This is a genomic window from Hydrogenophaga sp. (assembly GCF_026125825.1).
GTDB lineage: Bacteria > Pseudomonadota > Gammaproteobacteria > Burkholderiales > Burkholderiaceae_C > Hydrogenophaga.
Window position 1 is genome coordinate 1 of sequence record NZ_JAHCKK010000005.1, and the last position, 55,081, is coordinate 55,081.

55 protein-coding genes and 1 pseudogene (1 of these 56 cut by a window edge) are annotated in these 55,081 nt (G+C 69.0%); 38 read left to right on the forward strand and 18 right to left on the reverse strand.

All coding sequences use genetic code 11. The annotated features are described in order from the left end of the window. The coding region (locus tag KIT86_RS03660) for an SDR family oxidoreductase (RefSeq protein ID WP_297395140.1) at positions 1-611 on the forward strand (611 nt) is incomplete at its 5' end. A gap of 80 nt (positions 612-691) precedes the next feature. Here KIT86_RS03660 and KIT86_RS03665 read toward each other — a convergent pair. Continuing rightward, positions 692-3,367, reverse strand: coding sequence for a cation-translocating P-type ATPase (locus KIT86_RS03665; protein ID WP_297395142.1), 2,676 nt, complete (start codon positions 3,365-3,367; stop codon positions 692-694). 238 nt (positions 3,368-3,605) lie between these two features. Here KIT86_RS03665 and KIT86_RS03670 point away from each other — a divergent pair, with 238 nt between their 5' ends. The 3 genes and pseudogenes from KIT86_RS03670 to KIT86_RS03680 all read left to right on the forward strand — a co-directional run bounded on the left by KIT86_RS03670 (position 3,606) and on the right by KIT86_RS03680 (position 6,667). After that, the gene (locus tag KIT86_RS03670; RefSeq protein WP_297395144.1) at positions 3,606-4,034 is read left to right on the forward strand and encodes an Hsp20/alpha crystallin family protein; all 429 of its coding nucleotides are present in this window, start codon (positions 3,606-3,608) and stop codon (positions 4,032-4,034) included. 163 nt (positions 4,035-4,197) lie between these two features. Further along, positions 4,198-5,994, forward strand: a pseudogene (locus KIT86_RS03675) (adenosylcobalamin-dependent ribonucleoside-diphosphate reductase); the annotation flags it as partial. Between the two features lie 25 nt (positions 5,995-6,019). Continuing rightward, the gene (locus tag KIT86_RS03680) at positions 6,020-6,667 is read left to right on the forward strand and encodes a phosphoribosyltransferase (protein WP_297395145.1); all 648 of its coding nucleotides are present in this window, start codon (positions 6,020-6,022) and stop codon (positions 6,665-6,667) included. A 119-nt stretch (positions 6,668-6,786) separates the two neighbouring features. On the opposite strand, the gene KIT86_RS03685 is transcribed toward KIT86_RS03680, so the two are convergent. Next, on the reverse strand, positions 6,787-7,734 hold the full coding sequence (locus tag KIT86_RS03685) for a Crp/Fnr family transcriptional regulator (RefSeq protein WP_297395147.1): 948 nt from the start codon (positions 7,732-7,734) through the stop codon (positions 6,787-6,789). A gap of 309 nt (positions 7,735-8,043) precedes the next feature. Between KIT86_RS03685 and KIT86_RS03690 the strand changes: the two genes are divergently transcribed. Then, complete coding sequence (locus KIT86_RS03690) at positions 8,044-8,205, forward strand: 2-oxo acid dehydrogenase subunit E2 (protein ID WP_297395149.1); 162 nt, start codon at positions 8,044-8,046, stop codon at positions 8,203-8,205. 81 nt (positions 8,206-8,286) lie between these two features. Here the strand turns inward: KIT86_RS03690 and KIT86_RS03695 are convergent, their stop codons facing one another. The 4 genes from KIT86_RS03695 to KIT86_RS03710 form a co-directional block, all read right to left on the reverse strand. Beyond that, positions 8,287-8,811 (reverse strand): flavodoxin, encoded by a 525-nt coding sequence (locus KIT86_RS03695; RefSeq protein WP_297395151.1) that lies wholly within the window; start codon positions 8,809-8,811, stop codon positions 8,287-8,289. Next, on the reverse strand, positions 8,808-8,957 hold the full coding sequence (locus tag KIT86_RS03700) for a hypothetical protein (RefSeq protein WP_297395152.1): 150 nt from the start codon (positions 8,955-8,957) through the stop codon (positions 8,808-8,810). Before KIT86_RS03700 ends, KIT86_RS03695 begins: the two co-directional genes overlap by 4 nt. 132 nt (positions 8,958-9,089) lie before the next feature. Further along, complete coding sequence (locus KIT86_RS03705; protein WP_297395153.1) at positions 9,090-9,284, reverse strand: DUF2892 domain-containing protein; 195 nt, start codon at positions 9,282-9,284, stop codon at positions 9,090-9,092. Positions 9,285-9,324: 40 nt separating this feature from the next. Further along, positions 9,325-10,200: an MBL fold metallo-hydrolase gene (locus KIT86_RS03710; protein WP_297395154.1), complete on the reverse strand. Its 876-nt coding sequence runs from the start codon at positions 10,198-10,200 to the stop codon at positions 9,325-9,327. Positions 10,201-10,296: 96 nt separating this feature from the next. Here KIT86_RS03710 and KIT86_RS03715 point away from each other — a divergent pair, with 96 nt between their 5' ends. The 4 genes from KIT86_RS03715 to KIT86_RS03730 are packed head-to-tail and all read left to right on the forward strand — an operon-like array spanning position 10,297 to position 13,259. Then, a complete protein-coding gene (locus KIT86_RS03715; protein WP_297395156.1) occupies positions 10,297-10,623 on the forward strand; it encodes a helix-turn-helix transcriptional regulator in 327 nt (108 codons plus the stop codon). Further along, positions 10,620-11,057 carry a YeeE/YedE family protein gene (locus KIT86_RS03720; RefSeq protein WP_297395158.1) on the forward strand — a complete coding sequence of 146 codons (438 nt, stop codon included), beginning with the start codon at positions 10,620-10,622 and terminating at the stop codon, positions 11,055-11,057. Before KIT86_RS03715 ends, KIT86_RS03720 begins: the two co-directional genes overlap by 4 nt. Before the next feature lie 11 nt (positions 11,058-11,068). Beyond that, positions 11,069-11,503 (forward strand): YeeE/YedE family protein, encoded by a 435-nt coding sequence (locus tag KIT86_RS03725; RefSeq protein WP_297395159.1) that lies wholly within the window; start codon positions 11,069-11,071, stop codon positions 11,501-11,503. A gap of 19 nt (positions 11,504-11,522) precedes the next feature. Then, on the forward strand, positions 11,523-13,259 hold the full coding sequence (locus KIT86_RS03730) for a SulP family inorganic anion transporter (RefSeq protein ID WP_297395160.1): 1,737 nt from the start codon (positions 11,523-11,525) through the stop codon (positions 13,257-13,259). On the opposite strand, the gene KIT86_RS03735 is transcribed toward KIT86_RS03730, so the two are convergent. Further along, a complete protein-coding gene (locus tag KIT86_RS03735; protein ID WP_297395162.1) occupies positions 13,242-15,269 on the reverse strand; it encodes a 4-oxalomesaconate tautomerase in 2,028 nt (675 codons plus the stop codon). The two genes, KIT86_RS03730 and KIT86_RS03735, sit on opposite strands and share 18 nt — an antisense overlap. A gap of 206 nt (positions 15,270-15,475) precedes the next feature. On the opposite strand from KIT86_RS03735, the gene KIT86_RS03740 reads away from it, so the two are divergent. Genes KIT86_RS03740 through pcaB form a run of 4 tightly spaced genes read left to right on the forward strand, consistent with a single transcriptional unit; the run spans position 15,476 to position 19,799 of the window. Beyond that, positions 15,476-16,336 carry a MaoC family dehydratase N-terminal domain-containing protein gene (locus KIT86_RS03740; protein WP_297395164.1) on the forward strand — a complete coding sequence of 287 codons (861 nt, stop codon included), beginning with the start codon at positions 15,476-15,478 and terminating at the stop codon, positions 16,334-16,336. A 30-nt stretch (positions 16,337-16,366) separates the two neighbouring features. Beyond that, complete coding sequence (locus KIT86_RS03745) at positions 16,367-17,566, forward strand: CaiB/BaiF CoA-transferase family protein (protein ID WP_297395166.1); 1,200 nt, start codon at positions 16,367-16,369, stop codon at positions 17,564-17,566. 10 nt (positions 17,567-17,576) lie between these two features. After that, positions 17,577-18,407: a CoA ester lyase gene (locus tag KIT86_RS03750; protein ID WP_297395167.1), complete on the forward strand. Its 831-nt coding sequence runs from the start codon at positions 17,577-17,579 to the stop codon at positions 18,405-18,407. A 45-nt stretch (positions 18,408-18,452) separates the two neighbouring features. Then, positions 18,453-19,799: a 3-carboxy-cis,cis-muconate cycloisomerase gene (pcaB, locus tag KIT86_RS03755; protein ID WP_297395168.1), complete on the forward strand. Its 1,347-nt coding sequence runs from the start codon at positions 18,453-18,455 to the stop codon at positions 19,797-19,799. On the opposite strand, the gene KIT86_RS03760 is transcribed toward pcaB, so the two are convergent. Next, positions 19,765-20,715, reverse strand: a complete 951-nt coding sequence (locus KIT86_RS03760; RefSeq protein ID WP_297395169.1) for a LysR family transcriptional regulator — start codon at positions 20,713-20,715, stop codon at positions 19,765-19,767. The two genes, pcaB and KIT86_RS03760, sit on opposite strands and share 35 nt — an antisense overlap. Before the next feature lie 178 nt (positions 20,716-20,893). Between KIT86_RS03760 and KIT86_RS03765 the strand changes: the two genes are divergently transcribed. Further along, positions 20,894-21,871, forward strand: a complete 978-nt coding sequence (locus KIT86_RS03765; protein WP_297395170.1) for a tripartite tricarboxylate transporter substrate binding protein — start codon at positions 20,894-20,896, stop codon at positions 21,869-21,871. A gap of 85 nt (positions 21,872-21,956) precedes the next feature. On the opposite strand, the gene KIT86_RS03770 is transcribed toward KIT86_RS03765, so the two are convergent. After that, the gene (locus tag KIT86_RS03770) at positions 21,957-22,916 is read right to left on the reverse strand and encodes a LysR family transcriptional regulator (RefSeq protein ID WP_297395172.1); all 960 of its coding nucleotides are present in this window, start codon (positions 22,914-22,916) and stop codon (positions 21,957-21,959) included. Positions 22,917-23,017: 101 nt separating this feature from the next. Here KIT86_RS03770 and wrbA point away from each other — a divergent pair, with 101 nt between their 5' ends. From wrbA to KIT86_RS03785, 3 genes are read left to right on the forward strand one after another with little or no spacing between them, the layout of a single operon-like run. After that, the gene (gene wrbA, locus KIT86_RS03775; protein ID WP_297395173.1) at positions 23,018-23,644 is read left to right on the forward strand and encodes an NAD(P)H:quinone oxidoreductase; all 627 of its coding nucleotides are present in this window, start codon (positions 23,018-23,020) and stop codon (positions 23,642-23,644) included. Then, entirely contained in the window at positions 23,641-24,813 is a 1,173-nt protein-coding gene (locus tag KIT86_RS03780) for a CynX/NimT family MFS transporter (protein ID WP_297395175.1), read from the forward strand. Before wrbA ends, KIT86_RS03780 begins: the two co-directional genes overlap by 4 nt. Before the next feature lie 37 nt (positions 24,814-24,850). Further along, complete coding sequence (locus KIT86_RS03785; RefSeq protein ID WP_297395177.1) at positions 24,851-25,312, forward strand: carboxymuconolactone decarboxylase family protein; 462 nt, start codon at positions 24,851-24,853, stop codon at positions 25,310-25,312. A 12-nt stretch (positions 25,313-25,324) separates the two neighbouring features. On the opposite strand, the gene KIT86_RS03790 is transcribed toward KIT86_RS03785, so the two are convergent. Both KIT86_RS03790 and KIT86_RS03795 read right to left on the reverse strand, forming a co-directional pair. Next, positions 25,325-26,104 carry a GntR family transcriptional regulator gene (locus tag KIT86_RS03790; RefSeq protein ID WP_297395179.1) on the reverse strand — a complete coding sequence of 260 codons (780 nt, stop codon included), beginning with the start codon at positions 26,102-26,104 and terminating at the stop codon, positions 25,325-25,327. Between the two features lie 80 nt (positions 26,105-26,184). Further along, positions 26,185-27,402, reverse strand: coding sequence for a porin (locus KIT86_RS03795; protein WP_297395180.1), 1,218 nt, complete (start codon positions 27,400-27,402; stop codon positions 26,185-26,187). A gap of 182 nt (positions 27,403-27,584) precedes the next feature. On the opposite strand from KIT86_RS03795, the gene KIT86_RS03800 reads away from it, so the two are divergent. From KIT86_RS03800 to KIT86_RS03865, 14 genes are all read left to right on the forward strand, one after another. Next, on the forward strand, positions 27,585-28,562 hold the full coding sequence (locus KIT86_RS03800; protein WP_297395181.1) for a tripartite tricarboxylate transporter substrate binding protein: 978 nt from the start codon (positions 27,585-27,587) through the stop codon (positions 28,560-28,562). Continuing rightward, positions 28,559-29,269, forward strand: coding sequence for a class II aldolase/adducin family protein (locus tag KIT86_RS03805; protein WP_297395182.1), 711 nt, complete (start codon positions 28,559-28,561; stop codon positions 29,267-29,269). Before KIT86_RS03800 ends, KIT86_RS03805 begins: the two co-directional genes overlap by 4 nt. Before the next feature lie 10 nt (positions 29,270-29,279). Then, positions 29,280-30,077, forward strand: a complete 798-nt coding sequence (locus tag KIT86_RS03810) for a fumarylacetoacetate hydrolase family protein (RefSeq protein WP_297395184.1) — start codon at positions 29,280-29,282, stop codon at positions 30,075-30,077. Next, positions 30,074-31,030: an acetaldehyde dehydrogenase (acetylating) gene (locus tag KIT86_RS03815; protein ID WP_297395185.1), complete on the forward strand. Its 957-nt coding sequence runs from the start codon at positions 30,074-30,076 to the stop codon at positions 31,028-31,030. The genes KIT86_RS03810 and KIT86_RS03815 overlap by 4 nt, the downstream gene beginning before the upstream one ends. Continuing rightward, complete coding sequence (dmpG, locus tag KIT86_RS03820; protein ID WP_297395187.1) at positions 31,027-32,055, forward strand: 4-hydroxy-2-oxovalerate aldolase; 1,029 nt, start codon at positions 31,027-31,029, stop codon at positions 32,053-32,055. Before KIT86_RS03815 ends, dmpG begins: the two co-directional genes overlap by 4 nt. 195 nt (positions 32,056-32,250) lie before the next feature. Further along, positions 32,251-34,344: a hydantoinase/oxoprolinase family protein gene (locus KIT86_RS03825; protein WP_297395189.1), complete on the forward strand. Its 2,094-nt coding sequence runs from the start codon at positions 32,251-32,253 to the stop codon at positions 34,342-34,344. 13 nt (positions 34,345-34,357) lie between these two features. Continuing rightward, the gene (locus KIT86_RS03830; RefSeq protein WP_297395190.1) at positions 34,358-36,547 is read left to right on the forward strand and encodes a hydantoinase B/oxoprolinase family protein; all 2,190 of its coding nucleotides are present in this window, start codon (positions 34,358-34,360) and stop codon (positions 36,545-36,547) included. Further along, entirely contained in the window at positions 36,544-37,308 is a 765-nt protein-coding gene (locus tag KIT86_RS03835) for a dienelactone hydrolase family protein (RefSeq protein WP_297395192.1), read from the forward strand. Before KIT86_RS03830 ends, KIT86_RS03835 begins: the two co-directional genes overlap by 4 nt. Then, complete coding sequence (locus KIT86_RS03840) at positions 37,305-38,132, forward strand: hypothetical protein (RefSeq protein WP_297395194.1); 828 nt, start codon at positions 37,305-37,307, stop codon at positions 38,130-38,132. Before KIT86_RS03835 ends, KIT86_RS03840 begins: the two co-directional genes overlap by 4 nt. After that, positions 38,129-38,383: a hypothetical protein gene (locus KIT86_RS03845; protein ID WP_297395195.1), complete on the forward strand. Its 255-nt coding sequence runs from the start codon at positions 38,129-38,131 to the stop codon at positions 38,381-38,383. Before KIT86_RS03840 ends, KIT86_RS03845 begins: the two co-directional genes overlap by 4 nt. 22 nt (positions 38,384-38,405) lie before the next feature. Continuing rightward, on the forward strand, positions 38,406-39,272 hold the full coding sequence (locus KIT86_RS03850) for an alpha/beta hydrolase (protein WP_297395196.1): 867 nt from the start codon (positions 38,406-38,408) through the stop codon (positions 39,270-39,272). A 7-nt stretch (positions 39,273-39,279) separates the two neighbouring features. Next, positions 39,280-39,660 (forward strand): RidA family protein, encoded by a 381-nt coding sequence (locus KIT86_RS03855; RefSeq protein ID WP_297395198.1) that lies wholly within the window; start codon positions 39,280-39,282, stop codon positions 39,658-39,660. Further along, on the forward strand, positions 39,660-40,403 hold the full coding sequence (locus KIT86_RS03860; protein ID WP_297395200.1) for a GntR family transcriptional regulator: 744 nt from the start codon (positions 39,660-39,662) through the stop codon (positions 40,401-40,403). The genes KIT86_RS03855 and KIT86_RS03860 overlap by 1 nt, the downstream gene beginning before the upstream one ends. A 7-nt stretch (positions 40,404-40,410) precedes the next feature. Continuing rightward, positions 40,411-40,875, forward strand: coding sequence for a MarR family transcriptional regulator (locus KIT86_RS03865; RefSeq protein ID WP_297395201.1), 465 nt, complete (start codon positions 40,411-40,413; stop codon positions 40,873-40,875). Between the two features lie 51 nt (positions 40,876-40,926). Here KIT86_RS03865 and KIT86_RS03870 read toward each other — a convergent pair whose 3' ends face one another. Both KIT86_RS03870 and KIT86_RS03875 read right to left on the reverse strand, forming a co-directional pair. Beyond that, positions 40,927-41,946: a fumarylacetoacetate hydrolase family protein gene (locus KIT86_RS03870; RefSeq protein ID WP_297395202.1), complete on the reverse strand. Its 1,020-nt coding sequence runs from the start codon at positions 41,944-41,946 to the stop codon at positions 40,927-40,929. Positions 41,947-41,966: 20 nt separating this feature from the next. Then, positions 41,967-42,617, reverse strand: coding sequence for an NUDIX domain-containing protein (locus KIT86_RS03875; protein WP_297395203.1), 651 nt, complete (start codon positions 42,615-42,617; stop codon positions 41,967-41,969). Positions 42,618-42,778: 161 nt separating this feature from the next. On the opposite strand from KIT86_RS03875, the gene KIT86_RS03880 reads away from it, so the two are divergent. The 4 genes from KIT86_RS03880 (at position 42,779) to KIT86_RS03895 (ending at position 46,979) form a co-directional block, all read left to right on the forward strand. Then, positions 42,779-43,594, forward strand: coding sequence for an isochorismatase family protein (locus KIT86_RS03880; RefSeq protein WP_297395204.1), 816 nt, complete (start codon positions 42,779-42,781; stop codon positions 43,592-43,594). Between the two features lie 26 nt (positions 43,595-43,620). Next, entirely contained in the window at positions 43,621-44,844 is a 1,224-nt protein-coding gene (gene pncB, locus KIT86_RS03885; RefSeq protein ID WP_297395206.1) for a nicotinate phosphoribosyltransferase, read from the forward strand. 157 nt (positions 44,845-45,001) lie between these two features. After that, positions 45,002-45,997: a tripartite tricarboxylate transporter substrate binding protein gene (locus tag KIT86_RS03890; RefSeq protein ID WP_297395208.1), complete on the forward strand. Its 996-nt coding sequence runs from the start codon at positions 45,002-45,004 to the stop codon at positions 45,995-45,997. A 4-nt stretch (positions 45,998-46,001) separates the two neighbouring features. Then, on the forward strand, positions 46,002-46,979 hold the full coding sequence (locus KIT86_RS03895; RefSeq protein WP_297395209.1) for a D-2-hydroxyacid dehydrogenase family protein: 978 nt from the start codon (positions 46,002-46,004) through the stop codon (positions 46,977-46,979). Here KIT86_RS03895 and KIT86_RS03900 read toward each other — a convergent pair. Genes KIT86_RS03900 through KIT86_RS03915 form a run of 4 tightly spaced genes read right to left on the reverse strand, consistent with a single transcriptional unit; the run spans position 46,945 to position 51,671 of the window. Next, a complete protein-coding gene (locus KIT86_RS03900) occupies positions 46,945-47,781 on the reverse strand; it encodes an alpha/beta fold hydrolase (RefSeq protein ID WP_297395210.1) in 837 nt (278 codons plus the stop codon). The two genes, KIT86_RS03895 and KIT86_RS03900, sit on opposite strands and share 35 nt — an antisense overlap. Then, on the reverse strand, positions 47,771-49,870 hold the full coding sequence (locus tag KIT86_RS03905) for an acetate--CoA ligase family protein (protein ID WP_297395211.1): 2,100 nt from the start codon (positions 49,868-49,870) through the stop codon (positions 47,771-47,773). The genes KIT86_RS03900 and KIT86_RS03905 overlap by 11 nt, the downstream gene beginning before the upstream one ends. A gap of 7 nt (positions 49,871-49,877) precedes the next feature. Further along, positions 49,878-50,672 (reverse strand): enoyl-CoA hydratase/isomerase family protein, encoded by a 795-nt coding sequence (locus KIT86_RS03910; RefSeq protein ID WP_297395213.1) that lies wholly within the window; start codon positions 50,670-50,672, stop codon positions 49,878-49,880. A gap of 21 nt (positions 50,673-50,693) precedes the next feature. After that, positions 50,694-51,671 (reverse strand): tripartite tricarboxylate transporter substrate binding protein, encoded by a 978-nt coding sequence (locus KIT86_RS03915; protein ID WP_297395214.1) that lies wholly within the window; start codon positions 51,669-51,671, stop codon positions 50,694-50,696. A 110-nt stretch (positions 51,672-51,781) separates the two neighbouring features. Here KIT86_RS03915 and KIT86_RS03920 point away from each other — a divergent pair, with 110 nt between their 5' ends. From KIT86_RS03920 to KIT86_RS03930, 3 genes are all read left to right on the forward strand, one after another. Then, on the forward strand, positions 51,782-52,582 hold the full coding sequence (locus tag KIT86_RS03920) for an IclR family transcriptional regulator (RefSeq protein WP_297395215.1): 801 nt from the start codon (positions 51,782-51,784) through the stop codon (positions 52,580-52,582). A 67-nt stretch (positions 52,583-52,649) separates the two neighbouring features. Then, on the forward strand, positions 52,650-53,189 hold the full coding sequence (locus KIT86_RS03925) for a lipocalin family protein (RefSeq protein ID WP_367185419.1): 540 nt from the start codon (positions 52,650-52,652) through the stop codon (positions 53,187-53,189). Positions 53,190-53,326: 137 nt separating this feature from the next. Continuing rightward, entirely contained in the window at positions 53,327-53,785 is a 459-nt protein-coding gene (locus KIT86_RS03930; RefSeq protein WP_297395216.1) for a hypothetical protein, read from the forward strand. An 83-nt stretch (positions 53,786-53,868) separates the two neighbouring features. On the opposite strand, the gene KIT86_RS03935 is transcribed toward KIT86_RS03930, so the two are convergent. Beyond that, a protein-coding gene (locus KIT86_RS03935) for an FAD-dependent monooxygenase (protein WP_297395217.1) crosses the window boundary here: on the reverse strand, positions 53,869-55,081 show its 3' portion. Its footprint extends 392 nt past the window's final position; 1,213 of the gene's 1,605 nt are visible here — the last part of the coding sequence; its start codon lies off the right edge, out of view; it ends in the stop codon at positions 53,869-53,871.

Genomic DNA, 55,081 nt, shown 5'->3' on the forward strand with positions numbered 1-55,081 from the left:
CCACGGTATCGACCATCCAGGCCGACCTGAACACGGTGGCTGGGCGTGAGCGCATCATCGCCGCCTGCCTTGATCCTGACATCCTGGTCAACAACAACGCCGGTCCACCGCCCGGAGACTGGGCGGGCTTCCAACACGAGGACTGGCTGGCGGCCCTGGAATCGAACCTGCTGGCGCCCATCGCACTGATCCAGGCCTATGTGCCCAGGATGCGCGCGCGCAGGTTCGGGCGGGTGGTGAACATCACGTCGGCCATGGTGAAAGCCCCTCTGGTGCACATGTCGCTGTCCACCACGGCGCGCGCGGGCCTCACGGCCTTCTGCAAGGCCGTGTCGCGCGATGTCGCGGTGGACAACGTCACGATCAACAACCTGCTGCCGGAGCGGATCGACACCGGACGGCAGCAATTCATGATCGAGCGCCGAGCGAAGCTGGACAAGGTTTCGTTGGAAGACGCCCGACGAACCATCACGAACACCATCGCCGCCAAGCGCTTCGGCACGCCGGAGGAATTTGCCTCCATCTGCGCATACCTGTGCAGCGACCTCGCCGGGTTCATCTCGGGCCAGAACGTGCAGGTGGACGGCGGCACCTATCCCGGTCTGATGTGAGGCTGTAAGCGCCTGCGGTCTCGGGGGTGGACGCGGGCCCTGAGCCATGACGCGGCGCCCCTGCACAAAGGGCCACCGGGTCACCGCGCGCCCTGCCGCAGCCGCTTGACGCCCTCGAACCAGAAGACACTCAGCATGCCCAGGCCACAGGCCAGAGCCAGTTCCATCAGGGGCAGGGGGGCGAACCGAAGCACGCCGGCGACCCAGGGCTGGTAGAGCGCGATGAGCAACAGCGCGGTGGCCAGCCCCATCACGGCCCAGAGCAAGGCGTTTGGCGTGTGCAGGGTGGCCCACAGAGAGCGGGTGGCCGAGCGGTTGGCCAGTATCAGCGCCAGGTTGCCCACCACCAGCGTCGCGAACGCAAAGGCCCTTGCCTGTGGCTCGTCCATGCGCGTGCTGGCCCAGGCAAACGCGGCCAACACGACCGACAGCACCCCCAGCCCCTGGACCAGCGACCAGCCCAGGGTGGCGCCGCCGAACAGGGGCGCGGCCGCATCGCGCGGTGGGCGGCGCATCACCTGGCCTTGCGCCGGTTCATTCTCGAAGGCGATCGAGCACGCGGGATCGATGATGAGTTCGAGCAAGGCGATGTGCATCGGAGACAGCAGGGCCGGCCATCCCCAGAGCACCGGCAGCATCGCCATGCCGGCGATGGGAACGTGCACAGCCAGGATGTACGACATCGCCTGGCGCAAGTTGTCGAAAATCCGGCGCCCCAGGCGGATCGCGGCGACGATGGCCGCGAAGTTGTCGTCGATCAGCACCAGCGAAGCCGACTCCCGGGCCACATCGGTCCCGCGCCTGCCCATGGCCACGCCCACGTGCGCCGCACGCAGTGCCGGCGCGTCGTTCACGCCGTCGCCTGTCATCGCGACGATCTCGCCCCGGGCCTTGAGCGCCTGCACGATGCGCAGCTTCTGCGCAGGGGCGATGCGGGCGCAGAGGGTCACGCCGGCCATGCGTTCGCGCAGCTGCGCATCGTCCAGCGCCTCGATCTCGGTGCCGGTCAGCACGTGCGCTGCGCGCCCGGCGATCCCGGCCTGTTGCGCCACGGCCTTCGCGGTGGCCGGGTAGTCCCCGGTGATCATGACCACGCGAATGCCGGCGGCATGGCATTCGGCGACCGCCGAAGGCACCTCTGCGCGCACCGGGTCGGCCAGGCCGATCAGGCCGATGAAGTCGAAATCGAAGCCGTGCGCATCCGCCGGCCAGGCGTGCCCCGCCATCGATGCGCGCGCCACCGCCAGCACGCGCAGTCCGCTGGCGGCCATGGCCTCGACGGCGCTGACGACGCGAGACTGCTGCGCCGCGTCGAGGTGGCACAGATCCATCACCGCCTCGGGCGCGCCTTTGGCCGCCACCGTGCAGCCCGCTTCGCCCGGTGCGGCCCACACATTCGACATCGCTCGCAGCGTGGGGCTCAGCGCATAGGCCTGCACCAGCTGCCAGTCGTGGTGCAGGTGCTCTGTGCCGGCCAGAAAGCGCCTGCCGAGCTCATGGAAGGCCTTTTCCATCGGATCGAACGGGTCGACCACGCTCGCCAGGATCGCCAGTTCCACCAAGAGGTGCAAGGCTTCGGGCAAGGGACCTTGCGTCCGCGCGTCCAGCGAGAGGCTGTCGGTCAGGCCGACGCCGCCGCCCACCAGCTGCGTGACCGTCATGCGGTTCTCGGTCAGGGTGCCGGTCTTGTCGCTGCACAGCACGGTGATTGCACCCAGGGTCTCGATCGCGTTGATGCGCCGCGTCAGCACGCCTTGTTGGGAGAGGCGGCGCGCGCCCAGCGCGGGAAAGAGGGTCAGCACCACCGGGTACTCCTCGGGCAACAAGGCCATCGCCAGGGCGATGCCCGACAGCAAGGACGGCAGCCATTCACCCTTCATCAGCCCCTGCGACAGCACCAGCGTCAGGCTCAGCGCCAGCGCGATCCAGGCCAGCTGCCGAACCAGGCGGTCCGTCTGTTTCTGCAGCGGCGAACGCTCGTCCAGCCAATGGCTCAGGCTGGCACCGATGCGGCCGATCTCGCTGCGCGCGCCCGTGGCCGTCACCCGCGCCAGCGCATTGCCCTGGACGATCAGCGTGCCCGCATAGACCGCTGGATTTTCGTCGCCGCCCGGCGCACCGCGCGCAGAGGCCGCCGCCGCGGCAGCCTGTTCATCGGGCTGCGCCGACCGCTTGCCGACGGGGACCGACTCACCCGTCAGCAGCGATTCATCGACCCGCACCCCGTCGGCTGTGATCAGCAGGGCGTCGGCGGGCACGCGGTCCCCCTCGCTCAGCTTGAGGAGGTCGCCCCGCACCACCTCGCGTCCGGCAATGCGCTGCGCTCGCCCGCCGCGAATGACCAGGGCGCGCGGGCTGGTCAGATCGCGCAGCGCTTCGATCGCGCGCTCCGTCTTGCCCTCCTGGTACAGGGTGAGGCCCAGGGTGACGGCCACGAACCCCAGGAGCGTCGCGCCTTCCTGCGGTTCGCCCAGCAGCAGGTACAGGGTGGCCGCCCCCAGCAGCAGCAGGAACATCGGCTCGCGCACGGTGGCCAGGGCGATCGAGAGCAAGGAGCGGCGCCGTCCGCCGGGCAGCGCATTGGGCCCGTCTTCGATCAGGCGCTGCGCGGCCTGGGCGTCGGACAGACCCCCTTCGAGGGGGCTCGCCGGGTCGGGCGCAGGGGTCTGCGCCGCCCTCGGCGGACCGCCTTTGGCGGCGCGGGGGCAAAGCGGTGCGGGCGAGCCGCTGGCAACCGGAATCCACGGCTCCTTCATGGCGGGGCTTGCAAGTTCAAGAACGGTCACTCTAAAGCGGGCAGTCCTGCCGGGCCTTGCGTTCCATCAACCCAGACGAGGCTCAGAGGCCGGCAGCGACGCACAGCCCGCGGGGGTGTTGCGCATGCTCAATGCAGCGGGAGCGGCCGCGCCGCAACATGCCGCTTCGCCCGCGCTCCGTGGTGTCACCACGGACCCCGGCGGCGAGCCCCATTCACGGCCTCCAAGGAGCATCACCATGAACGAACTTCGTGCCATTGACCCTTTCTCCCTCGACCCCTTTGACGATGCCTTGCGCTCGCTCATGCGGCCATGGCGCATGGAGCTGCCCGACGCCGCGCCGCGCATCAAGATCGACCTCTCGGAGAAGGACGGCAACTATGCCGTCAAGGCCGAGATTCCCGGCGTCCAGAAGGACGACATCGACGTGCGCGTGGACGGCAACACGGTCACCATCAGCGCCGAGGTGAAGTCGGACAAGGAAGAAAAGGGCAACGGGGGGCGCGTGTTGCGGCGCGAACGCCAGGCCGGCTATGCCAGCCGCAGTTTCACGCTGGCCTGCCCGGTGGACGAAGGCAAGGTGCAGGCCAGCTACAAGAACGGCATCCTGGAGCTGACCCTGCCGAAGAAGGCGGGTGTCTCCAACAAGCGCATTGCCATCCAGTAGATCGCGACGGCCGTGCGAGGCGGATGACTTGAATTGACCAGGATCAAGGCGTGCCGAAAAGCCGCGCGCACACTGCAGGCGCTCCTCGGTTGAACGCCATGAGCCGACGCGGTAAAAAAATGGCGTGGCCCGCTCGATGCCGAGGCTTGTCGAAGAGGATTCCATGGCACGCGCATCTCTCCAGGACAGCGAGCTTCTGGCACCCCAGGCCATCTGCCTCGATGTGCTGCGGCAGCGGTATCTCCAGCCCGGCGAGCGTGGCGCGCAGGATGTCTTTCAGCGCGTGGCCCGCGCGCTGTCGTCGGTGGAGGCCGCGTCGGAGCGCGTCCGGTACGAGGCCCTTTTCCTGGACAACCTGCGTGCGGGCGCCCTGGGCGCCGGCCGCATCATGCACGGCGCGGGCACCGCGCTCGGGCGCACGTTGATTAACTGCTTCGTGCAGCCGGTGGGGGACGCCCTTCAAGGGGTGGACGCGGCGGGGTATCCCTGCGTCGAGGTGGCGTTGCGCGAGGCGCTGCAGACGCTGCGCTGCGGGGGCGGCGTGGGCTGTGATTTCTCGCGCCTGCGTCCCCGCGCGGCGCAGCCGTATGCCAGCGGCGGCGCCCCACCCGGCCCCTGTGCCTGCATCGACCTGTTCGACCGTTCGTGCGCGACCCTGGAAACCCAGGGTGGGAGGCGTGCGGCGCAAATGGGTGTGCTGCGCGCCGACCACCCCGATGTGCTCGATTTCATCGAGGCCAAGCGCACACCCGGCCGATGGAGCACGTTCAACCTCTCGGTGGGCGTGCAGGACGCGTTCATGCGCGCGGTGGTCGAGGACCAGCCGTGGGCGCTGGTCCACCCTGTGCGGCCCGCTTCGGCGGGCGAGGCGCCCAGCGCGCTTGAGCGCGCCGACGGGCGCTTCGTCTACCGCGTTCTGCCGGCGCGCGAGCTGTGGGACCGCCTGGTCCGCTCGGCCTACGACCACGGCGAGCCTGGCATGCTCTTCCTCGACCGCATCAACCAGGACAACAACCTGCGTTGCGGCGAGCACATCGAGGCGACCAATCCCTGCGGCGAGCAACCGTTGCCGCCCTATGGCAGCTGCGACCTCGGCCCACTGATCCTGCCGCGTTTCGTCCTTCATCCGTTTGGCATCGGCGGATCGCCCGAGCTGGACTTCGGTGCGTTTCGAAAGGCGGTGCAGATTCAGGTGCGCGCACTCGACAACGTGATCGACCTCACCGCCTGGCCCCTGCCGCAGCAGCGGCTGGAGGCCCAGGCCAAGCGGCGCATCGGCGTCGGCCTCACGGGTCTGGGCGATGCCCTGGCCATGTTGGGTCTTCGGTATGACCGGCAGGAAGGCCGCGACATGGCTGCCCGCGTGGCGCGCTGCATGCGGGACGCGGCGTACGCCGCCTCGGTGGCATTGGCGCGCGGGAAAGGCGCCTTTCCCCGATTCGACGCCGGCAAATACCTCGCACCGGACAACTTCGCCAGCCGCCTGCCCAAGGCGCTGCAGGAGGCCATTCGCGAACACGGCATCCGCAACAGCCACCTGCTGTCGATCGCGCCCACCGGCAGTGTCAGCCTCGCGTTTGCCGACAACACCTCGAACGGAATCGAACCCCCGTTTGACTGGTGCTACCGGCGCACCTTGCGCGATGCCGCGGGCGGCAAGCTCGATTGCGGCGTGGAGGACGCGGCGTGGCGCCAGTACCGGGCCCTGGGCGGTGATGTGGAGCGCCTGCCCGCGTACTTCGTCAGTGCGCAGTCGATGTCGGCGCGGGACCATATCGCCATGGTGGAAGCGGTGCAGCCATTCGTCGATGCCGGGATCTCCAAGACGGTGAACGTGCCGGTCGATCTGCCGTATGAGGCATTCCGGGACCTGTACCTCCAGGCGTGGAGCGGCTGTCTCAAAGGCATCACCACTTACCGGCCCAACCCGATCCGGGGCGCGGTATTGCGCGTGCATGCCCAGGCCGTTGGCGAGGCGCAAAAGCATGCGATTTGAAGATCGACAGGATGCAGCCCGGCAGCTGGCCGACGCGCTGTGGCGCTATCGGGACCGTCACCCGCTGGTGCTGGCCATCCCGCGCGGCGCGGTGCCCATGGGTGCGGAACTGGCCCGGCGGCTCAACGGCGAGCTGGACCTCGTGATGGTCCGCAAACTGCGGTCGCCGCACAATCCCGAGCTCGCCATCGGTGCCATCGACGAGACGGGCCGGACCTACATGGTCCCCCATGCGACCTCCGCCGGCATGACCCCCGCCTACCTGGAGGGCGAGCGGCGGCTTCAGCTGGACGAGATGCAGCGCCGCCGTGCGCTTTACACGCCGCAGCGCGCGCCGTTGCCGATCGCGGGCCGCACCGTGATCGTCGTGGACGATGGCCTGGCCACCGGCGCGACCATGATCGCCTCCCTGCACGCCGTGCGCGGGTGCCATCCCGCGTGGCTTGTCTGCGCTGTGCCGGTGGCCGCCCCGCAGAGCCTGATCCCGGTGCGCCCGCTGGCCGACGAGGTGGTGTGCCTGCATGCACCCATCGACTTCGCGGCGGTCAGCCAGTGGTACCGCTCGTTTCCCCAGGTGGAGGACGCCGAGGTCGTGGCGCTGCTCCGGCCGGCCGGTCCGCCCGAGGCGCCAGCCTAGTCGTCCGCGCAGGTGAGCCGTGCTGCCGCAGCCGAGGCCATGCGTGCCTTGGCCCTCTTACCTCGTGCGCACTTGAGGATGCTCAACGAGGGCGAGGGCGAGGGCGAGGGCCGGCCTGGTCATGCCGCCAGCGACTGCCTTCCCGGCATGCGGTGCGGCGCCGCGGCCAGCCGGCCGGGCCGGGGCGCCATGGGGTCCTCGTGGGCCCTGCGCGTGCAGCGCGCGTAAGCGCGGAGCGCGTCCAGGTCCAGGATCTCCACGTCGCGGTCGTCCACATGCAGCACGCGGGCCGTCGCCAGCGAACCGAAGGAGCGGCTGACCGTTTCGTGCGCGACCCCCAGCAGGCTGGCGATGTCGCGGCGCCCCATGCGCAGGATGAAACGGCGTGGTGACTGACCGGCTTGGGCCATCTTGCGCGAGAGCTGCAGAAGAAACCGCGCCAGGCGCACCTCGGACGACACCGCGGCCATGACGTCCACCAGGTCGTTGGTGTGAACCAGCGCCGCGCTTGCCGCGCGATGCAAGGCCATCTCGAAGGCCGGCACCGCGCGGCAGAAATTCGCCAGGTCCGCCTTGGGCACCACATACGCCGTGGCGTCTTCGAGCGCCACCGCATTCGTGGGGTATGCGTCCTGGCAGATCGCCTCGTAGGCGATGACCTCGCCGCGACCGGCGAAGGCGAGCACCTGTTCGTAGCCGTCCTCGTCGACGCGCGAGATCTTGAAAGTGCCGGTGCGCACGAAGTACAGCGCCATGGCCGGCGCACCCATGCGGATCAGGTTCGCGCCCGCCTTGACGCGGCGCATGCCCACCGCCGTGCGGGCCGCCTCGTCGCCGGCCTCGGGGCGGTTGGGCGCATCGGGGTCGAAGAGACGGAGCAGGTCGGCCAGGGTGGTGCGCCCCGCGGGCGCCGCATCCCCCTCTTCAGGGGCTGACGGGGTGGCGATGAAGGTGGGCTTGCTCAAGGGGGACTCCTCGGGAATGGGCGTGGGCTTGTCGATGGTGCGAGCATCCTTCAGCCGCTCGCGCCGCGCCATCGGACTGCGCCACCGCGATCGTTCGGACATCGCCGCAGCGTTCTGTGCCGGAATCCGAGGGGGCCATCAGAAAAGTCCGATGCCAGGCCATGGCGCTTGATCTTGGTCAAGGATCCAGGCGAAGCCGCTGGGCCTGTCCGGCGGATCTCACTAGCATCTCAGGATGTGGAGGCAGGCCTGGATCGCGAGGAGCGGTCGCGCCGATTCGCCCCACGCTTGAGGGATCCCATGTGACCTTCCCACCCGCCTCGGACTTTGCCGACTCGCCTGCCTCGCAGGCTTCGTCGCCCTTTGTGCATGCGGCGCTGGAGGCGGTCGTCGTGGTGGACCAGCCCCAGGGTGGTCGAAGTGAACGGCGCTTTCGCGACCCGTCAGATGCTGCCGCTGACGCTGGTCTATGACCACCGTGTGATCGATGGGGCCGTGGGCGGCCGCTTTCTGGCGCTGGTGATCGATCAATTGCGCGATCCTCAACCGCTTCTGGCCGGTGGCGCCGCCTGAGCCGGTCCGGCCGAGCCGGGTGGGAAGGGGCCGGGCTCATGCGGTGCGAGCAGGAACGGCAGCGCGGTTTTCCTGGCCTGTTCAGGCAGTCGCCTGACGCTCTGGCTGCGGCAGCGGCGCTGGCGTCGGCTGCCAGCGCTTGAGTTCGAGCAGGAAGGTGTGCAGGGGCGGGTCCAGCTGATACTGGTCCACCGCGCCTTCGGTCAGCGCCAGGCGGGCCAGTGCCCGGTGTCCGCACAGCCCCTCCAGGTCGTCCAGCACCTTGGCGTGGCCGGAGCCGCCGAAGGTGCAGAACACCGCCACCTGGCTCAGCGCCGTGTGGTGGCGCTGCAGCCAGGTGCGCACCGGGCTGGCCACGTTCCAGAACCACACCGGCGTACCGATGATGACCAGATCGTAGTTGGCGGGGCGGCGCCGCCCTGGTGCGATGGCCGGTCTCCAGCCCAGGAGCGCTTCCAGCGCACTGCGCAGGTACTGGAACACGCCCTCGCGCTTTCGCGGATCCTCGATGCGCTCCAGATCGGCATGGCAGGCGGCGGCGATTCTTTTCGCGACGAACTCGGTGTAGCCGCTGCGGGAGTAGTAGACAACCAGAACGCGCTTCATGGACCGCTTCTCTGGTTCGAATTCATTTCACCAACGACACCGGCACGGCCGCGCGGTGCACGAGCGTGGTCGGCGTGCTCGGAGCCGTCCACCGCGATCAGCACGCGGAACAAGGCGGTGCCGCGTTTCTGGGGATCTGTGCTCACGTCGGATGGCCTCCGAAAAGCCGCTCTCGGCAGCGATGCCTGGAGTGTGAAGCGGGGCGCAGCCCCCTGCCTTGAGCATGCTCAATTCGAAGCGGTAGTCGGCCTGCTGCTGGAGCGAGACGGACACCGCCATCATGGCTTCTTCATCGAACAGGTGTTCCAGCCGAAGAGGGCGTAGGGCGGGCACCAGCCGATCAGGCCCGTCACCAGCGGCAGGGCGCCGATGTAGCCCCACAGGCCGATGGTGCCCGTGGCCGCGGCCGCAATGAGGGCCAGGCCGATGGCGATGCGAAGGATGCGGTCGATACCGCCGACGTTCTTGGTCATGGCAATGCTCCGGAAGTGAGGGAACGAAGGATGCACCCGGTCAGAGTGCGTTGAGGGGAATCTTCAGGTAGGCCACGCCGTTGTCCTCCTGGGGCGGCAGCTCACCGGCGCGGATGTTGACCTGCACCGAGGGCAGGATCAGCGTGGGCATCTCCAGCGTGGCGTCGCGCCGGGTGCGCATGGCCACGAAAGCGTCTTCGCTCACGCCGTCGTGCACGTGGATGTTTCTGGCGCGTTGCTCGGCCACGGTGGTCTCGAACGCCACCGGGCGGTCGTCGGGCGGGTAGTCGTGGCACATGAAAAGGCGCGTCTGCGGCGGCAGGCTCAGCAGCTTTCCGATGGAGGCGTAAAGCGCGCGGGCGTTGCCGCCGGGGAAGTCGCAGCGCGCCGTGCCCACGTCCGGCATGAACAGCGTGTCGCCCACGAACACCGCATCGCCGAACCGGTAGGCGGCGCAGGCCGGCGTGTGGCCGGGCACGAACATCACCTCGCCGGACAAGGCGCCCAGCGGGATGGCCTCCCCTTCCTGGAACAGGTGGTCGAACTGCGAGCCGTCCATCTTGAAGCCGGGCTCCAGGTTGAAGATGCCCTTGAACACCTTCTGTACCGTCGTGATGTGGGCGCCGATGCCGATCTTCCCGCCGAGCTGGGCCCGCAGGTAAGGCGCTGCCGAGAGATGGTCGGCGTGGGCGTGGGTCTCCAGGATCCAGCGCACTTTCAGATCGTGGGTGCGCACGTACTCGATCACCCGGTCGGCCGAGGCGTGCCGCGTGCGGCCGGACTTGGGGTCGTAATCCAGCACCGAGTCGATGATGGCGCACTCGCTGCCCGGGCCGTTGTGGACGACGTAGGTCACGGTCCAGGTGGCCGGATCGAACTGGCCGTGCACTTGCGGTGAGGTACTCAGAGGGTTCATGGTGGGGTCCTTCAGATAGGCTGAAGATAGTTTATTGACAAATATAATGTCAGTCAATATAATTTTGAACATGGATGAAACGGAGATGCTCCCGCAATGAAGAACGCCACCCTTGACCTCGACGACATGCAGGCCGCCGCGGCCGATGCCTGCCGGCTCCTGAAGGTGCTGTCCAACCCGGACCGGCTCTTGATCCTCTGCCAGCTCTCGCAAGGCGAACACCGCGTGGGTGAGCTGGAGGAACTGCTCGGCATCGTGCAGCCCACGCTGTCCCAACAGCTGACCGTGCTGCGCGAGGAAGCGCTGGTGAGCACGCGCCGCGAAGGCAAGAACATTTATTACCTGCTCGACAGCCCGCAGGCGCTGGCGGTGATGCAGGTGCTGTACGCACAGTTCTGCGACAAGAAGGGGAAGAAGCGATGAACATCGATTGGGTCCATTTCACGCCGTGGGCATCGCTGGGCGGCGGCATTCTGTTGGGCGTGGCCTCGGCCTTGTTCATCCTTGTCAATGGCCGGGTGCTGGGCATCAGCGGCATCCTGGGCGGGCTGTTGCCGCCGAAGGTGGGCGACGCCGGCTGGCGCATCGCCTTTTTGCTGGGCATGCTGGCCGCGCCGATGGTCTATGGCCTGCTGGCGCCTGCCGGCTTCGTGCAGGCTCCGCGCATCGACGCGGGCTCGGCCACCATCGTGGCCGCCGGCTTGCTGGTGGGCCTGGGCACCCGCTACGGCTCGGGCTGCACCAGCGGACACGGGGTGTGCGGGCTCTCGCGCCTTTCGCCCCGTTCGATGGTGGCGACCCTTGCCTTCATGGGCGCGGGTTTTGCCATGGTCTTCGTGGTTCGCCACGTCCTGTAAGGAGCGTTCACATGCACCGCATCACCGAATTCTTCGTGGGCCTGCTGTTCGGCCTGGGTCTGCTGCTCTCGGGCATGACCGACCCGGGCAAGGTGCTCGGCTTCCTGGACCTCTTCGGCACCTGGGACCCTTCGCTGGCGTTCGTCATGGGCGGCGCCATCGCCGTGGGCTTCTTCGCCTTTGCCCTGGCCCGCCGGCGCACGACCAACCTGCTCGGTGGCGCCTTTCACCTGCCCAAGGCCACCCAGATCGACAAGCGCCTGGTGATCGGCGGCCTCACGTTCGGGGCCGGCTGGGGCCTGGCAGGCTTCTGCCCAGGCCCTGGCATCGTCTCCATGGCATCCGGCGAATGGAAGGCCGCGGTGTTCGTGGCGGCCATGGTGGTGGGCATGCTGATCTTCGAAGTGGCCGAGCGCTCGGGCCTGCGCCGCCGCATGGGTGCCTGACCCGCCCAAGCCCGCACCCATGAGCCCATCGACCCGAGCGCGCCCGTGGTGGCCTTCGCTGCCGGTGCTGCAGTGGGGCCGGGCGTACAACCGGGAAACGCTGCTCGGCGACGGCGTGGCCGCGCTGATCGTCACCATCATGCTGATTCCCCAGAGCCTGGCCTACGCCATGCTCGCGGGACTGCCGCCAGAAGTGGGGCTGTACGCCAGCGTGGCGCCGCTGCTGCTCTACGCCGTCTTCGGCACCAGCCGCGTGCTGGCCGTGGGCCCGGTGGCGGTGGTCTCGCTCATGACGGCCGCGGCCATCGCTGAGCACGCGGCGGCGGGCACGCCCGCCTACTGGGCAGTGGCCATCACGCTGGCCTTTCTCTCGGGCCTGCTGCTCCTGGCCATGGGCCTGTTGCGCCTGGGCTTTCTGGCCAACTTCCTCAGCCACCCGGTCATCTCGGGCTTCATCTCGGCCTCGGGCATCCTGATCGCGGCCAGCCAGCTCAAGACGCTGATGGGCGTGAAGGCCGAAGGGCACAACTTCGTGGAGCTGAGCCTCTCGCTTGGGTCGCAGGCGGGCCAGGTGCATGGGCTGACGCTGCTCATCGGTGCGCTGACGGTGGCATTTCTGTTCTGGGTGCGCAGCGGCCTCAAGCCGCTGCTGCAGCGCCTGGGCATGGCGCCGCGCACCGCCGACGTGGTGGCCAAGACCGGCCCGGTGGTGGCCATTGCCGTGACCACGCTGCTGGCCTGGGGGCTGGACTGGCCGGCGCAGGGCGTGAAGATCGTGGGGGCGGTGCCGCAGGGCCTGCCGCCGTTCACGCTGCCCCTGTGGGACCTGGGCCTGTGGCAGCAGTTGCTGGTGCCGGCCCTGCTCATCAGCGTGGTGGGTTTCGTGGAGTCGGTGTCGGTGGGGCAGACGCTGGCGGCCAAACGGCGCCAGCGCATCGAGCCGGACCAGGAGCTCGTGGCGCTGGGTTCGGGCAACCTTTCGGCCGCCTTCACCGGGGGCTTTCCGGTGACCGGGGGGTTCGCGCGCTCGGTGGTGAATTTCGATGCCGGGGCGCAGACACCGGCGGCCGGCGTGTTCACGGCCGTCGGCATCACGCTGGCCTCGCTGTTCCTCACCCCGGCCCTGTATTACCTGCCTCAGGCCACGCTGGCGGCCACCATTGTGGTGGCGGTGCTCTCGCTGGTGGATTTCAGCGTCCTGCGCAAAACCTGGGGTTACGCGAAGCCGGACTTTCTGGCGGTGGCGGCCACCCTGGTGGCCACGCTGGCCGTGGGGGTGGAGACGGGGCTGGTGGTGGGGGTGGCGCTGTCACTGGCGTTCTACCTCTACCGCACCAGCCGCCCGCACATGGCCGAGGTGGGCCGGGTGGCGGGCACCGAGCACTTCCGCAACGTGCAGCGCCATGCCGTGGTGGTGAGCCCACGGGTGCTGGGCCTGCGGGTCGACGAAAGCCTGTATTTCGCCAACTCGCGCGCGCTGGAAGACCGCATCAACGACGCCGTGGCCAGCCGGCCCGAGCTGGCGCATGTGGTACTGCAGTGCTCGGCGATCAACGACATCGACGCCAGCGCCCTGGAGAGCCTGGAGGCCATCGATCTGCGCCTGCGCGGCGCCGGCCTGCGGCTGCACCTCTCCGAGGTCAAGGGGCCGGTGATGGACCGCCTCAAGCACACGGACTTTATGCGCCAGCTCAGCGGGCGGGTGTTTCTCACCCACTACCAGGCCATCCAGGCGCTTTCACCCGGCGTCGGTTAGTCCGCCGTCCACGAGCCGAGCATCCGCCACGTCCAGCGCGCCCTGCGCGACCAGCCGCTGCCACCGGCCAAGGTCGCTGTCGACCCTGGCCCGCAACGCCTGCGGCGTGCCGGGCTCCACCCTCGCCCCGTGGTTCTCGAACTGGGCGACCACGGCCGCGTCGGTCAATGCCGCGTTCAAAGCTTGGTTCAACCGGGCCAGCGTCGCCGCCGGTGTGTGCGCCGGCGCGAACAGGCCATACCACTGCGTGACGTCCACGCCCTCGATGCCGGCCTCTGCCAATGTGGGCACCCCGGGCAGGCTGGGCAGGCGGCTGGCGCCCGCAACCCCCATGGCGCGCAGCTGGCCGCTGCGCACGAACGGGTGGGCGGTGAACAGGCTGGGAAACATGACCTGCGTGCGTCCGCTGACCAGGTCGGCCATGGCCGGCGCCGCGCCGTCGAACTTCACACCGGCCATGTGGGTTCCGCTGCCCAGCAGAAACAGCGCCGCAGCGAAGTGGGGCGGCGTGCCGTCGCCTGCCGAGGCGTACATCAGGTCGCCGGGGGCCTCCCGGAGTCGGTCCACCAGAGCCTGGACGCTGGGCGCGCAGACACTGGGGTGGACCACCATCAGGGTGGGCGATGAGCCCACCAGGCCGATCGGCTCGAAGTCCTTCACAGGGTCGTAGCCCAGCTTCTGCAGCGCGGGGTTCATCGCGTGCGTGCCCACATAGCCCAACATCAGCGTGTGGCCATCGGGCTGCGCGCGGGCGACAAATTCGCTGGCGATCGCGCCGTTGGCACCGGCCCGGTTGTCCACCAGCACCTCCTGCCCGAGCAGCCGCCCCATCTTGCTGGCGATGATGCGGGCCATGGTGTCGTTCCCTCCGCCGGCGGCGGTCGGGACCATGATGGTGATGGGCTTGGGGGTGGGCGCTGGCGCCTCCTCGGGGCGCGAGAACACGTAGTCGGGCAGGTGCATCTCGCCCTGCATGATCTTGCGCGCCGTGCGAACCAGCGCGGCGCCCCTGACCTCGGCGCCATCCCCCTGCCCGGCGAGATCCACCTCGACATCGATCTGGCCCGCAGGATGCAGCACCACCAGCTTGTGGCGGCCGGCCTCGCGCGCAATGCCGCTGGCCACCGTGCCCGGCAAGGCGAAGGCGCTGGCCACCCCGATCGCGCCCGTGACGGCATGCGAGGCGTGGCAGCGGTGCGGCGTGAAGTACCTTGAGGTGACGCTGTGGGGTGAATCGCCCTCGCTGACCAGCACCGGCTTGGGAATCACACTTTGGGAGACGTCGCCCAGCCCCATCCTGCGGCCCGCCTGCAGGCGAAGCGATTCGATGCGCGCCAGCAGCGCGTTGTTGGCGTCCAGTGCCACCGGCTTTTCTCGGCCGGTGACGCCCAGATCGGTCGCGCGCACGATCATCAGGGGCATGGCCGCGTCGATGCAGGTGACGGCGGTGCCGTCGATGTGGTCGATGCGGTTGCCCGTTGGAAATACCTGCCCCGTCACCGCGCCCCAGGCATCCAGGAAGTCCAGCAGGATGGGCGCGGCCGTGCCGGCCACGCCATCGATGCGCGCGTCGCCCTCGTACGTCACGCGCCCATGGGGCGTGCGCACGGTCACGTCGATGCGCGAGCGGGTGTTGACATTGAAGACGCGCACCTTGGTCACGCCGTCCTGCGCCTTCACCAGGCCTTGCTCGATGCCGAACGGCGCCACGCCCGAGAGCATGTTGCCGCAGTTGGGCCGGGTGTCCACGGAGCGGTGGCCCACGCCAACCTGGGCAAACAGATAGTCGAGGTCGCAGTCGGGCTGGGTGGAGCGAGAGACGATGGCCACCTTGCTGTTCAAGGTGCTGCCGCCGCCCACGCCGTCGAGCTGCAAAGGGTCCGAGGCACCGATCGCACCGATCAGGGCCTGGTCGCGGGCTTCGTCGCCGTCGGGCAGCCAGTGACGCAGAAAAAACGGGCCGCGCGAGGTGCCGGCACGCATGAGGACGCAGGGAATGACTTTGTTCATGGGCGCATTCTCAAGAGCTGCCATGCTTCTGTGAATTGCATAGTTGAGATGCATTGATCCATCGTTTGCAACAAACGGGGTGGCCCTGCATTGATGCGTCGAGCGCATCACTTGTTCTCAATATTGCAATTCACTTTGCCGCGGGATGGACCGAAACTGTCTGTCCGGCGCTTCCCGTTCCAGCGCCGGGAACGAAAGACATCCGCATGACCCAGACCACCGACGAATTGCGTGCATGGATCGGTCGGAGCGAGACGGTGCATGACACCGTCCACCCGACGCCCGTGGCCGCCCTGACCGCCACGCTCGACCACCCCGCGGCCGACACCTCGCCCGGCACGCCGCTGCCGCCGCTGTGGCACTGGTTGTATTTCCTGCCCTTGCACCGCCAATCCGACATCGGTGCCGACGGTCACGCCCGGCGCGGCGGCTTTCTGCCCCCGGTGCCCTTGCCGCGCCGCATGTGGGCGGGGAGCCAGTTCGACTTCATCGCCCCGATCCGGGTGGGGGACCGGGTGGCCCGCACGTCCACCATCGAAGACGTGAGCAGCAAGGAAGGCCGCACGGGCAAGCTGGTGTTCGTGAAAGTGCGCCACGAGATCCGGTGCAACGGCGCGAGCGCACCGGCCCTGGTGGAGTTCCACGACATCGTCTACCGCGACGCCCAGCAGCCGGGCGATGTGGCCCCGCCCCCGCAGGCCGCCCCCGCGCAGGCGGCCTGGCGCCGCCAGATCGTGCCCGACGACGTGCTGCTCTTCCGCTACTCGGCGCTCACCTTCAACGGCCACCGCATCCACTACGACCGCCGGTACGTGACCCAGGTCGAGGGCTACCCGGGCCTCGTGGTGCACGGCCCGTTGATCGCCACCTTGCTGCTGGACCTGCTGCGCCGGGAAATGCCCGAGGCCGACGTGGCCAGCTTCCGCTTCAAGGCGGTGCGCCCCACCTTCGACCTGCATGCCTTTCACGTGCAGGGGGCGCCTGCGGCCGACGGCAAGACGGTGCACCTGTGGGCAAGCGACCACGAAGGCTGGCTCACGATGGATGCCACCGTGGCGCTGCGCTGATTCCTTCCACCACGATCACACGAGACCTTCATGCAGCCCCTTGCCGGCATCACCGTCGTCACCCTCGAGCACGCCATCGCCGCGCCCTTTGCCACGCGCCAGCTGGCCGACCTGGGCGCGCGCGTCATCAAGATCGAGCGCCCCGGCACGGGCGATTTCGCGCGCGGCTACGACCAGCGGGTGCGCGGCCTCGCATCGCACTTCGTCTGGACCAACCGCTCCAAGGAAAGCCTCACGCTGGACGTCAAGCACCCCGAGGCGGCCCGCATCCTGGAGCGCCTGGTGCTGGAGAAGGCCGATGTCGTGGTGCAGAATCTCGCGCCCGGTGCGGCCGCCCGGCTCGGCCTGAGCCACGAGGCGCTGGCCGCGGTCAAGCCCGGCCTGATCGTCTGCGACATCTCGGGGTACGGCGATGACCCGCAGAACCCGGGCCCCTACCGCGACAGGAAGGCCTACGACCTGCTGATCCAGAGCGAAGCGGGGTTCGTCTCGGTGACCGGCACGGCCGACGAGCCTTGCAAGGCCGGCCCCTCGATCGCGGACATCGCCGCGGGCATGTACGCCTACAGCAACATCCTCGCGGCCCTGATGCAGCGCAGCCAGACCGGCCGGGGCCAGCGTATCGACATCTCCATGCTGGAGTCGCTGGCCGAGTGGACCAGCTACCCGCTCTACTACGCCTTCGAGGGCGCCGCACCGCCGCCGCGCACCGGTGCCAGCCATGCCACGATCTATCCGTACGGCCCGTTTCCGGTCGGGCCGCAGGAGGAGGGCGCGCACGTGATGCTGGGGCTGCAGAACGAGCGCGAATGGGTCAGCTTCTGTGACAAGGTGCTGCACCAGCCCGCGTTGGCCACCGACCCCCGCTTCACAGCCAACTTCAAACGCGTCGCCGAGCGCGCCGCCCTGCGCCAGATCATTGTGGACGCCTTCCGGCCGCTGACGGTGGCCGAGGTGGAAGCGAGGCTGGAGGTGGCGCAGATCGCCAGCGCCCGCGTGAACACCATGGCGGATGTCTGGGCCCATCCGCAGCTGCGCGCGCGCCAGCGCTGGACCGAGGTGGGCTCGCCGCAAGGGCCCTTGCCCGCGATGCTGCCGCCGGGCACCTGGAACGAGGGCCCGCGCATGGACCCGGTGCCCGCGCTTGGCGAGCACACCGATGCGATCCTGGCCGAGCTGGGTTATGGCGCGCACGGCATCGCCGCGCTGCGCGCGGCCAAGGCCATCTGAGGGCACGGGCATGTCCTCATTGCCCGCCCCCGCGCGCACCTACCTGTTTGTGCCCGGCACGCGGCCCGAGCGCTTCGGCAAAGCCCTGGCCAGTGGCGCCGATGCGGTGGTGCTCGATCTGGAAGACGCCGTGGCGCCGGAGCACAAGGCCGCAGCGCGCGCCCACGTGGTCCGCTGGTTGAAGGCCGCCGCGCCCGCCGACCGTGATCGCTGCGTGGTGCGCATCAACGATTTGACCTCAGACGCGTTCGCGGACGACCTGGCCGCGCTTCTGGGCACCGGTGTGTCGCAGATCATGCTGCCCAAGACCGAGCGGGCACAGCAGATCCGCTTCGTCGTCGAATCCCTGCCAGGCGCCCAGGTGCTGGCGCTCATTGAAAGCGCCAGGGGCCTGGCCCGCGTGGACGAGGTGGCGGGGGCCGACGGCGTGGCCCGGCTGGTGTTCGGCACGCTGGACTTCGCGCTGGACCTGGACCTCGACATCCGGCAGGACGCCACGGGCCTGAACCACGCGGCGGCGTGCATCGCCCTGGCCTCGCGGCTGGCGGATCTCCCCGCACCCGTGGCCGGCGTCACACCTCAGCTCCATGACGAGGCGCGGCTGCTGGCCGACCTGGCCCTGGCGCGGTGCCACGGCTACGGTGCCAAGCTGTGCATCCACCCCGATCAGGTGCAGCCGATCCACCGCGCACTGCAACCCAGCGAGGCCGAACTGCTCTGGGCGCGGCGGGTGCTGGCGGCCGACGCGGCCTCGCCCGGCGTGGCCCGGCTCGATGGCCGCATGGTCGACGCACCCGTGGTGCGCCAGGCGCGGCGCACGTTGCTGGCCGCCCGGCATTGAAAGCGGCATCCCTTCCCATCGATCACCACGGAGAAAAGAAACACCATGGCTTCCACCATCATTGATTCGCGCATCTTTGGCGACATGTTCAGCGACGCGCGCATGCGCGAGGTCTGGTCCGACGAGAACCGCACGGCCAAGTACCTCGACATCGAGCGCGCGCTGGCCAAGGTCCAGGGGCAGCTCGGCATCATTCCGCAGGAAGCGGCCGATGAAATCGTCAGGAACTGCGAGCTGTCGCAGATCGACTGGGTCAAGCTCAAGGCCAAGACCGAACAGATCGGCTATCCGATCATCGCGGTGGTCAACCAGATCAATGCCAACTGCCGCGACAAGCTCGGCGAGTACTGCCACTGGGGCGCCACCACCCAGGACATCACCGACACCGCCGCCGTTCTCCAGATGCGCGAAGGGCTTGCGCTGGTGGAGCAGGATCTGGACGAGATCGGTGAAGCCCTCGCCTCGCTGGCCCGGAAGTACCGGGACACGCCGGTGATCGGTCGGTCCAACCTGCAGCAGGCCACGCCCATCACCTTTGGCTACAAGATGGCCAGCATCCTGGCCGGCATCGACCGCCATCGGGAGCGGCTGCAGCAACTCAAGCCCCGCGTGCTGATGGGCGAATTCGGTGGCGCCTCGGGCACCCTGTCGTCGCTGGAGAAGGGCGCCATGGAAACGCAGGCCGGCCTGATGAAGGAGCTGGGCCTGGCCCAGCCCCTGATTTCGTGGCACACCGTGCGCGACACCATCGCCGAAGTCGGCGCGTTCCTGGGCCTCGTCGGTGGCTCGCTCGGCAAGATCGCCATGGACGTCAAGCTCATGATGCAGACCGAAGTGGCCGAGGTGTTCGAGCCCTACGCACCGGGGCGCGGCTCGTCCTCCACCATGCCGCAGAAGCGCAACCCGATCTCCTGCCTTTACATCCACGCCAACATCTCGGTCGCCCGGCAGCATGCCGCGGCCCTGATGGACGCCATGGTCGCCGACCACGAGCGCTCCACCGGCCCCTGGGAAATCGAATGGGTGTCGCTGCCCGAGATCTTCTGCCTCATGTCCGGTGCGCTCAAGCAGACCAAGTTCGTGCTCAAGGGCCTGGAGGTGGATGCCACGCGCATGCGCGCCAACATCGACATCACCAACGGCCTGGTGATGTCGGAGGCGGTGATGATGGGCCTGGGCCCCTACATCGGCCGCGAGTACGCGCACGACCTGGTCTACGACCTCTGCCGCCAGGCGCTCAAGGAGGATCGGCCGCTGATCGAGATCCTGGCCGTGCACCCGGAGATCACCTCGCACGTGACCCGTGCCCAGCTCGAAGCCATGTGCGAGCCCGCCAACCACCTGGGGCAGGCGGGCGTCATGGTCGATCGGGTGCTCGCGGCGCGGCGCTAGGGCCCTCGGCGGCCTTGCCGCGTTTGGGCTTCATCTCCGCGAAGAATTCATAGAGCTGCAGTGCGGCCGGCGAGAGCGAGCGGCCCTTGCGCCGAATGAGGCCGACCTTGCGGGTGATGATCGGGTCGACCAGCGGCACGCTCACCAGCAGCGGGTGGCCCGGAGCCGGCATGGCCATCGCGGGCACGGCCGCCACGCCCAGGCCTGCTTCGACCAGCCCGAGCATGGTCGTCACGTGCTGCGCCTCGTAGATGTTCTGCGGCAACCCGGCTTGGCCCGAGAGGGCCTGGTCGATCAGCAGCCGGTTGCCCGAGGCCTTGCTCACCGAGATGTAGTCGTACTTGGCCAGCTCGGCCCAGGAGACGCGGCGCTTCCTGGCCATGGCGTGGTCGCGGCGGCAGGCCGCGACGAAGCGCTCCTCCAGCAACGGCTTGAACTCGATGTCGGGCTCCTGGGCGCCCATGAAGTTGAGCCCGAAATCCGCCTCGCCGCGCGACACGGCGGAGAGCACTTCGTTGGCGCTGGCGTCGAAAATCTTCACCCGGATCTTGGGGTACTGCTCGCGGTAGCGCGAGATCACGTGCGAGATGAAGTAGTACACCGTGGACGGCACGCAGGCGATGGTGACCTCGCCCATGCGGGTGCTGCCCACCCCGCGGATGCCCAGCAAGGTGTTGTCCAGCTCATCGAGCAATTGCTGCACCTTCCTGTCGAAGTCGCGGCCGATGGCCGTGAGCTCGACCTTGCGCGTGGTGCGCTCCAGCAACTTCACCCCCAGGGCTTCTTCCAGCTTTTCGATGCGCCGGCTGAATGCGGGCTGCGACACATGGAGGGCGTCGGCGGCCTTGCGAAAGCTGCTCAGTTCGGCCACCGCACGAAAGGCCTGCAGGTCGTTGAGGTTGAAGTTGATGGCCATGGCTGGGTGCGAATGGGTTCTGGTTGATCCAAATTGTGCATCAGTGATTCGCAAACATGCAATTTACTTGGCATGCGACAACGGCGACCATACGTTGCGCGATCAAAGAGTGCCGGCACACCTGGAAGCTCTTCGCAGCGGGCCATCGAGGTCACCCCCCACCCATTGGAGAAGACAAATGCAGATTCAGAAAAGACGTGTGCTCAGCGCAGTTGCCCTGGCGATCGCCACCACGTGGGCCTGCTCGGCCGCGCAGGCGGCCTACCCGGAGAAGACCATCAGCATCGTCGTCCCGACCTCGGCCGGCGGCGCCAACGATGCCATGGCGCGGACCATCGGCCAGGCCCTGTCGCTCATCTTCAAGCAGTCCGTCATCGTGGACAACAAGGCCGGTGGCAATGGCGCGATCGCCAGCGAGTTCGTCGCGCGAGCCGCGCCCGATGGCTACACGCTGATGCTGGGCTACATCGCCACCCATGCGATGAACCCCTCGCTGCAAAAGCTGCGCTACGACCCCGTCAAGGACTTCGAGCCGGTGGGCATGGTGGGCTACTCTGCCACGCTCATGGTGGCCAACACCCAGGTGCCCGCCAACAGCGCCAAGGAGCTGGTGACCTTCATGAAGGCCAACCCGGACAAGATCAACTACGCGTCCGCGGGCAATGGAACGGCGCCTCACTTTGCGGCGGAGATGTTCAAGCTCTCCACCGGCACCGCGATGACGCATGTGCCTTACAAAGGTTCGGCGCCCGCCGTGACCGATACGATGGCGGGCCAGACGCAGGTGATGTTTCCGAGCCTGTTCACGGCCATGCCGAACGTGAAGAACGGCAAACTCAAGGCGCTGGGCCTGGCCGGGTCCAAGCGGTCTCCGTTGATGCCCGACGTGCCCACGCTCAAGGAGCAGGGCATCAACAACGTGGACGTGTCGCAGTGGTACGCCATCTTCGCGCCCGCCAAGACGCCCAAGCCGGTGCTGGAGCAGTTGAATAAGGCGCTGAACCAGGTGCTGGCCGACCCGGCGGTGGTCAAGCGCCTCGAAGAGCACGGGGCGGAGGTCGACACGATGGGCCTGGACGAAATGCGCAGCTTCGTGGCCGCCGAGCAGGTGAAGTGGAAGCAGGTGGTGCAGGCCGCGAAACTCAAGGCCGACTGAGGCTGCGAACTTCGCTCTGGCCCTGTGGCGTTTCGACCACCGGGCCGGCGCCCGGCCGGTGCCGGTTCAACGCTGTGTCAGAACATCAGGGCGTCGCCGGGTCTGAACGTGGGGCATTGCGCGCGCGCCGCTGGCGCGCCTGCGGCAGCGACGCGTGCTGGTGCAAGGCGAGGCGCAGGGCCGTCGCGGCGACACCAAGGGCGCGGTCGGTGCGGCGGGCCAAGTAGGTTTGCGTGTGCGCCACGCCCTGCGGACCGAGGGCCGTGGCGGCCAAGGGCACCAGTTGCTTCTCGGCCAGTTCTCGCTCGATCACCCACCGCGGCAGGCGGCCCCAACCCACCCCGCCCAGGATCAGGGCCCGCTTGGCGTCCTGCGTGCCCACGCGCAGCGTCTGGGGCGACAGCACACCGAAGTCGCGTCCCTCGGACAGCGGCGTGGGATCCTCCAGCACGATCTGCACGTGGTCGGCCAGCTCGACGCTGGTGAGCGCCTTGCGGCGACGGGCCAGCGCATGGCTGGCGGCGGCCACCGCCACGATGGGCACCCGCTGCAGCGCCTCGGTCTCGATGCGCGGGTCGAGAAAGTCTTCGCCGGCCATGATGGCCAGGTCGCACCGCCGCTCGCGCAGCGCTTGCAGCGGACCACCCAGTGGCGCGACCGCCAGGCGCAGCCGAACCGACGGCCAGGTCTCGCGCACCTCCTTGAGCGCGGCGGCCACCACGGGCAGCGGGTAGAGCGTGTCCACCATCAGCGACAGCTCGATCTCCACGCCCTGGCCCAGGCCGCGCGCGCGTGCCCGCATGAAGTCCACCTTGAGCAGCACCGCGTGCGCGTCTTCCAGCAAGGCCACGCCGGCCGGCGTGAGTGTGGGACGGTGGCCGCCGCGATCGAAGAGGCTCGCGTCAAGCTGGTGCTCGAGGTTGGCGATCGCGTGGCTCACGGCCGACTGCGCGCGCCGCAGGCGCGCGGCCCCGGCACGAAAGCTGCCGGCCTCGGCCACGGTCACGAACATGCGAATCTGATCGAGGGTGAGGGCGTCCAGCATTGATCGATTTCATAGATCATGAAGCGCGTAATTTTAGGCCTTCCGCAGATCAAGTTGGTTGTCGATACTTCTGCCATTCCCACATGAAAGGAGTTCACGCCATGACCAAAGTGCTGGTGCTTTATTACTCTTCCTACGGCCACATCGCGACCATGGCCAGCGCCGTGGCCGAGGGTGCGCGCACGGCGGGCGCGCAGGCCGTGGTCAAGCGCGTGCCCGAACTGGTGCCGGACGCCGTGGCCCGCAAGGCCGGCTACCAGCTGGCGCAAGACGTGCCGGTGGCCACCGTGGAGGAGCTTGCCGTGTACGACGCCATCGTGCTGGGCACGCCCACGCGCTTTGGCAACATGGCCGCGCAAATGAAGAACTTTCTCGATCAGGCCGGTGGCCTGTGGGCCCGGGATGCGCTGGTGGGCAAGGTGGGCAGCGTCTTCACCTCCACGGGAAGCCAGCACGGCGGGCAGGAGTCGACCATCCTATCGACGCACATCGTGCTGATGCACCTGGGCCTGGTGGTGGTGGGCCTGCCTTACAGCTTCAAGGGTCAGATGCGCATGGACGAGATCACCGGTGGCTCGCCTTATGGCGCGGCCACGTTGGCCGATGACGGGTTGGGCGGCGACCGCCAGCCCAGCCTGAATGAAATCGAAGCGGCCCGCTACCAGGGCGCCCATGTGGCGCGGGTGGCCCGGGCGCTCGCGCTGTCGCAGCCGATGGCGGTGGCGTGAGCGAGGCCATTTCAAACCCGGTACGCACCGACTGGCGGGCCGTGTGGGTGGTGGTGGCGGCCGGGGTGGTCTCGGCCTTTCACCTGGGCAAGGCCGCCATCGCGGCCCCCCAGCTTCAGGCCGATCTGGGCCTCAGCCTGGGCATGCTGGGCGCCCTCGGCGCCACCTTCGCCGTGCTGGGCGCACTGGGCGGCGTGGTGGCGGGCTCCGTGGTGGCCCGTGCCGGCGACCACCGCATGTTGGTCCTCGGGCTGTTGGCCACGGCACTGGGAGCGGCGATGGCGGTGCCGACCGACCGCTTCGGTGTGCTGCTGGCGTCGCGCGTGGTGGAGGGGCTGGGGTTCCTGTTGATCACGGTGGCCGGGCCCACGGTGCTGGCGCGCCGGGTGCGTGCGAAGGATCAGGCCACCGCCTTGGTCTTGTGGAGTTGCTTCATGCCTGCAGGCATGGCGCTGGCGATGCTCACCGGGCCGTGGTTTGGCGGCTGGCGCGGCCTGTGGGGGGCCGCCGCGCTGGCGGCCGGTCTGCTCGTGGTCCTGGTGGTGGGGTGGGTGCCGCGTGGTCCACGGCCTGCCCGCGAGGGCGACCCGGCCCGCCTGGCCGAGGTCTGGCGCTCCGAACCCCTGGCGATGGCCGCCACGTTCCTGCTCTACAGCCTGATGTTCTTCGCGCTCTTCAGCTTTCTGCCCGTGCTGCTGCACCAGCGCCTGCAGGTGGGCGCCGTTGCCGTCGGGCTGCTCGCTGCGGTGGCCTGCGCGGCCAACATCGTGGGCAACCTGTGCGCGGCAGTCCTGCTGGGCAAGGTGCGCCGTGAGGCGCTGGGTGCCTGTGCGGCGATCGCGATGGGCCTCTGTGGCCTGGGCATCTTTCTGCCGGTGCTGGGTCCTGGGATGGCGTTCGCCCTGTGCCTGGTGTTCTCGGCCGTGGGCGGTCTGATCCCGGCCACCCTGCTGTCCGCGGTACCTCGGGTCACCTCCACGCCCGCGCAGGCGGCCCTCGCGGTGGGGCTGCTGATGCAGGGCAGCAACCTGGGCCAGGCGCTCGGGCCGGTGCTGGTCGGCAGTGCGGTGGACCGTCACGGCTGGCCGGCCGCTGCGGTCTGGGTGCTGGCTGCGGCACTGGCCATGGCCTGGACCGTCTGTCACAAAACGGCGCCCAAGCCCGTCTAGCAAGACAAGGATCCCCTTTTCAACCCAGGAGCTCACGATGTCCTCTCCCCGACTTGACTACTTCACACTGGCGCCCAAGGCCGCCAAGGCCCTCGCCCAGCTTTCACACGTTGCCGGCGCCACGCTGGACAAACGGCTGAAGGAGCTGGTGAACCTGCGCATCAGCCAGATCAATGGCTGTGCGTTCTGCATCGACATGCACTGGGCCGACCTGGTGAAGCAGGGCATGGACCCACGCCACGTCAACGCTGTGGCGGGTTGGCGCGAGGCGCCGCGCTTCTTCAGCGACGCCGAGCGCGCCGCGCTCCACTGGGCCGAGGCGGTGAATGCCTTGCCACAACGGACACCGAGCGATGCCGACTTCGAAGACCTGCGGCGGCACTTCAGCGACGGCGCGGTGGCGGAGCTGACGTTCGCCGTCGGCGCCATCCGGGCCTGGAACATGCTCAATGCCAGCTTTCACACCCCGGTGCCCGAAACCCCCTATGCGGCCGGTTGAGGTCAGGAAGACTCAGCCCGGCCCCTCCCGCAGCACGTTGCGCACGCGCACGAAGTCCGCCCTGAAGATGCCCGTGGACTCGTAGATCACCACCTTGTCCACGTCGAACACGGTGCGCGACACCACCATCACCGGCGCGTGAATGGCCAGCTGCAGCAGCGTGGAGATCTCCGGGTCGGCGGTCGTGGCGGTGATCGTCTGCTCGGCGCGGCCGAGCCGGTCACCGGCGTGCTTCTGGAGCACGCGCATCGGTGCCGGCGTGTTGAAGGGCTTCTTGCCGATCTTCTTGAAGAGGCCCTGTTCCAGGTAGGAGATGCCGAGGAAGTAGGGGATCTGGTTGTGGCGCTGCAGGCGGCGGAAGTACTGGTAGCCACTGGGCGACAGCGTGCCCCCCGGATGGGACACCGGAATGGCATCGTTGACCGTTGCGGTGGCGAGCCACTCGATGTCGATCTCGGGCGTCTGGTCCACCAGCGTGTGCCAGTCGGTCGGGATGTCGTAGAACACTTCGCTGACCGGGCGCCGCAGCACAAAGGTGCCGCGGCCCCGGTAGCGGCCGATCAGGCCTTCGCTCTCGAGGAAGCTCAGTGCATGCCGGACGGTGGCGCGGGCCACCCCGGTTTCCTCCACCAGCGCTTCCAGCGAAGGGATCTGCTGGTCAACCGGCCATTCTCCGGTCTCGATCCTTCGGCGAAATCGCATGAGCAGCTTCACGTAGGTGGCCGTGCCGATGTCCAGTGCGCTTGTCAAAGGTCTTGGACTCACCGGCGGCGAGTCGTTCAGTGGCTTCATCAGGGTCCTTTGCGGTTCTGCAGGTTCTCCTGCCTTGGGATCCCGGATGGTACGGCAGAATGGTCTGGTCGGATGAACGATCAGAAGTTGTGAATGATCCCCAGCGCGATGATGCGGGGGTCCGCACCGGGGCTGAGGTTGGGCACCGCATTGAGCGCCATGCCCGTGTAGTCCAGCGTGCCGTTCGCGCGGTTCTTGACCTGGTTGAGCGAGGCGTAGACGGCGGTCCGCTTCGAGAACAGGTACCGGGCGGCGACCATGTACGAGGTGGCGCCGGTGTCCTTGCAGCCCCGCCCCGCCGCGCCCGCCACCACCGAGGTGCAGCCCTTCGCGTCCCGCAGCACGCCCGCGGACGCCAGCAACTGGACCTTGGGCGTGATCATGTGCTCCCATGCAAAGCCCCAGCCCCACTGGCTCAGGTCGTCGCCCCGCGCGGCGAACCCCGCCATGGGCACCGCGAGATCCTTGAGCGCGACGCGCACGCCGATGACCGAAATCTGTGCACCCGGCATGTAGCGCCAGCCGGCCATCACCTTCAAGCCCGTGCCGCTGGGCCGCAAGCCGGGCACTGCATCGGACGAGGTGCGCTTGTGCGCGACATCCAGTTGCGCCGCGTAGGGCGCGCCTTGCCAGCGGACCGTCAGGCCATGCAGCCGCGCATCGTGTGCCGCACCAGGTGCAACGGTCTCGCTGTCGACGAAGCCGGGGCCGGGGCTGGTGGTGGGCGACACCGAGAGGCTCGCATTCGCACCACCCAGGGTGGGCGTGGTGTACATCAGCGAGTTGTTCACGCGCGAGATCAGCAAGGGCAGGCGCCCGGTGCTCACGCCGGTGAAGAAAGGCACGTCCGCGTTGATGTAGAAGTTGCTCGCGGGAATGATGGCGCCGTTCTGCCAGTAGACCGATTGGCGGCCCGCCGTGAAGCGGCCCGCGGGCGTGTCGAGGCCGACGAAGGTGTCGCGCAGAAAGGCGCCCACGTTCGTGTTGGCCGTGCCGTCCTGTGCGCGGTCGGTGCCGGTGTCGAAGTTCACGCCGGCTTCCATCTGGAACACGGCCTTGTAGCCGCCGCCCAGGTCTTCCGTGCCACGAAAGCCCAGGCGCGAGATCGCGTCGTACACGCGGGTGCGGTGGATGGCCGGGCCCGCCGTGGCGCCCGTGGCGTCGTACCGGTCCAGGCCCACGTTGCCGCGGCCGTAGATCTGCACCCCGTCCTGCGCCCACGCGCAGGAGGCGCTTGCAAGGAGGGTGGCGCCAGCGGCGAGCCGTGGCAGGCCGCGCCAAAGATGTTGTCTGTGCATTCAAGTCTCCAAAAGGGCCACGGATGTCGGGACCGCGTGTTGTGAAGCCGGCCGGATGGCGGGCACCGAGAGTGTCCGCGTTTGCGCCATCAAACGTACATAGGGATAAACTACTAGACGTTTACGTATTCACCCATTAAGATGCGGCACAGGATCGAAAACCCATAAAAGGAGACAGACAGATGGATCGCAGAACGGCGCTTGGCGCCATGGGCGCCGCATGCGCCACCGCCATGGTGCCCCTGGCACGCGCACAGGCCTTTCCCGAGCGCCCGGTGCGCATCATCGTTCCGTTTGCCAGCGGCAGCACCCCGGACGTGGTGGCGCGGATCCTGGCGGCCAAGCTCTCGCCCCGTTGGGGCCAGCAGGTCATCGTCGAACCCAGGCCGGGTGGCAATGGTGTCATCGCGATCGCGGCCCTGAAGTCCTCGCCGCCCACCGGCCACGACCTTCTGCTGGCCAGCAGCTCGCACCTCGCGGTCAATCCCCATTTGCTGCGCAACGTGAATTACTCGGTCGAGAAGGACTTCGCCCCCATCTCCCTCGTCTTCCACACGCCGTTCTTCATCGTCACCTCGGCCGCCGGGCCTTTGCAGTCCATGAAGAGCCTGATCGCGGCCGCGCAGGCGTCGCCGGGCAAGCTCAACGTGGGCGTGCCCTACCTGGGCAGTCCGCCGCATCTGGCCGTCTCCATGCTGGAGAAGGCCGTGGGCATCAAGATGACGGTGATTCCGTTCCGGGATGGCCAGCAGATCTACACGGCCATTGCCGCGGGTGACGTGGACCTCTCGCTGGCGACCATCGGCTCGACGCTGCCGCTGGTGCAGGCGGGCAAGCTCAAGCTGATCGCCATCGCGGCTCCCAAGCGCCTGGCGCGCCAGCCGGATGTGCCCACGGTGGGCGAAGCCGGTGGGCCCATGGGCTACGACGTGAACACCTGGGTCGGGCTGGTTGCCCGCAGCGGCGCCCCGCAACACGCCATCCAGAAGATGGCCGACGATGTGGCCGAGGTCTTGCGCGACCCCGAGGTGGTGGAGCAGTTCTCTCGGCTGGGCATCGAGCCCGAGTCGTCCACCCCGGCGGCCATGCGCGCGCGCACCGCCAGCGACAACGCCACGTACGCCGAGGTGGTCAAGCGGCTGGGCATCTCCATCGAATGAAGGCGCGTGCACAGGCCGAAGTCGCGCAGGCGAACCGCATCCTGGCGCACCTGGGCATCCTCGATGCGTATGGCCATGTCAGTGCGCGGCTGCCTGGCCGGGCGGATCGCTTCCTGATCTCCCGCTCGCTGGCGCCCGCGCTGGTGACGGTGGAGGACCTGATGGAACTCGACCTGGACGGCGAGCCGGCCGCTGGCGACGAGCGCAAGCCGTACCTCGAGCGCTTCATCCATGGCGCGATCTACCGGGCGCGCCCCGATGTGCAGGCGATCGTGCACAGCCACGCGCCCTCGGTGATTCCTTTCTCGGTCTCCAGCGCCCGGCTGCGGCCGGTGTGCCACATGAGCGGCTTTCTGGGCGGCGGTGCGCCGGTGTTCGACATCCGGCGGCACTTTGGCTGCACCGACATGCTGGTGCGCAACGCCGGGCAGGGCGCCGAGCTGGCGCGCTCGCTCGGCAGCCATGCCGCCGCGCTGATGCGGGGCCACGGCTTCGTGGTGGTGGGCGGCTCGGTGCAGTCCGCCGTGTACCGCGCGGTCTACACGGAATGGAACGCGCGCCTGCAGCGCGAAGCGATCTCGCTGGGGGGGCATGTCACCTACCTGAGCGAGGAAGAAGCCGCGCTCGCCGAGGCGGCGAACGCCGGCACCGTGGAGCGGCCCTGGCAACTCTGGCTGCGCGAATGCGGCCTCAACGAACAAGCTTGAAAGCAACACCATGACACGACAGAACATCCTTGCCGCAGCCGATGCGCTGCACAGGGCGCGCGCCGAGCGCGTGCCCATCGCCCCGGTCTCGACCACGTTCGGTGTGGCCGGCGCCGAAGACGCCTATGCGGTCGCCTCGCTGAACCTGCAGCGCAGCCTGGCAGCGGGCGCGCGCGCCGTCGGCCTCAAGGTCGGCCTGACCTCGAAGGCGGTGCAGCAGCAGCTGGGCGTGAGCCAGCCGGATTTCGGCGTGTTGCTGGACAACATGGCCTACCTCCATGGCGACACCTTGCCGGCGGGCCGCCTGATGCAGCCCAAGGTGGAAGCCGAAGTGGCGTTCGTGGTGGGCCGCGAGCTGCGCCGCGAGCGCCCTTCCTGGGGGGAGTTCCTGGCGTCCCTGGCCTATGCGCTGCCCGCGCTGGAGGTGGTCGACAGCGCGATCGCCGACTGGAAGATCTCCCTGGTGGACACGGTGGCGGACAACGCCTCGTGCGGGGTGTTCGTGCTCGGCGACCAGCCCGTGGCCCTGGGTGGCATTTCCCTGCGCGACATCGGCATGCAGCTGTCGAAGAACGGCGGTGTGGTCTCCGTTGGCACAGGTGCGGCCTGCCTGGGGCATCCGCTGCGGGCGGCCTACTGGCTGGCCTGCACCATGGCCGAACGGGGCGAGACCCTGGCCGAGGGCGCCATCATCCTGTCCGGCGCCCTGGGCCCCATGGTGCCGGTCGCGCCGGGCGACCTGGTGCACGCGGACCTCGGCGCCCTGGGTTCGGTGGCCTGCCAGTTCGAGGCGGAGGCGCGGCCATGAGCCGAAAGATGAAGGCGGCCATCATCGGCAGCGGCAACATCGGCACCGATCTCATGATCAAGCTCCTGCGCCATGGCGTGGGCGTCGAGGCGGCGGCCCTGGTCGGCATCGACCCCGGCTCCGATGGCCTGGCCCGCGCCGCGCGCCTGGGCGTGGCCACGACCGCCGAAGGCGTCGAGGGGCTGCTCGCGCTGCCGGTCTTCGACGAGATCGACTTCGTGTTCGACGCAACCAGCGCGGCGGCCCATGTGCACAACGACGCGCGCCTGCGCGAACGCAAGCCTGGCATCCGCATGATCGACCTCACGCCGGCGGCCATCGGTCCCTACTGCATCCCGGTGGTGAATGGCGACGAGCATCTCCAGGCGCTCAATGTGAACATGGTCACCTGCGGCGGCCAGGCCACGATCCCGATGGTCGCGGCGGTCAACCGCGTCGCGCCGGTGATGTACGCCGAAATCGTTGCCAGCATCGCCAGCAAAAGCGCCGGGCCGGGCACGCGCGCCAACATCGACGAGTTCACCGAGACCACATCTCGCGCCATCGAAATCCTCGGGGGTGCCGGCAAGGGCAAGGCCATCATCGTGCTCAACCCCGCAGAGCCGCCGCTCATCATGCGTGATACGGTTTACACCTTCAGCGCCGACGGTGACGAGGCCGCGATCGAAGCCTCGGTACAGGCCATGGCGCTGGCCGTGCAGCGCGATGTGCCGGGCTACCGCCTGAAGCAGAAAGTGCAGTTCGACCGCGTGTCTGGCCTGAAGATCCCGGGCGTGGGCAGCGGCATGAGGGGATTGAAGACCTCGATTTTCCTGGAGGTCGAAGGCGCGGCGCACTACCTGCCCGCCTACGCCGGCAACCTGGACATCATGACCAGCGCGGCGCTGGCGATCGCCGAGCGCATGGCGGCGAAGGCACAGGCCGCGCACGCCGCAAGGAGCACCCGCCCGTGAACCAACGAAAAATCCACATCGCCGACGTGACCCTGCGCGACGGCAGCCATGCCATCCGGCACCAGTACAGCGTCGAGCAGGCGGCGCAGATCGCCGCCGCCCTGGACGCCGCCGGGGTGGACTCCATCGAGGTCTCGCACGGCGACGGCCTGCAAGGCGGCAGCTTCAACTACGGCTTCGGCGCCCACACCGACCTCGAATGGATCGAGGCCGTGGCCTCGGCCGTGAAGCGGGCCAAGGTGGCCACGCTGCTGCTGCCGGGCATCGGCACGGTGCACGATCTGAAGGCCGCCTACGACGCGGGCGCGCGGATCGTTCGCGTTGCGACGCATTGCACCGAAGCCGATGTGTCGCGCCAGCACATCGAGTACGCGCGCCGGCTCGGCATGGACACGGTCGGCTTTCTGATGATGAGCCACATGACCGACCCGGCAAACCTCGCGCGGCAGGCAAAACTCATGGAGGGCTATGGCGCGCAATGCGTGTACGTCGTGGACTCCGGCGGCGCGCTGAGCATGGACGGCGTGCGCGATCGCTTCCGCGCCTTCAAGGACGTGCTGGCGCCGCAGACGCTCACGGGCATCCACGCCCACCACAACCTGTCGCTGGGCGTGGCCAACAGCATCGTGGCGGTGGAGGAAGGTTGCGACCGCGTCGATGCCAGCCTGGCGGGCATGGGGGCCGGCGCGGGCAATGCGCCGCTGGAGGTCTTCGTCGCCGCGGTGGACCGCATGGGCTGGCAGCACGGCTGCGACGTGTTCAAGCTCATGGACGCGGCCGACGACCTGGTGCGCCCCTTGCAGGACCGCCCGGTCCGGGTCGACCGCGAGACGCTCTCCCTGGGCTATGCAGGCGTCTACAGCAGCTTCCTGCGCCACTCCGAGGCCGCCGCGCAGAAGTACGGCCTGAAGACCGTGGACATCCTCGTCGAACTCGGCCGCCGCCGCATGGTGGGCGGGCAGGAAGACATGATCGTCGACGTGGCGCTGGACCTGCTCAAGCAAGGGCAGCCAGCCGCCGCCTGATCCAGGGGGATGCATCCAGGGGGGGCCATCAGGCCCCCTTTTTTTTTCGTCGGACCGATGCTCCGGGAAAACCCCAACAGATAAACATCTGAAAGTTCTATTGTCTATCCCTTTGATCTGTTCAAATACACCTCGCGAATTCCTTCACTGACCCTCTGCCGTGCCGACGCGCGGCTTATCTGGAGAAACCATTCCGTGAACTACATCGGGACCGACATCGGTGGCACCTTCACCGACCTTGTCTACCTTTCTGACGAAGGCGACGTGCGCATCTTCAAGGCGCTGACCACCCCGGACGACCGCACGCAGGGCGTCATCGACGCGATGCGGCTCGCCGCCGAGGCCGACGGCATCAGCCTGGATCAGCTGATCGAGCAGCTTGGGTACTTTGCCCATGGCACCACGGCCGCCACCAACGCCTTCATCGAGCGCAAGGGTGCGCGCACCGGTCTGCTGACCACCCGTGGCTTCGAAGACACCTTGCGCATCCAGCGCGCGATGGGGGGCTGGATCGGCCTGCCTTCGCACGAGATCTCGCACTTCTCCAAGCGCCACGTTCCCACGCCCATCATCCCTGGCGACCTCATCGAGGGCATCGTGGAGCGCGTCGACTACAAGGGCGACGTGATCGTCGCGCTCGACGAAGCGGCGGCGCGCCAATCGATCCGCGCGCTCGTCGCCAAGGGCGTCGAGGCCATCGCGATCAGTCTGCTGTGGTCCTTCCGCAACCCTGCTCACGAGCAGCGTCTGGTGGCGCTGGTGGAGGAGGAGGCGCCGGGCATGTTTGTCACTGCCTCGTCCAGCCTCGTGCCCATCATCGGCGAATACGAGCGCACCTCGACGACGGCGATCAACGCCTACCTGGGCCCGGTGATCCACCGCTACATCAACGGCCTGGAAGCCTCCATCCGCAAGTTCGGCTTCCATGGTCCGATTTCCATCATGGAGTCCGGTGGCGGCGTGCTGCCCGCCTCGGAGGCCGCGTTCCAGGCCGCCAACCTCATGACCTCGGGGCCGGCCGGTGGCGTGCTCGCGTCGCAAAAGCTCGGCGAGCTGCTGGGCTACCCCAACGTGCTGACGGCCGACATGGGCGGCACCAGCTTCGACGTGGGCCTGATCGTGAACGGGCAGCCGCTGCTGGAAACGGTTCGGGAAGTGGGGCGCTTCCACGTGGCGCTGCCCTCGATCAAGGTCACGGCCATCGGTGCCGGCGGCGGCTCGATCGCGCGCGTGGTGGACGGGCACCTGCACGTCGGGCCCGAGAGCGCGGGCTCGACGCCCGGCCCGGCCTGCTACGGCCGGGGCGGGGTGGAGCCCACCATCACCGATGCGGACGTGGTGCTGGGCATCATCGACGCGAAGTATTTCCTCGGTGGCCGCATGAAGCTCGACGTGGCGGCCGCGCACGAAGCGGTGCGCAAGCACGTCGCCGAGCCGCTGGGCCTGACGGTGGCGCAGGCCGCGGCCGGCATTCGCGAGGTGGCGAACAACCAGATGGCCGACCTGCTGCGCCGCGTGACCTTGCGCGCCGGCTACGATCCGCGCGATTTCGTGCTGATGGCCTACGGGGGCGCGGGCGCCACGCACGCCCACCAGTACGCCGAGGTCGCCGGCATCGGCACGGTGGTCATTCCCAGCACGGGCCCGGCGCATTCGGCTTTCGGCACCGTCACGGGCGACCGCCACCGCTCGTTCTCCCTGGCCATCGGGCAGCACGCGCCAGCGCGTTTCACCAAGGCCTCGGACCATGTCGACCCCTCCGTGCTCAACCGGGGCTTCGACCAGATCGAGAACCGCGCGAAGGAAGCCCTCGGCGAGGGGGTCTCCATCCACCGCTACATCGGCATGCGCTTTCGCCAGCAGGTGCATGAGATTGGCATCCCGGCCCCGGCCGGTGTGCTGCAGGCCGGCGACGTCGACGCACTGGTCGACGCCTTCGAAGCCGAGTACGAGCGCATCTACGGCAAGAACACGGCCCTGCGCGTCTCGGGCGTGGAGTTCACCGTGGTGCGCGTCGAAGCCACCTCACCGGTCATCCGCCCGACACCGCGCCATGTCGCCGCGGCGGGCCGCTCCAACAAGCCCTGCGGCCGGCGCCAGGTGTATTTCTTCGGCACCGACTTCGTGGATGCCGACATTTACCGCAGCGAGGACGTGGGCCCGGGCCACGCGATCGCCGGCCCCGCCATCGTCGAGCGGCCCGACACCACCATCGTCGTGGGCCCGGGACAGGTCGCCGAAATGGAGCCCTACGGCAACTTCCTGATCCGCATCCAACCCAGCCACTGAAGCGAGAGGCACCATGAGCAACGTATTCGAATACCAAAAGAAAGACGTCGACGCCGTCACCTTCGAGGTGATCCGCCACCGACTCCTGTCGATCACCGACGAGCAGGCGAGCACGCTGGCCTCGGTGTCGGGTTCCGCCCTTGTGAACGAAGCGACCGACTTCAACACCGGCCTGTACCGCGCGTTCGGCGAAGTCGTCACCATGGGCAAGACCGTGACGTTCCACGCCGCCTCGCTCTCGCTGATGGTCAAGCACGTCATCGAGGACTGCGAGCAGACCGTGGGCATCCACGAGGGCGACATGTTCATCGTGAACCACCCCCACAAGGGCGCGCTGCACTGCCCGGACATCGGGATACTGGCCCCCATCTTCGTGGACGGCCGCCGCATCGGCTGGACCGGTGCGTGCGCCCACCAGCTCGACGTGGGCGGGATGGTGCCCGGCAGCTTCGCCTCCATGGCCAAGGACATCCGGCAGGAGGGCATGCTCATCCCGCCGGTGAAGCTGGTGGACCGCGGCGAACTGCGCAGCGATGTGCTCAATTTCATCACCGGCATGTCGCGCCTGCCGACCAACATCAGCCTGGATCTCAAGGGCCTGATGGCGGCCAACCACATCGGCATCAAGAGCCTGCTCGAGACCGTGCGCAAATACGGCGTGGAAACCGTGCTGACCGTGATGGACGGCATGATGGACCTCTCCGAGTCGAAGATGCGCAAGCGCCTGCAGGAGCTGCCCGATGGCGTGTTCCGCGCGCAGGCCTTCCTGGACCACGACGGCTTCGAGAACAAGATCTACAAGATCCACGTCGAACTGCGCAAGCAGGGCGAGAAGATCGTCTTCGACTACACCGGCTCGGACGCCCAGGCGCCGGGCTTCGTGAACGCGACGCGCACCGGCCTGCTCGCTGGCATCTACGCCGGCATCCTGCCCATCATCGCGTACGACCTGCCCTGGAACGACGGCCTGCTGCGGCCTCTGGAGGTGCTCTCCACCGAAGGCTCGATCGTGTCCTGCAAGTTCCCGGCGCCTTGCAGCCAGGGCCCGCTGGGTGCGATGTGGCTGATCGAGGTGACCACGACCGAAGTCATGTCCAAGCTGATGGCCAGCCATCCCGACTACCTGCGGGAAGCCCAGGCCGCGCCGGCCAGCGGCCCGGACCTCTTTCACATCCATGGGCAGAACCAGTACGGCGAACCTGCGACGGCGCCCATCCTCGAGGTCATGCTCTCCGGCGGTGGCGCCTATGCGCACCGCGACGGCATCAGCGTCTCGGGCCAGCGAAACATCACGGCGGGCAAGGCGCCCAACGTGGAGGCCACCGAGCTCAAGCTGCCGGTGCTCTACCTGTACCGCCGCATCATCACCGACAGTTCCGGCGCAGGCGCCTCGGTCGGTGGCCAGGCGGCCGGCGCGGCCTTTGTGCTGCACGGGGTGGATGAAGTCGAGTCGCTGGTCGCTTGCCATGGTTACGAGTCGCCCACGTCTCGCGGCCTCTTCGGTGGCTATCCGAGCGGCTGCAACCATCGCCGCCTGCTCAAGCACTCGAACATCCGTGCGCTGATGAAGGACGGTGTCTTTCCAGACCGCCTGGACGGCATCCAGGGCGATGAGACCGTGTTCACCGCCAAGCCCCCGGAGTTTCCTTTCGAGAGCGACGACGTCTACGAGTGCAACCCGACCGCGGGCGGGGGCTGGGGCGATCCGCTGCGCCGCGACCCGGTGCAGGTGGCCGACGATGTGGCTCAGGGCGTGTTCTCCGATGCGGTGGCCAAAGCCATCTTTGGCGTGGTGGTGACGAACGGGCGCCTGGACGCCGCGGCGACCCAGGAGCGCCGCAGCCACATCCGCGCATCGCGGCTGCAGTGGAAAGCGGCGCGCGCGCTGCCGGGCAAGCTCAGCTTTGGCAAGCACGACGGTGTCAAGGCCATCGTCGGCGACGTGGCCCGCCTGCAGCGCGGGGCCGACGGTGCCTATTTCGTCTGCGAGGCCTGCGACACCGCGGTCGCGCCGGCCGACGAGAACTGGAAGGACTACGCGCGCCAGCACGTGGCGCTGCCCGCAGAGCTGGGCCCGCGCGTGAAGGTGCACCGCGATCTGGAAGTGGTGGAGCATGCCTGCCCCCATTGCGCGCAGTTGCTCGACGTGGAAGTGCGCCGCAAGGGTGAGGCCTGCCTGTTCGACATCCAGGTGGCGGTATGAGCGCGCGCGACACGACGGCGCGCTGGATCACCTTTCCCAGCGGCACTGACCAGGTCCGCGCCTACCTCGCGGAGCCCTCCGGCACCGACGTGGTCGGGGCCATCGTCTGCGCGCCCGAGAACCTGGGTGTGACCGAGCACCGGCAGGCAGAAACGCGGCGCCTGGCGGCCGAAGGCTTCATCGTGCTGACGGTGGACCCGTACAGCCGCATCGGCGGGCGCCCGCCGCAGGACTACACCACGGTCGAGGAGCGCCGCAGCAAGGCCTTCATCGCGGCCAGGGACGAGACGGTGGTGCCCGACTGCCAGGCCGCGCTCGAATGGTTGCGCGGCCATCCGCGGGTGGCCGCGCAGGCGATCGGTGCGGTCGGCTACTGCCTTGGCGGGGGCACGGTGCTCGCGTGGGCCGCCCAGACGCGGGACCTGGCCTGTTCGGTCGTGCTCTACGCGCTGCCGGTGATCCCGGCCGCGTACACGCCGGATGGCCAGGCGCGTTCGCGCATCGCGCTGGCGCCGAAGATCGCCGCGCCCATGCAGTTGCACTTCGGCGAGGCGGACGAGGCGATTGCGCTGGACCAGGCTCAGGCCTTGAAGGACGCGCTGGAAACCCGGGCCCCGGTGCCTGTCGACTTTCACCTGTACCCGGGCGCGCGCCATGCCTACATGGACGACACGCTGGACCGCTACTCCCCCGAGGCGGCGAAGCTGACCTACGGGCGCATGGTCGCGTTCTTCCGGGGCCATCTGAAGGTGCCGTCATGAGCGCGGCCATCGTGTGGGGTGGTGTCTGCTCGCACACCGGGGCGATGATGCGCGCGCCCAAGGCGGGCGATGGCGAGGGCGAACGCGTCGAACGCGTGTTCGCGGCCTTCGACGAACTCGCCGAGTCGCTGCACCGCTGCGGCGCCCAGGTGCTGGTGACCGTCGCGACCGACCACTTCCTCACCTTCGACTACGCCAACCTGCCGGTGTTCTCCATCGGCACCGGCACGAAGTTCCGCGGCCATGGGGAGTTCGGTGTGCCGCAGCGCGACTTCGACGGCGTCGACGGCCTGGGCGAGGCGGTGCATGCCTCGCTGGTGCAGGGCGGCTTCGATGTCTCCAGCGCCAGGGGAATGCCGCTGGACCATGCCTTCGCCTGCCCGCTGCAGCTCTTGTTCAAGCGCCTGTCCATGCCGGTGCTCCCTCTCTACGTGAACTGCACCGTGGCGCCGCTGCCCACGCACCGGCGATGCCTGGAGCTGGGCAAGGCATTGGGTCAGGCCCTGCGGGCGCAGGGCGTGGTGGAGCGTGTGGCGGTGTTGGGCACGGGCGGCATCAGCCATTGGGTCGGCACACCGCAGACCGGCACGATCAACGAGGCCTTTGACCGGCAGTTCCTCGGCGACTTCACGCAGGGGCGCTTCGAGGACATCGCGCGCTGGGACTCCGACGAGGTCATCCGCACGGCGGGCAACGGCGCAGCGGAGATCCGCAACTGGCTGGTCGCGGCCGGCGCCTTTGGCGCGCGCACGGCGCGGTCCCTGGCCTATGAGCCGGTCCGGGCCTGGAGCACCGGCATTGGCGTGCTGGAGATGCAGGCATGAACCGGCACGCGCTCGAACGCTTCCTCTTCGACTTCGACAAGCGCAGCGCGCTGCAAAGCGCGCTGCGCGACAACCCCGAAGCCAGCTTCCAGGGTTACGAACTCACCGCGGAAGAAAAGGCCGCGATCTTCGCCAAGGACGTGGCCACCCTCTACCAGTGGGGCGTGCACCCGCTGCTGGTGCGCAACTTCGCCGGCACCGTCGGCGTTCGATACGTCGCCGAGTACGCCAAGCGTGGGCTCAACGCCTGAATCAAGACCAAGGAATCCCTTCATGAAACACCACCCTTCCGTCCGCTCCCGCTGGGTCGTCGCCCAGGGCGTTCGAACCCACTATGCCGAAGCCGGCGATGGCGAGCACAAGGTGCTCGCCCTGCACGGCGGCGGTGCCGGCTCCTCCGGCGCCTCCGGCATGGGGCCGGTGCTGCCTTTGCTGGGCAGCGATTTCCACGTGTTGGCGCCCGACTCGATCGGCGGCTTCGGCCTGACCGACGTCCACGCGCCCACGCCCTACGGCCTCATCAGCCGGGCCCGGCACACCGCCGACTTCATCGACGCGCTGGCGATCGACCGTTGCAGCCTCATCGGCAATTCGCAAGGGGCCTGGGCCGGCGTCTATTACGCGATGCTGCACCCCGACCGCGTGAAAAAACTGGTCATCGTCTCCTCGCTCACCATCGCCGGGTCCATGGGCATCAAGCAGGCGCCCAATGCCGCGATGAAAGCCCTCATGGGCTACGACGGCACGCGCCAGGGCATGAAGGCGCTGCTGGAGGCGCTCATCATCGATCCGGCCCGCATCACCGACCAGCTCATCGACGACCGCCAGGCCGCCGCCACCCGCCCGGGGGCGCTGGATGCCTTCCGCCGCATGGCAGCGGGCATCGAGCACGTGCGCAACGACCCGGTGCTCTCGCTGCAGACCCAGTGGCAGCGCGCCCTGCCCATCCTCACCGAGCGCATCCCGACCCTGATCCTCTGGGGCAAGGAAGACACCTTTGCCCTGCCCGAGACCGGCCAGGCGCTGGCAGACCTGCTGCCCGCCGCGCGCATCGAATGGGTGGAGGGCGCGGGCCACCAGGTGCAGACCGACGCACCGGAAGCCTCCGCCCGGCTCATCAGGGACTTTCTGCATGAATAGGACCACCATGCCCCAATCCGACGCCGCTCCCGAGCGCATGCCGGGCATGGTGCCTGGCGTGCGCGCCGGTGGCTTTCTGTTCCTGTCGGTGGTCCGTGGCCGGGAACCGGGCACGGGCCGGTTCCCCGCGGACCCCCTGGAGCAGGCGAGGCTGGCGCTGAAGAACCTGTCGGAAGTGCTCAAGGCCTCGGGCGGCACGCTGGCCGATGTCGTGAAGGTCACGCTCTATCTGGGCGACCTTCGCCACCGCGACGCCTTCCACCAGGCCTGGATGGAGGCCTTCCCGGCCGATCCGCCGGCGCGCACCGCCGTGGGCGTGGCAGACCCGAACGCCTCGCCCGGCGGCGGTGCCCTGTTCGCGCTGGACGTGATCGCCCTGGCGCGCTGATGCTCGATCTGCGGTCCTTCGCGCCCCGCACCGGCGGCCCGCCGATGTACGCGCAGCTGTATGCGCTGTTCCGCCAGCGCATCGAAAGCGGCGAGTGGACCGTGCACGAACGCATTCCCGCGCTCGAGGAACTCATGGCGGAGTTCCATGTGGCGCGCGTCACCCTGCGGCACGCGCTGGGCTTGCTGGAAGCCGAAGGCCTCATCCAGCGGCAGCAAGGCCGGGGCACCTTCGTGGTGGAGAAGCCCGCCTCCAAGGTCTTCTACCGCGTGCCGCCCACCTGGGACGAGCTGCTGTCCACCGTGCCCGACATCGAATTCGACGTGCTGGAGGATGGCGTGGCCGACAGGCTTCCATCGCCCGCCCACGCCATCGGCACCGTGGCACCCGCCTACCGCTTCCTGCGCCGCCGCATGCTGCGGCACAAAGTGCCCTACGGAATCGGGACCACCTACATCGAGGCGCGGGCCTTCGAGGCCATCGGCCATCACCGGTTTGCCAGGCCCGTGCCGATGGTGGTGCTCAACGAGCACCTGGCCGGCGGGATCGCCACCGCCCAGCAGACGGTGCGGGCGGCGATCGCAGACCTGCGGACCGCGGAGTGCCTGGCGCTGGAGCCCGGCGCCCCGGTGCTGACGGTGGCGCGGTCCGCGACCGATGCCCAGGGCGTGCTGGTCTACGAGTCGCTGGGCGTCTTCCGGGGTGATTTTGTCGAGGTGCACATGTCCCTGGTGAACCGGTAGGCCGCCCATGCCCCGGCCTGCCACTTTCTACCGACCCGACGCGCTTCCCGCGGACCACAACGTGGGCTACCTGATGAAGCGCGTCGTCAACGGCCTCGGGCACGACATCGATGCCTTGCTGGAACCCCAGGGTCTGACGCACGCGCAGTGGATGCCGCTCTACAAGCTGCACCTGGGCCAGGGCCGCACCGTGGCCGAACTCGCGGCCCTGTGTCTGATGGATGCGGGCGCGATGACCCGCACGCTGGACCGGCTCGAACGCAAAGGGCTGGTGCGCCGCAGCCGCTCCGAGAGGGACCGTCGGGTGGTCGATCTGGCGCTCACGCCGCAAGGCCGCGCGGCGGCCGCGCGGATTCCGTTCGTCCTGTGCGAGGTGCTCAATGCCCGCCTGGAAGGTTTTTCCACGGACGAGTGGCACCAGCTGCAGTCCTTTCTCCATCGCATGCTCGACAACGCGGCCGGGCCGCGATGACAGGCCACGTGTCCTGGCCCTGCCTGCCGCGGCAAGGCCGCGGGCAGCCGCTCAGGGCGAACGGATCTCCACCACCTGGTCGATCGCGCCGAACAAGGCCTCGCCCTGCGGGCCGCCAGCCAGGATGCGCACGCGGTCCCCGTGCTGCAGGTAGGGCGGCAGGCGGTCCTCGGGCTCGCCCTGCAGCTGGGCTCGCACGCGGGCTTCGGTGATGCAGGCACTGCCCGAGGCGGGGTCGGCGTTGCTGACCGTGCCCGCTCCGACAATGCTGCCCGCCACCAGGGCCCGCGTGCGCGCCAGGTGGGCGATGATCTGCGCGAAGTTGAACACCACCTCGCTGTTGGCATGCGGTTCGCCGAAACGTTGGCCATTGACCTCGATGCGCACGCGCCCATCGAACATGTGGTCTTTCCAGGCCTCGCCCAGCGCGGCCGGGGTCACGGCAATCGGTGCGAAGCTGGTGGCGGGCTTGCTCTGGTAGAAGCCAAAGCCCTTGGCGAGCTCACCCGGGATCAGGCCGCGCAGCGACACGTCGTTGAGCAGCACCACCAGCGCGATGCGCCCGGCCGCCTGCTCGGCGGTCGTGCCCATGGGCACGTCCTGGGTGATCACCGCGACCTCGGCCTCCAGGTCCACCAGGTGCGCCGCGTCGGTGGCCACGATGGGGTCCAGGGGGCCGAGCATCACGTCCGAACCGCCCTGGTACACCAGGGGCTCGATGTCGTAGCGTGGCGGAATGGGCTCCTTGCGCCATTGGTAGATCAGGCGCGCGTGGTTGCGGTAGACCGAGGCGTCGGCCCACTGGTAGGCCCGGGGCAGCGGCGCCATGCACCGCGCGGGGTCCAGGGGCTCGGCGTGGCGCCAGCCCTCGGCCTGCAGCGCGAGGCGGCGCTGCTCCAGGCCCGGGGCCTGGGTGTCCCACGCGTCCAGCAGGGCTTGCATCGTGGGCAGGTCGCGGCCTGCGGGCACCCATTGCTGGCCATCGGGGCTGACCAGCATGAGTTCACCGTCCCGGGTGCCGTTGTGGCGTGTGGCGAGTCGCAGGTGCAGTGGGGGTAGGGGTGGGGTCATGGGGATGGTGGTTGACAGGGTCAGAGGCCGCGCTCGCGCACGCTCAGCGAGGAACGGAAGGGTTTCTTCAGCCGGTAGAGCTGGGCCGGGCGGTTGCGGCCGCCGAGCTTGGTCGCGCCGGGCACTTCTTCCAGGATGCCAAGGTCGTCGAGCTTGCGCCGGAAGTTGGGCAGGTTCAAGGGTTGCGCCAGCACGGCCTCGTAGACCGCATGAAGCTCGGGCACGGTGAACTCGTCGCCGCAGAGGAACGCCGGCAGCGACGAGTAGGCGGCCTTGCTGCGCACGCGCGCCACCACGCCGGCGATGATCTGCGCATGGTCGAAGGGCAGGGCGGGCAGCCTGCCCACCGGGAATCGCTGCACCGTCTCGCCCAGCAGGCGCGCGGGCACCAGGGCGTAGTAGACGACGCTGAGCGACCAGCCCCGTGGATCGCGGCCGGGGCCGGAGAAGGTGCCGTACTCTTCCAGGTAAGGGCTGGCGACACCGGCCTTGTGTTGCAGCACGCGCGCAGCCGCCGCGCCGGCGTGGTCGTCCCGGTCCTCCCGCACGCGGTCCCCGGGCAGCGCCCACAGGCCCTTGAAGGGCGCGCGCTCGCGCTTGAACAGCGCGACCGCCAGCTCGCCTTCGACCAGGGTCAGGAGCACGGCGTCGACGGTCAGGATGATGGACATGGCGGGGATTTTTCCGGGATTCTAATGCTTAGATTCAGAATGCACCGAATAGGCGATGGAGCTCTAATACTTAGATTATCGGTCTTGCTCAAGACTAAGATTCAAAAAGAATCAAAGTAGGTATACTGAGGCCATCGGCACCTGCCACGCGGAGGACGGACATGCGCACCCAGCTCCTGATCATCGACCCCCAGAACGACTTCTGTGACATCGAGGGCGCAGCGCTGCCGGTGGCCGGTGCGCGTGAAGACCTGCGGCGGCTGGCCCGCTTCATCGACGCGCACACGGCGCGCCTGAGCGACATCACGGTGACGCTGGATTCGCACGCGAGCGTGGCGGTCGAGCGCACCACCTTCTGGCTGACCCGCGAGGGGCAGGCCGTGGCGCCGTTCACCTTCATCACGGCCGCGGGCGTGAGGGCTGGCGACCACCGCCCGCGCGATGCCCGCCTGACCGGCCAGGTCGTGGCCATGCTCGATCAACTGGCCGCCGCGGGCAAGGACGGCATGGTGGTGTGGCCGGTGCACTGCGTCACGGGCACCTGGGGCCACAACATCCAGAGCGATCTCGCCGACAGCCTCGCCGCCTGGGAAATGGCCCACCAGCGCGCGGTGGCCAAGGTGCTCAAGGGGGCGTACCCGCTGAGCGAGCACTTCGGCGTCTTCGAGGCCGACGCGCCCGTGGCGTCGGTGCCGGGCACCCAGTTCAACCGCGAGCTGGCCGCGTCATTGGCCGACGGGGCCGACGTCGTCGCGTTCGCCGGTCAGGCATCGAGCCACTGCGTGGCCGCGAGCTACGACCAGTTCATGCGCTTCCTGGCCAGCGCGCCGGCGTTCGCGCCGCAGGTGGTGCTGCTGCGCGACTGCATGAGCCCGGTGCCCGGCTTTGAAACCCTGGCCGAGCGCCTCTTCGACAGGGCGCGCTCGGCCGGCACCCTGGTGCTGAGCGTGGACGAGTTCGCCGCGCGCATTCGCTGATGCCGGATCAAGACAAGGAGCACGCCATGGGCACTGCCACCGACACCCCCCCAGCGGCCGAGCCGGCGTTCTCGCCCGTCGTGACCTCGCTGCTGGGCACCGACCTCTACAAGTTCACGATGCTGCAGCCCATGCTGCACTCGATGCCGGCCAACCAGGCGGAGTACCGCTTCGTGTGCCGCAACCCGCCCGGCTATCCCTTGAGCGAGATCCGGGAGGAGGTCGAGCGCGAGATGGCGCACCTGTGCACCCTGCGTTTCAGCGAGGACGAGCTGCAATACCTGGGCGGCCTGCGCTACATGAAGTCCGACTTCGTCGACTTCCTGCGCATCTTCCAGCTCCAGCACCGCTACGTGACGGTGGGCGCCGAAGGCGAGCACCTGGTCATCGTGGCCAAGGGGCCGCAGATCCATGTGATGTTCTTCGAGATCTTCGTGCTGGCCATCGTCAACGAGATCTACTTCCGGCGCCTGTCCACGCCCGAGGTGCTGGCCGAAGGCCGCCGGCGCCTGCGCGAGAAGATTGCGCTGCTGCGCACCGTCGGCGCCCGGCGCCAGCACCCCTTCGAGTTCTTCGACTTCGGCGTGCGCCGCCGCTTCTCGGCCGCCTGGCAGGAGGAGGTGGTGGCCACGTTCGCGAAAGAGGTGCCCGGGTACTTCAAGGGCACCTCCAACGTGTACCTGGCCAAGAAGTACGGCCTGGTGCCGATCGGCACCATGGCGCACGAGTACCTGCAGACCTTCCAGGCCATGGGTGTGCAGCTCAAGGGCTTCCAGAAAGCCGCGCTGGAGACCTGGGTGCAGGAGTACCGCGGCGACCTGGGCGTGGCCCTGACCGATGTGGTGGGCATGGACGCCTTCCTGGCGGACTTCGACCTGTACTTCGCCAAGCTTTTCGATGGCCTGCGCCACGACTCGGGCGACCCGGTGGTGTGGGGCGAAAAAGCCCTGGCGCACTACGAGCGCCTGAAGATCAATGCCCACACCAAGCGCCTGGTGTTCTCCGACGGGCTGGACCTGCCGAGCGCGATCGGCCTCTACGAACACTTCGCCGACCGCATCCAGACCGGCTTTGGCATCGGCACCAACCTCACCAACGACATGGGGCTGCGGCCGCTGAACATCGTGATGAAGCTGGTGAGCTGCAACGGGCAGCCGGTGGCCAAGCTCTCGGACTCGCCGGGCAAGACGATCTGCGACGACGAGACCTTCCTGGCCTACCTGCGCCAGGTGTTCCGCATCGCGGCCTGAGGCGCAGCGCCGCCCCGCGACCGCGGTGGGTGTGCGACTGAATTCCACTCCTTGGAATTGGGGTGGTGCGCGCCCAGGGCAGTCGACCTAAGCTCCGCACAGGTGCGCACGGGGACGCCGTGCGCCCGTCCATACCCAGAACCGGAGACACAGACACATGAGCCACCCACTTCCCTTGTCGCGCCGCCGCTTCAGCGCTGCGCTCGGCGCCAGCCTCGTCCTGCCGTTCGCGGCGCCAGCGCAAGCCCAGGCGCAGGCCTTTCCGAACAAGCCGATCCGCATCCTGGTGCCGTTCGCGGCCGGCGGCCCGACCGACCTGATGGCGCGCGCCGTGGGCAAGAACCTCTCGACCTCCATGGGCCAGCCGGTGATCATCGAGAACAAGCCCGGTGGCGGTGGCGTGATCGCCATGGGCGAGGTGGCACGCGGTCCGGCCGACGGCTACACGCTCGTGTTCCCGTCCATCCTCGCGGTGACCAACCCCGCGCTGATGGCCAATTACCCATTCGACACGCTGCGCGATTTCGCGCCGCTGACGGTGGTGGGCTACATCCCGCATGCGCTGGTGGTGCGGCCCGATTTCCCCGCCAAGGACCTGCAGGCCCTGGTGGCCATGGCCAAGGCCGCGCCCGGCAGCGTCAACTACGGCTCCTCGGGCAACGGCACCTCGGCCCACCTTGGCGCCGCGCTGTTCGCGCAGCGCGCCGACATCAAGGTCACGCACGTGCCCTACCGCGGCGCGGCCCCGGCGGTGCAGGACCTGCTGGGCGGCCAGATCCAGTTCATGTTCCTCGACATGAGTTCCGCGCTGGCGCAGATCAAGACCGGCAAGCTGCGCGCGCTGGCCGTGGCCCCCGCCAACCGCTTCGCGGGCCTGCCCGAGGTGCCCACCGTCGCCGAGCAGGGCTACCCGGGGTTCAACGTGCACGGCTGGTACGGCCTCTTCGCCCGCAGCGGCACGCCCGCGCCGGTCATGCAGACGCTGTACGCCGAGGTGAAGAAGGCGCTGGCGTCGGCCGAGATCCGCGAGCTGTTCCAGAACTACGGCATCGAAGCCGGGGGCATGCCACCCGAGGACTACACCGAGATCGTGCGCAAGGACCTGGCCATGTGGAAGCGCACGGTGGACCAGCTTCAGATCACACTGCAATAAACTCATGATCATCGCGATTCCCGACGACTACCAGGACTGCGTGCGGCAGCTGGACTGCTTCGCCCAACTCGCCGGCCACGAGGTGCGCATCTTCAACGACTCGGTCAAGGGCACCGAGGCGCTGGCGGCGCGCCTGGCCGATGCCGAGGCCATCGTGCTCACGCGCGAGCGCACGCGCATCGACGCGGACTTGCTCGATCGCCTGCCCAAGCTGCGCCTGATCAGCCAGACCGGCAAGCTCGCGGGCCATGTGGACCTGGCCGCCTGCACCGCGCGCGGCGTGCTGGTGGCCGAAGGCAGTGGCGCGGGGTCGGCCACGGCCGAGATCGCCTGGGCCCTGGCGCTGGCCAGCCGGCGCCACCTGGTGAGCGAAGCCAACCGGCTGCGCCAGGGGCAGTGGCAGGGGCACCTGGGCCAGCAGCTCTGCGGCCAGCGCCTGGGCGTCTGGAGCTACGGCCGCATCGGCCGGCAGGTGGCGGGCTACGGGCGCGCTTTCGGCATGAAGGTGTGGGTGTGGGGCCGCGAGGCCTCGACCGCCGCCGCGCGCGCCGACGGCTTCGAGGTGGCGCCCTCGCGCGACGCCTTCTTTGCCCAGAGCGATGTGATCAGCCTGCATGTGCGGCTCCACGCCGAGACGGTGGGCATCGTCACGGCCCAGGACCTCGCCCGCATGAAGCCCACGGCGCTGCTGGTCAACACCAGCCGGGCCGAGCTGATCGAGCGCGGTGCGCTGGTGCACGCCCTGTCGCAGGGCCGGCCCGGTTTTGCCGCGGTCGATGTCTACGAGGAGGAGCCGGTGCTGGGCGCGGACCACCCCTTGCTGCGCCTGCCCAACGCGCTGTGCACCCCGCACATCGGCTATGTGGAGAAGGACAACTACGAGCGCTACTTCGGCATCGCCTTCGACCACATCGTGGCCTACGCGCAAGGCCGCCCGACCGGGGTGCTCAACCCCGAAGCCAGGACAGCAGCAGCGGGTTGATCGCGTCGGCCCGCTCGTACTGCACCCAGTGCCCGGCACCTGCCACGGTGCGGGTGTGGGCATCGCGCAGGGGCGCGGCCAGCGCGGCGGCGATGGTGGCGGGTTCGGCCGTCACATCGTGTTCACCCCAGGCCAGCAGGGTCGGCCCGGCGCAGCGGGCCAGCGCGTCGGCCAGGCCGCCGGCGCGCGAAATCTCCTTGCTGCGAAAGCGCGTGCGCACGCAGGCCTCGGTGTGCACGCGCAGCGCGAGCGCATCGATCTCGTCGGGCGCGCCGCTGAGCATGTGCATGGCCAGGTTGTGGCGCATGGCGCGCTCCACGGCGGGCGCGTCGCCCGCGCGCCAGGCGGGCTTCCAGTTGACCAGTTCGCCCCGGGGCCGGCGCGGCCCCTGGTGCCCGCCGCTGCCCAGCAAGGCCAGGCGCCGCACCTGCGGCCGTTGGGCGGCCAGGTGCGCGGCCACCAGGCCGCCGAAGGAGAAGCCCACCAGTTGCAGCGGCGTCTGTGCGCCGATCAACGCGTCCAGCGTGGACCGCGTGGGCGCCAGCAGCGAGGCCAGGCCTTCGCCTTCGGGCGCGTCCGAATCGCCGAAGCCGGGGAGGTCGGGCACCCACACCGTGTGTTGTCCGGCCAGGGCCTCGATGTTGCGCACCCAGTGCAACCAGCTGCCATGGCCGCCGTGCACCAGCACCACCGGCGTGCCGCTGCCGAAGCCGCGCCAGCAGACCTGGCCGCCGGCCCATGCCACGCGCTCGGTGCGGGCCTGCGCCGACAGGGTGTCGATCAGGGCCGCGTCAGTCCGCATGCGCGAGCACCACCACGCCGTCGGCCGCCTTCACGCCCTGGCCTTCGGGCAGCACGAACACCGGGTTGATCTCGGCCTCGATCAGGCGCTCGCCGAGCTGCGCGGTCATCTGGGAGAACGCGACGATGGCCGAGACCAGGGCCTCGACGTCGGCCTTGGGGCGGCCCCGGTAGCCGTCGAGCAGGGGCCAGGTCCGCAGCTCGCGCAACATGCCGTGCGCCACCGCCCGGCTCAGGCCGCCTTGCGGGGGCAGCATGCGCAGGGTGGTGTCCTTGAACAGCTCGGCGGTGATCCCGCCCATGCCCAGCAGGATGGCGGTGCCCAGCGCATCGCGGTGCATGCCGAGGATGAGCTCGGTGCCTCCCGAGACCATCTCCTGCACCAGAAAGCGCGTGGGCTTCACACCGGCCCGGGCCTGCACCTCGTCGGCCATGCGGGTCAGGCGCGCGCCGATCTGCCCGGGTGCGACGCCGACGGCCACGCCGCCCACGTCGCTCTTGTGCGTGATCTCGCCGGTGAGGATCTTCAGCACCACGCGCTCGCCCAGCGCGCGCGCGGCCTGCTCGGCCTCGGCGGGTGAGCCCACCACGGTCTCGGCGGTGCAGGGGATGCCAAAGCGCGTGAACAGCCGCTTGCACTCGGCTTCGTCGAGCGAGCCGCCGCCGATGTCCTGCACCGCCACCGGGGCGCCCGGCGGCGCGGCGGCCGGTTCGGCCCAGCGGCGGGTTTGCAGCATGCTGTTGAGGGCCACGCTGCAGCTCTCGGCGTCGGCGAAGGCGGGCACGCCGCGCTGCGTCAGCAGGGCGGCCACCTGGGGCGCGTGCGGGCTCACATAGGCGATCACCGGCTTGTCGCTCAGCGGCAGGCAGTCCTGGATGGCGTTGGCCATCAGCTCGGGCATGGCCAGGCTGGACGAGCCCACGATGATGGTCAGCGCGTCGTAGCTCGGGCTCTCCAGCAGGGCGCGGATGGCGCCGCGCAGCAGCTCGGGTTGCAGGCCGGCCAGCGTCACGTCGATCGGGTTGCGGTCCAGCGCGGCCTGGTCGCCGGTCTGCAGCGCGCGCAGTTTCGCGGCGGTGGCCTCGTCGGGCGGCGGGGTCTCCAGGCCCGAGACGCCGTAGCTGTCCGACACCAGGGTGCCGGCGCCGCCGGTGGAGGTGAGGATGGCCACGCGCGGGCCGCGCAGCACGCGGCCGGTGGACAGCGCCGCCGGAATGTCCAGCAGGTCGCTGAAGGTCTGCGCGCGGATCACGCCCACCTCCTTGAAGAGCGCGTCGTACATGCGGTCGGCGCCCGCGAGCGCACCGGTGTGCGACACGGCGGCCTGCGCGCCGGCCTCCGAGCGGCCGATCTTGAACGCCACCACCGGCTTGCCCGCGCGCGCCGCCTTCAGCGCGGCCTGGCGGAAGCGTTCCGGATGGCGCACGCTCTCCACGTACAGCGCGATGACCCGCGTGGCCTCGTCGTCGGCCAGGTGGTCCACGAAATCGGCGAGGTCCAGGTCCACCTCGTTGCTGGTGGAGATCAGCTTGGACAGCCCGATGCCGCGCGCTGCCGCGCGCGAGAGCAGGGCGCCCAGGATGCCGCCGCTTTGCGAGACCACGCCCACCGGGCCGGCGGGAAAGTGGTCCATCTCCAGCGCGCCGCTGGCCGAGAGGACGATGTGGTCGGTGAGGTTGACCAGGCCGATGGTGTTCGGCCCGAGGATGCGCATGGAGCCCGCGGCCTGGCGCAACTGCGCCTGGCGGCGCGCGCCTTCCTCGCCGGTCTCGGTGTAGCCGCTGGCCAGCACGATGGCCGCGGCCGTGCCGCGCGCGGACAGGTCCGACACGGCCTTGTGCGCGCGCTCGGCCCCGAGCAGCACGATGCCCACGTCCGGCACGGCCGGCAGCGAGGCCACGTCGGGATAGCAGCGCAGCCCGTCGATGTGGTCCACGCGCGGGTTGATCGGGTAGATGTCGCCGGTGAAGCCGTGCTTGCGCAGATAGGCCACCGGGCGGCCGGCGGTCTTGCCCGCGTCGGCCGAGGCGCCGATGACGGCCACGCTGCGCGGCTGCAGCAGCCGGGAAATGGGAGACAAGGGCGTCATGGGGCGTTCATTCCTTGGGCGCGGCCTTGTTCAGGAAGGCCATCACCGAATCGCGGTGCTCGGTGCTGGTGTAGCAGATGCCCTGCGCCTGGCTGCCCTGGGCGAACACCTGCTGCGCCGGCAACTCGAAGGTCTGGTTCAGGATGGTCTTGCTCAGTGCCAGTGCCGTGGCCGAGCCCTGGCTGAGCTCGCGCGCCCAGGCCTGGGCGTCGGCCAGCAGGCGGTCCGCCGAGGTCTTGCGGTCCGCGATGCCGAGCGAGAGTGCCTCGTCGGCATCCACCTTGCGGCCGGTGAAGATCAGCTGCTTGGCCATCGGCAGGCCCACGCGGCGCGGCAGAAAGTACATGCCGCCGCCGTCGGGCACGATGCCGCGGTGGATGTACGACCAGGTGAAGCTGGCCCACTCGCTGGCCATCACGAAGTCGCAGGCCAGGGCGGTGTCCGCGCCCAGGCCGGAGGCCGCGCCGTTGACAGCGGCGATCACCGGCTTGGGCATGGTGTGCAGCAGCATCTGCGTGTGGTGCACGCGCTGCTGCCGGTGCCAGCCGTTGAAACCCACTTCGCCCGCCGGGGCGTTCATGCGCTTTTCCATGCCCGCCACGTCACCGCCCGCGCAGAAGCCTTTGCCCGCGCCGGTGAGCACCAGCGCGCGGATGGCCTTGTCGGCCGCGACCTGCTCCAGTGCGTGGATGAACTCGGCGCGCATGGCGTCGCTCATGGCGTTGCGTTTCTCGGGCCGGTTCAGCGTGAGCGTGGCGATGCCGGTGTCAACCTGCAGATCGATCAGGGGAGGCGTGGACATGGTGGGTTCCAGAGGGAGAGGTCAGTTCGAGGTGATGTTGTTTTCTTTGACGATCTTGCGCCAGCGCGCTTCTTCGGCGCGCACATAGGTCTCCAGTTCGGCGGGCGCGCCAGCGCTGATCACCAGGCCCTCCTGCTCGACCTTCTTGCGGAACTCGTCGGTGGACACGGCCTTCTTCGCGGCGGCGTTGAGCTTGTGGATGACATCGGGCGGCGTGCCGGCGGGCGCGTACAGGCCGTACCAGCTCTCCATCACGTAGCCGGGGATGGTCTCCGCGATCGTGGGCACGTTCTTGAGCACCTGCGAGCGCTCGGCCCCGGTCACGCCCAGCGCGCGCAGCTTGCCGCTCTCCAGGCCCGAGGACACGGCGGTGGCGGTGCCGAAGATCATGTCCACCTGCCCACCCATCAGGTCGGTGAGCGCGGGGCCCGCGCCGCGGTAGGGGATGTGCTTCATCTGCACCTTGCCGAGGTTGTCGAACATCTCGCCGGCCAGGTGCGCCGAGGTGCCGTTGCCCTGCGAGGCGTAGTTGAGCTTGCCCGGGTTGGCGCGGGCCGCCTCCAGGACGTCCTTGACGGACTTGTACGGGCTCTCGGCGCGCACCACCAGCACGTTGGGGCCCTTGCCGATGAGGATCACCGGCGCAAATGCCTTGTCGTTGTCGTAGGGCAGCCTGGGCATCAGGCTGGGGTTGACCGCGTGCGCGAAGGTGGAGATCACCAGCGTGTAGCCATCGGCCGGGCTCTTGGCCACCAGGTCGGTGCCGATGATCGTGCCCGCGCCGGGCTTGTTCTCGATCACCACCGTCTGGCCCAGCTCCCTGGACATGCCCAGGCCCAGGGTGCGCGCGATCAGGTCGGTGCCGCCGCCCGGGGCGAAGGGCACGACCAGGCGGATCGGCTTGTCGGGGAACTGGGCCAGCGCGGCGGTGGCGGCCAGCGCCGCCGACACGAAGAGAAGGCTCATCCGCGCTGCGGCGGTTCGACGGGAAAAGGGCATGGTTGTCTCCGGTAGGGCCATGGGGAAAACGGTGTTCTTCTCAGGGAAGCATGCTACGGTCGATGCTTCCCGGCCGCACCCCTTCAATTCCAATCAGTGGAATTCCGCGCATGAAGAACCCACCCGATCCGACCCCGTCCGAGGACAGCTTTGGCAGCTCGCCCACCAACCGATCCCTGGAGCGCGGCATCCTGATCCTGCGTGCCTTTCGCCCCGGCTCCAGCTGGCTGGGCAACGGCGACCTCGCGGAGCGCACCGGCCTGTCGCCCTCCACCATCAGCCGCCTCACGCAGACCCTGGTGGGCGCGGGCCTGCTGCAGCACGACCGCCAGCGCCGCGCGTACCGGCTCGCGCCGCCGGTGCTGAGCTTCGCGCACGCCATGCGGGCGGGCTCCCAGGTGCTCGCGGTGGCCGCGCCGCGCATGCGCGCACTGGCCGAAAGCCAGCGCGTCAACGTGGGCCTGGCCGCGCCCGACCACGACGAGATGGTGTACCTCGAATCCATCCGCTACAACCGCCGCGTGGCGCTGCGCAACGTGGTCTCGGGCCAGCGGGTGCCGATGGAACTCACCTCGCTGGGCCGGGCCTACCTCTCCACCGTGCCGGCGGGCCGGCGCAAGGCGCTGTTCGCCGTGTTCCAGCGGCGCTGCGGCAGCCACTGGCCCGAGGTGCAGGCCGACATCCTGGCGGCCATCCGGCAAGTGCACGAGCAGGGCTACTGCGCGGCGTCCTGGCAGCCCGAGGTGGTGGCCATGGCCATGCCGCTGAGCACGGTGGAAGGTGTGCACGTGCTCAACCTCAGCGTCTCCACCGACGAGCCGCTCTCGCGCGTGGTGCGCGAGCTCTCGGGCTCGCTCAAGGCGCTGGCCGCGGATCTGCAGGGCGCGCTGGCGCGGGAGACGGTGGCATGAGCGCGCCCGGGCCGGCCGTGTGCGGTGCCGAACAGACCTGGCGGGCGCGCCTGCTTACAAAGGCGCCATGATGAAAAAACTGCCTTCCCTGTTCTGGCCGGCCGCGCTGCTCGCTGGCGCCTTGCTCGCCTCCGGGTGTGCCGTGCGCGTGCCCGACAACGTGCGACCCGTGACCTCCTTCGATGTCAAGCGGTACGCGGGCACCTGGTACGAGCTGGCGCGCATCGACCACCGCTTCGAGAAAGGCCTGGTCAACACCACCGCGCAATACAGCCTGAACCCGGACGGCACCGTCAAAGTGGTCAACCGCGGCTTCAACCCGGCGAAGAACGAGTGGAAGGAGGCCACTGGCACGGCCCGCTTCCTGGGCGACCCCGGCACGGCCGCGCTGAAGGTGTCCTTCTTCGGGCCCTTCTACGGCGGCTACAACGTGGTTCACCTCAGCGACGACTACCAGACCGCGCTCGTGATCGGCAACACGCGCGATTACTTCTGGCTGCTTTCGCGGCAGAAGACGATGCCCGAGGCGCAGAAACAGGCGCTGCTGGCCCAGGCTGCCCGCATGGGGGTGGACCTGAACAAGGTGATCCACGTTCCCCAGCAATGAGCGGGGGTGTTGCCGGGCGGTGAAAGCCCGGTGACGAATTCACGCTTTCACGGGCTTTCTGCGCCTGGCGGGCGGTGGGGGCCGCGCGTGCGCGCCAGGGTCTGCAGAATCCAGCCAGTCGAACTTCTCTTCTGGCCATGCCCGTCATCCCGTTTCCCTTGTCCCACAGCCGGCCTAGCGCGCCCGCCGAGCGTGCCCCGGAGCCACCCGGGCGCCTGCGGCCCGACGAAGTGGATGCGCTGACCCAGCTGGACTTCTACGACCGCGCCCGTTCGCATGAAGACAACGGCACGCTGCTCATCGAGCCCGAGGACGAGGCCCAGCTGGTGCGCTACCTGGAATTCCACGGCCTGCGCCTGCCGCGCGCGGTGGCGGCCAGACAGGTGCTGGAGCTGTGCAACGACCTGCGCTGGTCCTACGGCGAGGCCGTGCGCTGCGCGGCGCGCGGCGAGGCCGACATCGCCGTCCACTTCCCCGGGCTCAACGCCGAGAAGCTGGACTACGTTCGCGCCATCGCCAGCCAAGAGCGGGGGATGGCGCGGGACCTCGCGAGAAAGCTCTTCGCCGGTCGCGGCGGCGAGGTGTTTCTGTACTGAGGGAGGGCCCAGGGCGCAGACCAGCACGGCACGAACGCCCCCGGGTCCTGGCGATCCCGAACAACGGCGCTGCCTCGACGGAGTCAGTCGCCGCGGGCCATCGCCAGCACCTCGCGCGCCTGTGCCGCGTCCGTCCCCGGCGTGTCCGAGGTCCAGGCAACGAAGCTGTCGGGCCGCACCAGCACCAGTCGGGCCTCGTAGCGCGCGGCCTCGCCGGTCCGGGCGTCTTCCACCACATTCAGTGGCAGCGCCATGGCGGCTGCGGCTTCCTGGAACGCCTGCACCTCATCGGCGCTGGCACCCAGGGCGATCAGGGTGAAGCCAGGCCCGAAGGCCTCGTACACGTTGCGGCCGCTGGACAGCACGGCCGGCGCGATGTGGTGCCCGGACCGTGCGGCGAACTGGTGGGAGCCCACCGAGCTCGGGCTTTTCCCGCTGCCGTCGCGCTGCACCACGGGCGAGCCTTCGTAGTTCGGCTCGAAGGCGTGCACCTCGCCCACCGCGCCCTGGGCGCGGGCCTGCCAGGCGGCGTCGAAACGCGCCTGGTCGACGGCCGGGTCGTGCGTCTCGAGGAACTCGCGGTCGGTGTCGATGGCTTTGGCGATGAAGTCGCGGATCGTGGAGCCAAACACCGGGCGGCGTTCCGCGTCGTACGAGTCAAGCAGCTGTTCGCCGCCCCAACCCTGCAGGGTGGACGCCAGCTTCCAGCCCAGGTTGCGCGCGTCCTCCAGGCCGGAGTTCACGCCATAGCCACCGTACGGCGGGTGGCTGTGCGCGGCATCGCCGGCGATGAAGACCCGGCCCTGGCGGTACTGGTCGGCCAGCATGAAGCGCAGGTCCCAGAAACCGATGTGCTCGAACTCGACTTCGAACGATGCGCCCACCGCCTCGTGCAGGTAGGCGGCAAAGTCGAAGTTGTCTATGGTGGTGCCCGGCGGCACCGGCGCGTGGAAAAACCAGGTGCTTCCCAGGTCCACCCGGCCGAAGAACTTCCAGTAGCCCTTCAGGCCAGGCTGCAGCACGTTGTAGTAGGACTTGCCAGGGTAGCGCTTGAGCAACTCGTGCAGGCCTTCGGACTTGAACACCAGCAGCACCATCATGCGGTCGTGGTCGGTCCGGGTCTGGGTCAGTCCGGCCTTGTCACGGATCACCGAGCGCGCGCCGTCGCAGCCCACGGCGTAGGCCGCGCGCAGCACTTGGCGGCCCGAGCCGCCACGCTCTGCCACGCTGACTGTCACGCACTCGGCGTCCTGTTGCACGTCCTGCGCTTCCCAGCCGTACAAGGTCTGCACGCTG

Coding starts and splice junctions, on each gene's coding strand:
- KIT86_RS03665 (WP_297395142.1), bottom strand. CDS start 3,367: ATGAAGGAGCCGTGGATTCCGGTTGCCAGCGGCTCGCCCGCACCGCTT.
- KIT86_RS03670 (WP_297395144.1), top strand. CDS start 3,606: ATGAACGAACTTCGTGCCATTGACCCTTTCTCCCTCGACCCCTTTGAC.
- KIT86_RS03680 (WP_297395145.1), top strand. CDS start 6,020: ATGCGATTTGAAGATCGACAGGATGCAGCCCGGCAGCTGGCCGACGCG.
- KIT86_RS03685 (WP_297395147.1), bottom strand. CDS start 7,734: ATGTCCGAACGATCGCGGTGGCGCAGTCCGATGGCGCGGCGCGAGCGG.
- KIT86_RS03695 (WP_297395151.1), bottom strand. CDS start 8,811: ATGAAGCGCGTTCTGGTTGTCTACTACTCCCGCAGCGGCTACACCGAG.
- KIT86_RS03705 (WP_297395153.1), bottom strand. CDS start 9,284: ATGACCAAGAACGTCGGCGGTATCGACCGCATCCTTCGCATCGCCATC.
- KIT86_RS03710 (WP_297395154.1), bottom strand. CDS start 10,200: ATGAACCCTCTGAGTACCTCACCGCAAGTGCACGGCCAGTTCGATCCG.
- KIT86_RS03715 (WP_297395156.1), top strand. CDS start 10,297: ATGAAGAACGCCACCCTTGACCTCGACGACATGCAGGCCGCCGCGGCC.
- KIT86_RS03720 (WP_297395158.1), top strand. CDS start 10,620: ATGAACATCGATTGGGTCCATTTCACGCCGTGGGCATCGCTGGGCGGC.
- KIT86_RS03725 (WP_297395159.1), top strand. CDS start 11,069: ATGCACCGCATCACCGAATTCTTCGTGGGCCTGCTGTTCGGCCTGGGT.
- KIT86_RS03730 (WP_297395160.1), top strand. CDS start 11,523: ATGAGCCCATCGACCCGAGCGCGCCCGTGGTGGCCTTCGCTGCCGGTG.
- KIT86_RS03735 (WP_297395162.1), bottom strand. CDS start 15,269: ATGAACAAAGTCATTCCCTGCGTCCTCATGCGTGCCGGCACCTCGCGC.
- KIT86_RS03740 (WP_297395164.1), top strand. CDS start 15,476: ATGACCCAGACCACCGACGAATTGCGTGCATGGATCGGTCGGAGCGAG.
- KIT86_RS03745 (WP_297395166.1), top strand. CDS start 16,367: ATGCAGCCCCTTGCCGGCATCACCGTCGTCACCCTCGAGCACGCCATC.
- KIT86_RS03750 (WP_297395167.1), top strand. CDS start 17,577: ATGTCCTCATTGCCCGCCCCCGCGCGCACCTACCTGTTTGTGCCCGGC.
- pcaB (WP_297395168.1), top strand. CDS start 18,453: ATGGCTTCCACCATCATTGATTCGCGCATCTTTGGCGACATGTTCAGC.
- KIT86_RS03760 (WP_297395169.1), bottom strand. CDS start 20,715: ATGGCCATCAACTTCAACCTCAACGACCTGCAGGCCTTTCGTGCGGTG.
- KIT86_RS03765 (WP_297395170.1), top strand. CDS start 20,894: ATGCAGATTCAGAAAAGACGTGTGCTCAGCGCAGTTGCCCTGGCGATC.
- KIT86_RS03770 (WP_297395172.1), bottom strand. CDS start 22,916: ATGCTGGACGCCCTCACCCTCGATCAGATTCGCATGTTCGTGACCGTG.
- wrbA (WP_297395173.1), top strand. CDS start 23,018: ATGACCAAAGTGCTGGTGCTTTATTACTCTTCCTACGGCCACATCGCG.
- KIT86_RS03785 (WP_297395177.1), top strand. CDS start 24,851: ATGTCCTCTCCCCGACTTGACTACTTCACACTGGCGCCCAAGGCCGCC.
- KIT86_RS03790 (WP_297395179.1), bottom strand. CDS start 26,104: ATGAAGCCACTGAACGACTCGCCGCCGGTGAGTCCAAGACCTTTGACA.
- KIT86_RS03795 (WP_297395180.1), bottom strand. CDS start 27,402: ATGCACAGACAACATCTTTGGCGCGGCCTGCCACGGCTCGCCGCTGGC.
- KIT86_RS03800 (WP_297395181.1), top strand. CDS start 27,585: ATGGATCGCAGAACGGCGCTTGGCGCCATGGGCGCCGCATGCGCCACC.
- KIT86_RS03805 (WP_297395182.1), top strand. CDS start 28,559: ATGAAGGCGCGTGCACAGGCCGAAGTCGCGCAGGCGAACCGCATCCTG.
- KIT86_RS03810 (WP_297395184.1), top strand. CDS start 29,280: ATGACACGACAGAACATCCTTGCCGCAGCCGATGCGCTGCACAGGGCG.
- KIT86_RS03815 (WP_297395185.1), top strand. CDS start 30,074: ATGAGCCGAAAGATGAAGGCGGCCATCATCGGCAGCGGCAACATCGGC.
- KIT86_RS03830 (WP_297395190.1), top strand. CDS start 34,358: ATGAGCAACGTATTCGAATACCAAAAGAAAGACGTCGACGCCGTCACC.
- KIT86_RS03835 (WP_297395192.1), top strand. CDS start 36,544: ATGAGCGCGCGCGACACGACGGCGCGCTGGATCACCTTTCCCAGCGGC.
- KIT86_RS03840 (WP_297395194.1), top strand. CDS start 37,305: ATGAGCGCGGCCATCGTGTGGGGTGGTGTCTGCTCGCACACCGGGGCG.
- KIT86_RS03845 (WP_297395195.1), top strand. CDS start 38,129: ATGAACCGGCACGCGCTCGAACGCTTCCTCTTCGACTTCGACAAGCGC.
- KIT86_RS03850 (WP_297395196.1), top strand. CDS start 38,406: ATGAAACACCACCCTTCCGTCCGCTCCCGCTGGGTCGTCGCCCAGGGC.
- KIT86_RS03855 (WP_297395198.1), top strand. CDS start 39,280: ATGCCCCAATCCGACGCCGCTCCCGAGCGCATGCCGGGCATGGTGCCT.
- KIT86_RS03860 (WP_297395200.1), top strand. CDS start 39,660: ATGCTCGATCTGCGGTCCTTCGCGCCCCGCACCGGCGGCCCGCCGATG.
- KIT86_RS03865 (WP_297395201.1), top strand. CDS start 40,411: ATGCCCCGGCCTGCCACTTTCTACCGACCCGACGCGCTTCCCGCGGAC.
- KIT86_RS03870 (WP_297395202.1), bottom strand. CDS start 41,946: ATGACCCCACCCCTACCCCCACTGCACCTGCGACTCGCCACACGCCAC.
- KIT86_RS03875 (WP_297395203.1), bottom strand. CDS start 42,617: ATGTCCATCATCCTGACCGTCGACGCCGTGCTCCTGACCCTGGTCGAA.
- KIT86_RS03880 (WP_297395204.1), top strand. CDS start 42,779: ATGCGCACCCAGCTCCTGATCATCGACCCCCAGAACGACTTCTGTGAC.
- pncB (WP_297395206.1), top strand. CDS start 43,621: ATGGGCACTGCCACCGACACCCCCCCAGCGGCCGAGCCGGCGTTCTCG.
- KIT86_RS03890 (WP_297395208.1), top strand. CDS start 45,002: ATGAGCCACCCACTTCCCTTGTCGCGCCGCCGCTTCAGCGCTGCGCTC.
- KIT86_RS03895 (WP_297395209.1), top strand. CDS start 46,002: ATGATCATCGCGATTCCCGACGACTACCAGGACTGCGTGCGGCAGCTG.
- KIT86_RS03900 (WP_297395210.1), bottom strand. CDS start 47,781: ATGCGGACTGACGCGGCCCTGATCGACACCCTGTCGGCGCAGGCCCGC.
- KIT86_RS03905 (WP_297395211.1), bottom strand. CDS start 49,870: ATGACGCCCTTGTCTCCCATTTCCCGGCTGCTGCAGCCGCGCAGCGTG.
- KIT86_RS03910 (WP_297395213.1), bottom strand. CDS start 50,672: ATGTCCACGCCTCCCCTGATCGATCTGCAGGTTGACACCGGCATCGCC.
- KIT86_RS03915 (WP_297395214.1), bottom strand. CDS start 51,671: ATGCCCTTTTCCCGTCGAACCGCCGCAGCGCGGATGAGCCTTCTCTTC.
- KIT86_RS03920 (WP_297395215.1), top strand. CDS start 51,782: ATGAAGAACCCACCCGATCCGACCCCGTCCGAGGACAGCTTTGGCAGC.
- KIT86_RS03925 (WP_367185419.1), top strand. CDS start 52,650: ATGATGAAAAAACTGCCTTCCCTGTTCTGGCCGGCCGCGCTGCTCGCT.
- KIT86_RS03930 (WP_297395216.1), top strand. CDS start 53,327: ATGCCCGTCATCCCGTTTCCCTTGTCCCACAGCCGGCCTAGCGCGCCC.